This is a genomic window from Arthrobacter sp. NPDC056886, assembly GCF_042788715.1.
In the GTDB taxonomy this organism is placed as follows: Bacteria; Actinomycetota; Actinomycetes; order Actinomycetales; family Micrococcaceae; genus Arthrobacter.
Genome location: NZ_JBHUBT010000004.1, coordinates 339503 through 384603 on the forward strand (window position 1 = coordinate 339503; position 45101 = coordinate 384603).

Consider the following 45101-nt stretch of genomic DNA (forward strand, 5'->3'; position numbering starts at 1 on the left):
GCGATCGCCGGACCGATCAGGCCGCCAAGCTGGAAGATCGTGGAGTTCACGCTGATCGCGTTCCGCAGGTAGCGGGGGCCCACGAGTTCGTTGACGAACACCTGGCGGGCCGGCTGGTCCAGCACGGTCACGAGGCCCAGCACCAGCGCGATCGCGTAGACGTGCCCCACCTCGATCCGCTGGCTGAGTGCCAGGACGGCAAGGACCGCGGCCAGTGCGGCGGCCACCGATTGGCACAGCATAAGGATCTTCCGCTTCGGGAAGCGGTCCGCCATCATGCCGGCCCACGGGCCAAGGAACAGGGACGGCAGGAACTGCAGGGCCACGGTGACGCCGACGGCGGTGACGGAGCCGGAGAGCTGGAGCACCAGCCAGTCCTGGGCGATCCGCTGCATCCAGAGCGCGATCACGGCGACGAAGTGCCCGATGGCGAAGACGCGGAAGTTGCGGACCTTCAGCGAAATGAAGGTGTGGCGCCAGGGCAGGCGCTCGTTGACGACGGCGAGTGGTTGGGTGATGGTGTCCGGCAGGGAAGCTGTGTTCGCCTCTAGCGGCGGAGGGGGTGCCACGGAAAAGTCCTCAAAAGAGCGGGTGAGCGGGATGGACTTAACGCTAGGCTGGCCCCAAGAGATTATGGAAGCCTATTCCACGCATAACTCGCATTACGAAACGCAATGCTATGTTCGCGGCACCTGATCCGGGAGACCCCCATGTTCGAACCCGCCCAGCTCCGCTCGTTCCTGGCCGTGGCCGAAACCTTGAGTTTCACCAAGGCCGCGGAACGCCTTGGCCTGGCCCAGCCCACCGTCAGCCAGCACGTCCGCAAGCTCGAATCCGCCGCCAAGCGGGTGCTGATTGCCCGGGACACCCGGGATGTGCGTTTGACCGACAACGGGGATGCCATGGCCGGCTTCGCCCGGAGCATCCTCGCCGCGCACGACTCCGCCGCCCGGTATTTCTCCGGATCCGCCATGCGGGGGCGCCTGCGCTTCGGCACGGCCGACGACCTTGCCATCACCGGCCTGCCCCGCATCCTCCGGGAGTTCCGGCAGATCTATCCGCAGATCAACCTCGAGCTGACGGTGGGCCAGAGCGACCAGCTCTACAAGCGCCTCAACGCCGGGCAGCTGGATCTTGTTTTTGTGAAATGGGTGGCGGGGGCCAAGGACGGGACCGTGGTCCAGCAGGACGCCTTCGCCTGGGTCGGCCTGGAGCAGACCGTGCTGGATCCGGCCGACCATGTCCCGCTGATCGCCTACCCCTCCCCCAGCCTGAGCCGGAAGCTGGCGATCGATGCGCTCGAGGCCACGGGCCGCACCTGGCGGATCACCTGCACCACGCGGCAGATCAGCGGCGTGCTGGCCGCCGTCCGGGCCGGCATAGGGGTGGCGGTCATGCCGTCCTCCCTGGTGCCGGAGGACCTGAAAATCATCACCCGCCGCTTCGATCTGCCACCCGTGGGCGATGTCGATTTCACGCTCATCCGCAACCCGCTGGCCAATACCGAGGTGATCGATGCCCTCACGCAGGCGATCGTGGGCCGGACCCTAAAGCGCCCGGCCTGACGCCCGCCCTGCTGCCCGGGCGGGCCGCGTCCTTGCGGGAAATCCTTCCACGGTACTTACGCGGCGGACTACCCGGACGGGAGCAGTACTTACTTGACCATTGAACGGTGCAGGTACTTCATCTATCCTGACACTACTCAAGCTCTACCGTCCGAGGTCAAGCAGTGGCCCGCGACAACGATTCGAAATAACGAACGCTGTCCGTCGCTGATGCCGTATGGCTGACGCCGGAGCGTTCGGGATAGGCCCGCCAATGATGCCAGCCGTTAACCACCCCCGATTGCCCGCCCCTCACGCGCCCAAGGCCGCCCGTCCCGTAACCGGACCGGCGCACCCCGCAGCAGCCATACACCACACGGGCACCGTAATGCAGCACTCCAGCGCCGCTCAGCACGCAACCACCCCGGGCCACCGGGACGTTCGTCCGGCCACCCTCGCGGAGTCCGAGTACGTGGCCAGCCCGTACTGCGAGCACTGCGGCACGGACGAGTTCATCTATCTTGAGACCTTCGTCCCCGCCACGCACCGGCGGGACGGCTCGGTCAGCAAGCTCGGCGAGGTCACCTACTTCTGCTCGGGCTGCGACGACTTCTCCGCCCACGCGGTCCCCGCCTCCTGGGTGCCGCCGGGCTGGTACTTCGGCTAAGAGACCCGCCGCTTAACGCCGTCGCCGCCGTGCCGCACCTTTCGGTGCCTGCACGGCGGCGATGGCGTTTAGCACACCCGGGCTAAGCTCTTGGCAGCCTAGATCAGGGCGTCCGAGATGTGGTTGGGCGTGCCGAAACGGTGCGCCGTGATGCTGATGGCCTGCTCGTGCAGGAACGGCAGCAGTTCCACGCGTCCGGCTTCCGTGACGGGGTGGACGTACACCGCCAGGTCGGGGCGGCCGCCCGTCGCCTCGGACAGGGCCTTGGCGTCCCCGCCGATCAGCCGGATCCGGGCGCCGGAGAGCTTGCCCGCCGCGGCGAGCGTGCCGGCGGACGCGAGCCATTCGGCGTCGTTCTCAACAGTGGCAGCGATGCCGAGCCCGGACAGGACGGCGCGCAGCTGGGCGGGCAGTTCGACGGCGGTGGAGACCGTCAGATCGGACCCGGCCAGGACGCCCGCGGCGACGGTCCGCACCAGGGCGGCCAGCGGCTCGCCTTCCGAGAGGCGGACGGTGACGGGCAGCGAGCGGTAGCGGAACACGTTGCGCTCCGCGCTCAGGTCCGAGACGTCCTTCGCGATGCCGAACTCTTCGGCCCAGGCGCGGGCGTCGGAGGCGAGCGCGCGCTGCAGCGGTGCGAGTTCGGCGGCCGTCAGGAAGCCCTTGGCCGCGTCCTCGATCCGGCGGACGCCGGAGTGGGCGGGAGCGGCGCCCGTCGTGCCGGCGGCGGTGCTGGGCTTGCTGACCCATTCGCCGAGGCCGACGAGGTAGTTCGGCCCGCCGGCCTTGGTGCCGGTGCCGACGGCGGACTTCTTCCAGCCACCGAACGGCTGGCGCTGGACGATCGCGCCGGTGATGCCGCGGTTGATGTAGAGGTTGCCGGCCTGGATGGTGTCCAGCCAGGTCCCCAGCTCTTCGCTGTTCAGGGAGTGCAGGCCCGCGGTGAGGCCGTATTCGATCTGGTTCTGGATCGCGATGGCCTCCTCGAGCGTCTCCGCGGTCATCACGCCGAGGACGGGGCCGAAGAATTCGGTGAGGTGGAAGTACGATCCGCGGCGGACGCCTGAGCGCACGCCCGGGCTCCAGAGCTTGCCCGTATTATCGAGCTTCCGCGGCTCCACGGCCCAGGTCTCGCCCTCGCCCAGGGTGGTGAGGGCGTTCAGCAGCTTGCCCTTGGCGGGCTCGATGATCGGGCCCATCTGGCTCATCGGATCCTCCGGGTAGCCGACCTTCAGTGAGGTCACGGCGTCGATCAGCTGGTTGTGGAAGCGCTTCGATTTCGCCACGGAGCCGACGAGGATCACCAGCGAGGCGGCGGAGCACTTCTGGCCGGCGTGGCCGAAGGCGGAGTACGCGACGTCCTTGGCCGCGAGGTCCAGGTCCGCGCTGGGGGTGACGATGATGGCGTTCTTGCCGCTGGTCTCGGCCAGCAGGGGCAGGTCGTTGCGGAAGGAGCGGAAGAGCTCGGCGGTCTCGTAGCCGCCGGTCAGGATGACGCGGTCCACGGCCGGGTGGGAAATCAGCTGCTGGCCCAGTTCCCGCTCGCCCAGCTGGACCATGGTGAGGACGTCGCGGGGAACGCCGGCCTCCCAGAGGGCCTCGATCATGACGGCGCCGCTGCGGCGGGCCTGCTTGGCGGGCTTGATCACGACGGCGGAGCCGGCGGCGAGGGCCGCGAGGGTGGAGCCGGCCGGGATGGCGACCGGGAAGTTCCACGGCGGCGTGACGACGGTGAGTTTGGCCGGGACGAAGGTGGCGCCGTCGACGTCGTCGAGCTTGCGGGCGGACTCTGCGTAATAGTGCGCGAAGTCCACTGCCTCGCTGACCTCGGGATCGCCCTGGTCGATCGTCTTGCCGGTCTCGCTGGCCATGACCTCGAGGAGGTCGGCGCGGCGGGCCTCGAGGATGTCGCCGGCGCGGTGCAGGATGTCGGCGCGCTCGGCGCCGGAGAGCGCACCCCAGGCCTTGCCCTTCTCGACGGCGGTCTCGATAACCGTGTTCAGCGTCGCGGCATCGTTGATCGTGGCGGCCTCGACGGCGGCGTTGCCCAGTGTCGACGTCGCCACGCGGCCCAGGATGGCCCGGCCCCAGTCGCGGTTGGCGGGCAGCGACGGATCGGTGTCCGGGGTGTTCTCGAACGAGTCGTGCGGCAGCGGCGCGGCCGGGAGGGCACGGTTCTGCAGGCGGTTCGGGGCCGGGACCTCGTCGTCGAGCTTGGCGAGCGAGGCGAGGAAGCGCTGCTTCTCCCGCTCGAAGAGGGATTCGTTCTCGCTGAGTTCGAACACGGCGGACATGAAGTTGTCCTGGCTGGCGCCCTCTTCGAGGCGGCGGATCAGGTAGGCGATCGCGACGTCGAACTCGGCGGGGTGCACCACCGGGGTGTAAAGCAGGAGGGAGCCGACGTCTTTCTTGACGGCTTCGGCCTGGCCCTGGGCCATGCCGAGGAGCATCTCGAATTCGATACTCTGCTGTGCGGTATCCGCGATGCCGCGCTGCTTGGCCAGGAGCCAGGCGAAGGCGATGTCGAAGAGGTTGTGTCCGGCGACGCCGATCCGGATGTTCCGGATCCGGTCCGGGTGCAGCGAGTAGTTGATGACGCGCTTGTAGTTGGTGTCCGAGTCCTGCTTGGTGCCCCACGTGGCGAGCGGCCAGTCGTGCAGGGAGGCTTCGACCTGCTCCATGGGCAGGTTGGCGCCCTTGACGACGCGGACCTTGATGGCGGCGCCGCCGTCGGCGCGCCGGGCGGCGGCCCAGTCCTGCAGGCGGATCATGGCGGACAGGGCATCCGGGAGGTAGGCCTGGAGCACGATGCCGGCCTCGAGGTTCTTGAATTCGGGCTTGTCCAGGATCCGGGTGAAGACCGCGATGGTCATGTCCAGGTCCTTGTATTCCTCCATGTCCAGGTTGATGAACTTGGCTTTGGAGAAGGAGGCGGCGCGGGCGAAGAGCGGGGTGAGCTTCTCCACGACGTGCTCCACGGCCTCATCGAAGGCCCACGCGGAGTGCGGGGCCACCGTGGAGGAGACCTTGATCGAGACGTAATCGACGTCGGGCCGGGAGAGCAGGGTGTGCGTGCCCTCGAGCCGGCGGGAGGCCTCGTGCTCGCCGAGCACCGCCTCGCCAAGGAGGTTGACGTTGAGCTTGATGCCGTCTTTGCGGATCTTGGCGATGGCCGGGCCCAGCTTGGCGTCGGTGGCGTCGACAATGAGGTGGCCGACCATTTCGCGCAGCACCCGGCGGGCAACCGGGATGACCACCTGGGGCAGGACCGGGGCCATGGTGCCGCCGAGGCGGACCGCGCTGCGCATGTACCAGGGCAGGAAGGCGGGGACCTTCGGGGCCAGGGCGGCGAGGTTGCGGGCGGCGACCTGCAGGTCTTCGGGACGGACGACGCCGTCGACGAACCCGACCGTGAAGTCCAGGCCGTTGGGGTCCTTCAGGACCCCGGCAAGCTGCTCGGCCGAGGCGTCGACGGGCACCTTCGCGGCTTCGGTGAGCCAGTGGCGCACCAGCGCGATGGTGTCCTCGGCGAGGGCTGCGGCCTCGAGGACCGTGGAGCCTTCCGAAACGGCGGCGTGCGCGGCTTCGTTGCCTGCGGCGCTGCCTGCTGCGTTGCCGGTGGTTGCGCCGGGCTCCGTGGAGATGTTGGTCATGGCTGGAACTCGCTCTTTTCTCAAGATGTGGACCTCTTATGAATCAGTATGCAACCGGATTTTCATAAGATAAAGCGAAGTTTTCTGAGCAATACCGGTTAGAAAATCCGAGGCTTCGTTTTCCCGGCCGAACGTTAAAAACCCGTTGCGCTATCACTCTTGGCCCTTAAAACCTTGGAATGGGAACCAGGAGTGATAGCGCAACGGGGAGGTGGGTGTGGTTACGGGAGGGGCCGGTGCATTTCCACGATCTCCTCGTGCCGCGGGCTGTCCGGGTTCATCAGCGAGTTCTTGCGGCCGTAGGTGAAGTAGATGGTCAGGCCGATTACGAGCCAGATGCCGAACCGCAGCCAGGTCTCCCAGTGCAGCTGGAACATCAGGAACAGCGAGGAAAACACACCGAACGCCGGAACCAGGGGCATCAGCGGCAGGCGGAAGGTCCGCGGGGCGTCGGGCTTCTTGTAGCGGAACACGATCACCGACACGCAGACGACGACGAACGCGGCCAGGATGCCGATGTTGGTCAGGTCCGCCACGGCCTTGATCGGGAGGATGCCGGCCAGGATGGCCGACCCGACACCGGCGATCCACGTCACGCGCTGCGGCGTGCCGTGCCGGTCCGTCTTCGAGAACCAGCCCGGCAGCAGGCCGTCGCGGCTCATCGCGAACCAGACGCGGGTGACACCGAGGAGGAAGGTGAGCATCACGGTGAGGATGGACAGGACCGCGAACACGGAGATGATCGTCGCGATCACCGGCAGCCCGACGCTGTTGAAGGCGGAGGCAAAACCGGCCTTGGGGTCGATCTCGGTGAAGTTCTGCATGCCGGTGAGCACCAGGGTGGCAGCAACGTAGAGCAGCATGGCGATGATCAGCGAGAGGATGATCGCCTTCGGCATGTGCTTCTTGCCGTCCGTCGCCTCCTCCGCCGCGGTACTCATGGCATCGTAGCCGAACACTGCGAAGAACACCGTGGCGGAGCCAGCCACCACGGGACCGAAGCCGCTGGGGAAGAACGGGTTGTAGTTGTTGGTGTTGATGTAGAAGATGCCCAAACCGATGATGAACAGGATCAGGAACACCTTGATACCGACGGCAATGAGCTCGAAGCGCCCAAAGGTCTTGGTGCCGCGGGAGAGGATCCAGGTCACCAGCAGGCATACAAGGATCGCCGGAAGGTTGATGATGCCGCCAGTGCCCTCATCGGGCGTCGCCGTCATCCAGACCGGCATATGGATTCCGATGCCGGAGAGGGCGGCATCGAAGTAGCCCGAAATGCCGATGGCCACCACGGCCACGATGGCGATGTATTCCAGCAGCAGGTCCCAGCCGATAAACCAGCCGATGATCTCGCCGAGGGCAACGTAGCCGTAGGTGTAGGCCGAGCCTGCCCGCGGGATCATGCCGGCAAACTCGGCGTAGGACAGCGCCGCAGCGGCGGATGCCAGGCCGGCGATCAGGAACGAGATGAGCACGGCCGGGCCGACTCCGGGCTCGGTCTCGCTGCCGTGGGCCACGAGGCCGGCCAGGGAGAAGATGCCGACGCCGATAATGCCGCCGACGCCGATGGCCGTCAGCTGCCACAGGCCAAGGCTCCGGTGCAATCCGCTGTGTTTGTTTTCTTCTTCGATGTCGTCGATGGGCTTGCGCCGCATGATCGACTGTGCCAAATCCTGTGTAGCCATCAGGGCCCTCCTGCTTGGGTGTGATGCCCATCAATACACCCTGTGATGGGCCTTACCGAGTGACAACAGTATGCAAGCCCGATTGCATTAGATAAAGTGAATTCTCTTAATGAATAACCATCAGAATTCACAAAGGAATAGCGATGCTCGACGTCCGGCGTTTGCGACTGTTGCGCGAACTGAAGATCCGGGGCACCTTGGCCGAAGTGGCCGAGGCGCTCCAGTACAGCCCGTCGTCAGTCTCGCAGCAGCTGGCCCTCCTTGAGAAGGAGGCCGGGGTGGAGCTCCTGCGCAAGACCGGGCGGCGCGTGCAGCTGACCCCGCAGGCCGAAGTCCTGGTGGCCCACACCTCTCAGCTCCTGGAGACCCTGGAGCAGGCGGAGGCGGACCTGGCCGCGTCGCTGACCACGGTCACCGGTACCGTGCGGATTGCGGTCTTCCAGTCCGCCGCGCTGGCACTCATGCCGGACGCCCTGACCAGGATGGCCTCCAGCTACCCGGAAGTCCGGGTGGAAATGACCCAGCGGGAACCGGAAACAGCGCTTCACGAGACCTGGGCCCGCGACTTCGACCTCGTGATCGCCGAGCAGTACCCCGGCCATGCCGCCCCGCACTACGCCGAACTGGACCGCGTGGCCCTGACCCGCGACGCCATCCGGCTCGCCGTTCCACCCGCTTCGCCCGGGCGCGGCGCCATCAGGACGCTGACCGACACCGCGGGGCTGCCCTGGGTGATGGAACCGCGCGGAGCGGCCTCCCGGCACTGGGCCGAGCAGGCCTGCAGGAGCGCCGGCTTTGAGCCCGACGTCCGCTTTGAAACCGCCGACCTTCAGGCCCAGATCCGGCTGATCGAATCGGGAAATGCGGTGGCCCTGATGCCCGACCTCGTGTGGACCGGCCGCGGCACCAGCGCGCAACTCCTGGACCTGCCCGGTGATCCGCACCGGACAGTGTTCACCTCGGTGCGGCGGTCCAGTGCCAGGCGGCCGGCCCTGCTGGCAGCCCGCGAAATCCTCGCGTTGACGGCCGCATCAATCGTGCCCGCAGCGGCGGCCGGCGCCCTTGACCCAGCCCCCGTGCACCGGCCCGCGTGATTGCAGCCCTCCGCGGATCGGCCTGCGCGGCAGGCCCGCTGCGTGTGCGGTGGGCCACAGCGCGCGCGGCGGCCCCGCGCTAGACTGGTGGCGTTATGAATCGCACAATATTCAAATCCAAGATCCACCGCGCGACGGTCACGCACGCGGACCTTCACTATGTCGGTTCCGTCACCGTGGACCTGGATCTGTTGGAGGCGGCCGACATCCTTCCCGGGGAACTGGTGGCGATTGTCGACGTCACGAACGGCGCCCGGCTCGAGACCTACACGATTGCCGGCGAGCGCGGTTCCGGCGTGATCGGCATCAACGGCGCCGCCGCCCACCTGATGCACGAGAACGACATCGTCATCCTCATTACCTACGCCCAGATGACCACGGAAGAGGCGAAGGCGTACAACCCCAAGGTGGTCCACGTTGATCAGGACAACAAGATTGTCCAGATCGGCAACGACCCCGCGGAGGGCATGACGCCCGGCCTCATGCGCCCGCCGCACTCGCTGAATAACGCCGCGCTGAACTAGCGGCACCAGCCCGCCCCCGTCTGCCGGGTCCAGCGGCAGGCGTGCGCAGGGGCGCGGCAGCACGCCGTCGGGCGTAATAGGACGGTCTGCGGAATAAAGCTGATTACTCTGGAACGGTGTCCTTTACCCGCCGCCCTCCCGCTCCGCTGCAGAGAACCGCGTGTTAGGGGTACTGGCAGGCTTCTTCGTCGTCTGGGTCATCATCCTGGTCGGCATGTTCGTGGGCCGGCGCAACATTCTGGGCGAGAACGCCCGCTCCGTCCTCAGCGCCCTGACGTTCTTCGTCGCGAGCCCCGCCCTGCTCTTCGAGACGCTCAGCAAGGCCAATCTGCATAGCGTCTTTGCCGCGCCGTTGCTCGTGACGGCGGTGGGGGCCGTCATAACGGCGGTCCTGTTCTTTGGCATTGTGCGGTTCGCGCTCAGGCGGCCGGTACCCGAGGCCCTCATTTCCTCCATGAGCGCGTCCCTGGCCAACTCGGCCAACCTCGGCATCCCCATCGCCGTGTTCGTGCTCGGCGATGCCAGTTACGTTGCGCCCCTGCTCATCTTCCAGCTGGCCTTCTTCACTCCCCTGTTCCTCATGGCCTTGGACGCCACCACCAGCTCTCACCGCACCACGCCGCTGAGGTTCGTGCTCATGATCCTGCGGAACCCGATGATCGTCGGCACCGGACTGGGTCTGTTGGTTGCCGGAACCGGCTGGCAGGTACCGCCGCTGATCATGGAGCCCATCCACCTGATCGGCGGGGCGGCCATCCCGGCCATGCTGATCGCCTTCGGCATGAGCCTGAACAACTCCGCGCCGTTGCAGGCGGCCGCCGGACGCCGGCTGGACACCCTGCTGGCGAGCTTCTTCAAACTGATCGTCCATCCGCTGGTGGCGTACCTGTTTGCCCGCTTTGTCCTCGGCATGCAGGAGCAGGCGCTGTTCGCCGCGGTGGTCACAGCTGCCCTGCCCACCGCCCAAAACGTGTTTGTCGCGGCCAGCCGCTACCGCACCGGCGTCACAGTAGCCAAGGACACCGTGCTGATCACTACGGTGGTAGCTGTCCCTGCCATGATCGGCGTTGCCCTGCTGCTGGCCTGACCGTATCTGGTCATGCCCGGGCGGGCGGGACAGCACCAAACTTCGGAGGAGGACTCTTGAAAGCAACCCTGGACACAGTGGTCATTGGCGGCGGCGCGATGGGCTCCGCAACCGCCTGGGCGCTGGCCCGGCGCGGCCGGGAGGTGACCCTGCTGGAGCAATTCGGGCCCGGCCACCATAACGGCGCCTCCCATGGCACAACCCGGAACTTCAACCCCGGCTATGCGGATCCGGACTACGTTGCCATGCTGGCCGAGGCGGCGCGGCTGTGGAGCGAGCTGGAAGCGGACTCCGGCGAGCGGCTGCTGGCGCGCACCGGCGTGGTGAACCACGGCGCCGACCCGCGGCTGCCCGAGGTCCGTAACGCGCTGCTCGCCGCGGGGCTCCGGGCCGAGTTCCTCTCCGCCGCGGAGGCCGGCGAGCGCTGGCGGGGCATCCGGTTCGACCAGCGTGTGCTGCACATGGCGGACGGCGGCCAGTTGAATCCGGATGCCGCGCTGCCGGCCCTCCAGCGCCTCGCCGCCGGCCTCGGTGCCGAGATCCGCCACCATGTGAAGGTCCTCGAGCTGAAGGTGCTCGACGACGGCGTCCGGCTCACGCTCGAGGCCGGGGGCCGCACCGAGACGCTCTCCGCCAGGCAGGCCGTGGTCACCGCGGGCGGCTGGACCACGAAGTTGCTGGCCGGCGTGGCGCCGCTGCCCCGGCTGACGGTCACACAGGAACAGCCCGCACACTTCGCCATCACGGACCACGGCGCCCAGTGGCCGGGGTTCAACCACACGCCCGGCCACGGAGAGGCGTACGCCTACTGGCGCTCGCCCGTCTACGGCATGCAAACGCCGGGCGAGGGGATCAAGGCCGGCTGGCACGGCGTGGGTCCGGTGATGGATCCGGACCGGCGGACCTTCGCTCCGGAACCCGAACAGCGGGCGGCCCTGCAGCGGTACGCCCGGGACTGGCTGCCCGGGGTCGACGCCGACTCCCTCACCGACATCAGCTGCACCTACACCACCACCGTGGATGAGAACTTTGTCCTGGACCGGATCGGCCCGGTGGTGATCGGCGCCGGCTTCTCGGGGCACGGATTCAAGTTCACGCCGGTGGTTGGCAGGATCCTGGCCGACCTCGCAACCGGCGACGGCGGGGCGCCGGCCATCTTCTCGGCGTCCCGGCCGGGGATCCGCTGACGTCCGCAGGGCACCAGCAATCTGTTCGGTCCGTCCGGTTCCGTCTGCAGCGACGCGGCGTCCCGTTGCGTTGCCGGGTGCGCCGGTAGGCTGGGACCGGTCTTAAGCCGCCCCGCGGATAGCAGGGGCAACAGCATGAAGTAGGGAAGAATTGCTCAGCACGCGATCAGGCAGCGCCCAATCCAACGGCGCCCAATCCAGTAACACCACGCAGCCAGACAGCACTCATTACAAGGGCTCCCGCAGCCGGAAGATCGGCGCGGTGGACTGGATCGCGGCCGGGCTGGCAGGGCTGCTGCTAATTTCCGCCCCGGCCTGCGCCAGCCCCGGGACGGCGCCGGCCGCCGCCCCGACCGCCGTCGCGATCTCGCCCGCCACCGTGTCCGGATCCGGCACGGACAGCGCCCCGCCGGATCCGGACACCACGCCCGGTGCCGATGTTCCCGGCGCCGGCTCCCCGCACCAGCAGCCAGCCGTTGCGAGCAAAGCCCGCGAGGTGCTGGCGACACTGCCCGTCAAGGGCCGCGCACCAAAGACGGGCTATTCGCGCGAGCAGTTCGGCCCGGCCTGGTCCGACGTTGACCACAACGGCTGCGATACCCGCAATGACATGCTCCGCCGCGACCTCAAGGCCCTCACGCTCAGGCCCGGGACGCGGGACTGCGTGGTGCTCTCCGGCGTCCTGGCCGACCCCTACACGGCCACCGCCATCAACTTCCGGCGCGGCAACGCGACCAGCACCGCGGTCCAGATCGATCACGTTGTGGCCCTCAGCGACGCCTGGCAGAAGGGTGCGCAGAAGCTCAGTCCGGCGCAGCGGCTGTCCTTCGCCAACGATCCCCTGAACCTGCTAGCGGTGGACGGCCCGGCCAACCAAAGCAAGAGCGACGGCGACGCCGCCACCTGGCTGCCGCCGAACAAGTCCTACCGCTGCACCTACGTCGCCCGCCAGATTTCAGTGAAGTCCAGCTACGGGCTCTGGGTGACCCAGGCCGAGCACGACGCCATGGCCCGGGTCCTCGCGGACTGCCCGAATGCCCTGGCCCCGACCACCCGGCCGGCATCCGCGCCTGCGCAGGCCGCGCAGGCACCACCCGCACGGCAGCCCGCCGCGGCGCCTGCGGCTGTGCCCGCGCCCGCCCCGGCGCAGCCGCAGATGGCCCCCGCACCCGCGCCTGCGCCTGCGGCAAGAACCTACGCGAACTGCACCGCGGTCCGCGCAGCCGGCGCGGCGCCCATCCACGTCGGCCAGCCGGGGTACAGCCGGACGCTGGACCGCGACGGCGACGGCGTCGGCTGCGAGTAGCGGCAGGCCCTGCTTCAGTGTGTGGACTGGCGGTCAGCTCCTCTGGTGGTCGTGCAGGAGCCGGGCGCAGCGGATGAAGCCCAGGTGCGAATACGCCTGGGGATGGTTGCCCAGATGGGTTTCCGTGCCGGGATCGTATTCCTCGGGCAGCAGCCCCGTAGGGCCGAACAGGTTCACTAGCTGGTCGAAGAGGTCCCAGGCCTCCTCGATCCGGCCGACGGCGATGTAGGCCTCGATCAGCCACGTGGTGCAGATGTGGAAGCCGCCCTCCAAGCCCGGCAGGCCGTCGTCGTACCGGTAGCGGAAAACGGTGGGCCCCACCCGCAGTTCCCGTTCCACCGCCGTGACAGTTGCCAGGAAACGGGGGTCGTTGACATCCAGCAGGCCGGAGAGACCGATGTGCAGCACAGCTGCATCCAGGTCCGGGCTGTCGTACGCCACGGTGTAGGAATACGCCGACTCGTCCCAGCCTTCGCGCAGGACTTCCTGCCGGATTTCCGCCGCTGTGGGCTCCCAGTCCGGCAGCGGTTCCCGGCCATGCCGGGCGGCCGTGCGCAGCGCCCGGTCCAGCGCGACCCAGCACATCACTTTCGTGTAGACGTGGTGCCGCGGCGCCCGCCGGGCCTCCCAGATGCCGTGGTCCGCTTCATGCCAGCGGGCCAACACGGCCGCGGCCATCTGCACCAGCAATTCCCAGTGATCGTCGGAGAGCACGCCCTGGCGGCCGCTGAGAGCGTGAATCAGTTCGGCAACCGGGCCAAACACGTCCAGCTGCACCTGGTGGTCGGCAGCATTCCCGATCCGGACCGGGCGCGATCCCGCGTAGCCGGGCAGGCTCTCGATGATCGCCTCGGTGGACAGCGGGGCCCCGGTCACCGAGTACAGCGGATGCAGCCACTCCGGGCCCGGGGCGTGGGCCAGGATCCGGCCCAGCCAGGCCAGGAAGCCCTCTGCCTCGGCGGTGGAGCCAAGGTCCACGAGGGCGTTGACGGTCATGGAGCCGTCCCGCAGCCAGCAGTATCGGTAGTCCCAGTTGCGCGTGCCGCCGATTCCCTCCGGCAGTGAGGTGGTGGGCGCGGCCAGCACTGCGCCGGTGGGTTCGTGGACCAGGGCCCGCAGCACCAGCGCGGACCGGCGGACCAGCGAGGGCTTCACGCCCGGCAGTTGCAGCTCGTGGACCCAGCGCCGGGAATGATGGGCGACGGCGGCGCGGCGCCCGGTCTCGTCGTCCGGCACCGCCGGCTGCGGTTCTGTGTCGCCGCAGCGCAGGTTCAGGACCACCGGCCCGTCCCGCAAATCGACATCGCCTGTGGCGGTGGCATGCCGGCCGTCCGAGGTGATGGAAAAGGCCACTCCGGGCGCCCGAAGGGTGATGGGATCCGCGGTTCCCACGACATGCAGTTCCGTCCCGCGCGCCTCCATGCTGAACGGCGCATTCGCGTAGTCCGGCCGCGGCGCGAACACGATTCTCGCCGTGCCGGTGCCGGAGAGCACACGGACCAGGCTGGTGATGCCTTCGGGGGCCGGCTCCAGGTAATCCGTCACGGTGACGTCGGCCCAGCGGGTTTCGACGATCATGGTGCTGTCCACATAGCGCTGGCCAAGGACCTGGGAGGACTTCACCGGTTCCACGGAGAAGTGGCCGGCCGCGTCGCCGCCGAGGAGATGGGCAAACAGCGACCCCGAGTCCGGCCGCGGGTGGCTCATCCAGCAGATCTTCGCGTCCGGCGTGATCAGGGCGGTTGAGGAGCCATTACCGATCATGGAGTGCCGTTCCAGCCCCACAGCGTCCTCGCCGAAAAGCCACGCCCGCCGCAGTTCGAACAGGATCGCCAGGACCCGGGCGAACGATTCCGTGTCCCGGAGCCTGTGGTTCGCCACGCTGGGCCCCTCCCCCACGCGCAACGCCATGTCCGGCCCGCGCAGCGTCGCCATGGCCAGCTCATCGCTGGACGCGTCGCCGGCGTAGAGTGCGGCACTGGCGCCGAGCACGGAGCGCAGGTGCTCCATAGCCGCGGCCTTAGAGGGCTGGACGACCGAAAGGTCCAGCACCGAGCCGTCCACGATGAAGTGCAGCCCGTTGTCCTGGGCGATGCGCGATGCCTGCCGCGTGGCCTCGTCAACGATGTCCGGCGCCGCTGACCGTGTATGGACGGAGACCGCGACGGGCTTGCGTTCGATGCTGATGCCCCGGTACGCGCCGACCGTTTCGGCGAGCGCCTGATGAGTCTGCTGGAGCACGGACTCCGTGGCCAGCGAGAGGGTGTGGGCATAGCCCATGTCGAACTCGGCACCGTGCGAGCCCACCAGATGCACCTCGGCGGGCAGCCGTGAGACGGCGGCAAGGTCGCGGAGGGAGCGGCCGGAAATGACGGCGGTGTGTGTATTGGGCAAGGCGGCGAGCGCGCGGAGGGCGATCGCCGCACTGGCCAGCGGCAGGGTCTCGGTCGAGATCCCCTCCGCCGCGCAGAGGGTTCCGCCATAGTTGCACGCCACCAGCAGCCCGGGGGTGCGGGCCAGGATCTTGAGCTCAGCCAGCAACTGGGGCGTCAGCCCGTCGTCGGCGGCGTCAGTCTGAACGAAGGCCCGGAGCAGGCCCAGCGGGAGGGATTTGGTCAGGAGGGCAGAGTCGGCCAAGGACTGGTTGAGCGGAGTGGGCATGTGCGGAGTCCTTCGAATATTCCCCAATGCCTGCATGAGAATCGTCCTCGGAAGGGCGTAGTTCCAGTATCCTCCTGGCACAGTTTCGCCCGGGTGTCCCGGCGGTTGCAGGTATGTAACGTCTGCAGGCCGCCGGGAACAGGAAGTGGGCGCTAGCTGCGGTCGGCGCGGTAGAAGTACATCTCCCGGGACCCCTTGGGAGCATCCCAGCCCTGGGCAAACACCCAGCTTCCGCCGAACTTGAGCAGCCCTCCCCACGCCAGCGAGCCACCCTTGTGGACCGCTTTCTGCGTGAAGGGCTGGCTGATGTCATACAGCGCCTGAGCCGCGGAGAACTGGCCGTTGGCGTCGCCATAGAAGAAGTCCAGGACCATCTCGGTCCGGTCGCCGTCGCTGACGATTGCACAGGCCACTTCGTGCAGTGAGCCGCCCAGCGGTTCAAGGTCCAGGTAGTCCTGCGGCTCAAACGTCCAGTTCACCATGTCGGAGGACCGTCCAACGTGGGTGGTCCCGCCGCAGCCCTCAGACAGATACATCAGGTAGTCGCCGCCAATCTTGACGGCTTCGCCGCGGGAGTTGCGCGGGATGACGGCCCCCTTGGCCCAGTAACGCGAAATCTCGTGGGGGACGGCCAGGCCGAGCTTTTCCCAATGGATCAGGTCATCTGACACTGCGACATTGATGTCGCAACCAACATCGCCCAGGGGATACGTTTCGGAATTCTGGCCGGCCGGCTGATCGCTGTGATCGATCGTCCAGATACCGTTGTAGAACATGTAGTACCGGCCATTGGCCCCGTACACTTTGGGATCCTCGCAGCCGAGGATCTCATTGTCCATGGTGGGGTAGATCACCGGATTGGACGGGTTGTCCTGCCACCCGGTTTGGGGATCGAGGACGGCAACGCCGATGCGGCTGGAGACTGATTCCTTGCGCGGAGAGGCCCGGTAGAAAAGGTAGAGCTTGCCGTCCCGCTCCATGATGGACGGATTGAAGATCGAATCCGCCGTCCAGCGGATGCCGGTGGGGTCGTCCCAGTCCTGGACTTGCCGGAAGGTCAGGGAGTCGTCCTTGCGGAACGGGCCCACAGCCCATTCCGGGCGCTCAGGGTACTCGGCGGAGAATTGATCGGTGGAGATGGTATCGGTCAGCGGGTTGCTGAACGTGAGCGCTCCCTCGTAGGTCTCGAGCAGTGCCTGGGTGGTGATTTTCTGCATGGGGTCTTCCTGTTCTCCAATTGCATGCCACGCCGCCGGGACCGGGGTCCGCGGTGACTGGGGACGGCGGCGGTCCTAGTTGGTGGCGGGAATCCGGTCCAGCTTGGCGACGCCGATCTTCGAATCTGCCATGCCGTAGAACACGAACAGCTGCTCGCCGATTTTCTCGATCGCGGTCGGGAACACAACGTTGGGCACGATTCCGGACATCTCGTCCTCGGTTTCGGGCGCCAGGAGCGGCTTGTCGCTGCGGGCGATCACCTTGGAGGGGTCATCGGCGTCGAGGATCATCGCGGCCGCGGTGTAGTTGACGTTCTGCTGGTGGTCGAACGCGGACTTCGCGAGTTCGCCGGAGACGCCGTGATGGATCAGCAGCCAGCCTTCGTCCACGCGGATCGGGGCGGGGCCGCCGCCGATCTTCAGTTCCTCGAACGGGAACTCGCTCAGCGCGACGAGCCGGTGCTTGGCCATGTGCACGAGGTTGCTGATGTCCTTTTCGACGTCCGCGACCGAAACGTAGGAGATCCAGATGCCGGGGCGGTTGTCGGTGACGCCGGCCGGCAGGTGCTCGCCTTCACCCTCGCGGATCCAGCCAAGGTCCCACATCGGGCGGTGCAGCATCGCGTAGGAGGGCACGCCGTCGGGGTCGTTGACCGGCTCCGGGAAGAACACGGCGTCCTTGTTCGGGAACAGGTTCAGGTCCATCGACAGATCGGCCTGGTAGCCGAAGAGGCACGGGCCCAGGCGTTCCCAGTTGCGCAGGTCCTCGGAGTAGGCGAAGGCCAGGCGCGGACCCAGCGGGCCGTAGGCGACGTAGGTCATCAGGTGCTTGCCGAGGCTCGGCACCCAGGTGGTGCGGGGGTCCTCGGTGCCGGCGTTGTTCAGGCCGCGTTCCCAGCCCTCGTCGGGGGCCAGGACGATGCCCTGGCGTTCGACGCCGGTGGGGACGCCGTCTTCGATGACCACCTTGGCCAGTCCCACGCGGGAGACGTTGCCCTTGGCGACCAGGCGCGGCAGGAGGTAGAGCTCGCCGTCGAGACCGCGGCCGCTGGCCGGGTTGAGCACACCCTCGGCCTCAAATTCGTTGCCCGGTTCCGGGGTCATGATGACACCGGCGCGAGTGAGGGTGAACGGGACTGTGGGGAGTGCTGAAGTCTGGGGGGAGGTCATAGATTAACCCTTTACGCTGGATCCGATATTGGTGGAAATGAACTGACGCTGGAAGAAGATGAAGAGTGCGACGGCGGGGGCTGCGAGGACGCAGGCGCCGGCCAGGATGGCGCCGAACGGGTTGGACGCCGTTGCGGAGATGTTGGAGATGTAGTTCGCCAGCGAGACGGCGAGCGGCTGGATGGACTGGTCCTTGGTCACGAGGAACGGCCAGAGGAACTCGTTCCACGGCCCGATGAAGGTCAGCAGGACCGCCGTGACAATCGCGGGCTTCACCAGCGGGATGGCGATCTGCCACAGGATCCGCAGTTCGGAGGCGCCGTCGATCCTGGCCGCCTCGAAGAGCGTGGAGGGCAGCTGCATGAAGTACTGGCGGAAGACGAACACGGCCGTGGAGTTGATCGCGAAGGGCAGGATCATGCCCAGGTACGAGTCCGCCAGGCCGTAGTCCCGCACGATCATCACGTAGAGCGGGATCAGCAGCAGCTGGAACGGGATCATCTGCACGAGCAGCATCATGCCGAACACCAGCCCCTTGCCGCGGAAGTGCATCTGCGCCAGGGCGTAGCCCACGAGCAGGCCGAAGACCACGGTGAAGAAGATGACGCCGCCGGTGAAGATGCCTGAGTTGACCAGGCCCTGGAGCAGGTTGATGGAGTTGTTGATGTTCGCGTAGTTCTCGCCGGTGAGGTTCGCCGGGTTGGGGAACGCCCCGGCCACCGAGGTGTCCGGTGAGGTCTGGAGCGAGCCGATGAACATGTAGTAGAACGGGAAGAGGAAGACGAACGCGCCCAGGGCCAGCAGCACGAAACTGCCGAGGCCGAGGCTCCTGCGCTTCTCGACGCCGGAGGCGCCTGACGCCTGCTTTCTGGTGGGGCTGCTGCCGGGCTTGCCGGCGGGGGTGCCGGGGCGGCGTGCGCCGCGCTGGTTGCTGTTGTTGCCCCCGCTGTTCTCGTCGTTGGGCGCAGCTGCCTTGTTGAGAATTGACATGTCAGTCCTCCTTCCCGCCCACGAGGCGTTTCTGGATCAGGGCAATCAGCAGCACGCCGATCACCAGCACCACACCGAGTGCGGCAGCCAGATCGGGATTCCCCTGCAGGATGCCCATCTGGTACATCAGGAACACCGGTGAGGTGGAGGCCCCGTCCGGGCCGCCGCCGCCGGTGAGCAGGTACGGTTCCGTGAACAGGTTGGCGCCGGTGATGGTGGCCAGCAGGGTCACCAGCACGCTGGCCGAACGGACGCCGGGAACGGTGATGTTCCAGAACTGCACCCATTTGTTGCCGCCGTCCACCGAGGCGGACTCGTACAGCTCCTCCGGGATGTTCTGCAGCGCGGCCAGGTACAGCAGGATGAAGAATCCCAGCTGCTTCCAGGTCACGAACAGCGCTACGGTGGGCATCGCGAGCCAGGAGTTCACAAGCCACGAGGGGTTCGGCGCCAGCGGCCCGAGGACCGAGTTGACCAGGCCGTTCTGCTGGAACAGGAACAGCCAGACGCCGACGACGGCGACGCTCGCGGTGACGTACGGGACGTAGTAGCTGACCCGGAAGAAGGTCTTGAGCTTGGTCACGCGGTTCAGGGCGTTGGCCAGGACCAGGGACAGGACCACGGTCAGCGGGACGTTGATGAGCAGGAAGATCCCGATGTTGGCGAAGGAACGCTGCACGGCGGGGTCCGTGAGGACCGTGATGTAGTTCTCCAGGCCCACGAACGGGCGGTCCACCTTGACCTTCGGCGCGGTGAAGAAGAAGTCGTGGAAGGAAATGTAGACGGCATAGCCAAGCGGAAACGCCAGCACGCCCAGGACGTAGATGACGTAGGGGGCACTGAACAGCAGGCCCAAGGGCTGGCGGCCCAGGACATTCTTCCGCTTCCTGGCCGCCGGCCGCCGGTCACCTGGCCCCCGGCCCCCTACCCGGGGGGCGCTGTCCCCCGTGCCGGGGGCGCCTTCAGCTGAGCGAAGTGACATGGAGATTCACCCGCTACTTCTGGGCTGCCAGTTGGTTGATCTTCTCGGCAGAGGCCTTGAATGCGGCGTCGACGCTTTCGTTGCCGAAGATCACGGACTTGGCGTAGGCGGTGCGGAAGGTCTGCCAGACCTCAACCGAGTTGGATACGTTGGGCACCTCGACGGTGTGGCCGGCCTGCTCCGCGAACTGCTTGTAGAGGGGGTTCTTGGCGAAGTAGTCCGCGTAGGTGGCCGGGAGGTCCTTGCGCATCGGCATCTGGCCGGTGTCTGCCAGGAGCTTGCCGTCCTGTTCCTTGCTGGTGGCGAACTTCATGACTTCCCATGCCGTGCCCTGGTTCTCGCAGGCAGAGTACATCGCGACGTTCTTCGCGTCCGAGAACGTGGAGCCTTCAGTCTGGGCCTGCGCGGCCGGCACCGGCACGGCACCCCAGTTGACCTTGTCCTTGTAGGCGGCGATGGCCCACGGCCCGGCCAGCGACATGGCCGCCTTGCCCTCGGCGAAGGAGTCGCCCTGGTAGACCTCCTTTGAGGCCAGGTTTTCCTTGTACAGGGTCTGGAACATGGTGGCTACCTGCTTGCCCTGGTCGCTGTCGAAGGTGGCCTTGCCATCCTTGACCAGCGGCGCGCCCCCGGAGTTCGCGGCGTAGAACGGGTAAAAGTCGAACCAGGACTGGAAGAAGTCGCTGGCAGGGGACGGCCAGACGGCGTTGGCCGCGGCTCCGGACTTCACCAGGGTGCGGGCGGTGTCCAGGAATTCGGCCTGTGTGCCGAGCTTGGGGTTCGCGGCGTCCAGTCCGGCCTTGGTGAAGAGGTCCTTGTTGTAGAACAGGACCACGGGGTTGGACTTCCAGGGCAGCTGGTACATCTTGCCGTCGCCGGACTTGTACTGGTCGGCGAGGTCGCCGGTGCGATCCTTGATGTACTGGTCGCCGTCGGGGAAGGAATCCAGCGCGACGAGTCCGCCCTGCTTCTGGAACTGGGGAACGGCGACGGGAGCGGTGTTGAAGACCAGGCAGGGGGCATTGCCGGCGGTGATGGCCGCACCGATGACTTCCTCGGAGCTCTTGCCGGCCGGGATCTGCTGGGCATCGATCTTCTGGTCCGGGTGGGCGGAGTTCCACGACTCCACCATGGCCTTGCCCCACTTGACCTCGAACTCGTTGTTGGAGTACCAGATCTTGATGGGACCCTTGGCCGTCGTGGCCGAATCGGCGGTGCCGCCGCTGGCGCCGCCGCCGCAGCCGGCCAGGCCCGCTCCCATGATGGTCAGTGCGGCCACGGACAAAACTCGCGTGGCAATTGAAAAGCGCTTCATTGCGTCTCCTTGGGAGGGGTTTTTCTGACGGTGCAGGCCAGGGTTAGGTGTTCAAGCAGGAAGAAAATGACGGTCGGGGGCTGTTGATTACGGTCGACGGATAGCGGTCAGTCAGGGGCCGGTCCGGTGGAGGCCCTGACCACCAGGCGGGGCGCCGGGAGGGCGGTATCCCCGCCCTGGTGGGCCCCGGCCAGCTGGTTCAGGAGGACTTGGGCTGAAACCCGCCCCCACAGCATGGGGTCCGTGGCCAGGGTGGTGAGCGGCGGGTTGAGGTACTGGGTGAACTCCGCGTTGTCATAGCCGGTGACGGAAAGGTCTCCCGGGACGCTGAGCCCGAGGGACTGCGCGTAGGACTGCCCTGCGGTGGCCATGAGGTCGTTGGCGTACACGATCGCGGTGGGCCGGTCCGCCCGGCGGAGCAGTTCCGCGGTGGCGGCCGCTCCCCCCGCAGCGGTGAAGTCGGCGGCGGCAAAGTGGTCCGAGGGAAGGCCGGCCGCGGTCAGCGCATCCTCCCAGGCCTGGCGGCGGCTCCGCCCGTGGATGTACTCCTGCCCGCCGCCCACATGGGCGATCCGGCGGTGTCCCAGGGTGACGAGATGTTCCACCGCCGCGAAGATTCCGGCCGACTCGTCCACAGACACAGCCGGGAACGGTGAGCTGGCGTCGGGCCGGTTCAGTGTTACCGCAGGCAGCTTAAGGTCAAGCAGCAGCGGGATGCGGGAGTCGTTGCTCCGGACATCGGTGAGGATCACGCCGTCGACCCTTCCGTTGTCCACCAGCTTGCGGTAGCAGCGTTCCTCGGCGCCCGGCGCCGTGGCGACGCTCAGGACCAGGGTGTAGTCGTGCTCGGCGAGCGCGGTCTCGATCCCGGCGATGAAGGCCGGGAAGAACGGGTCAGTTCCCAGCAAGGAAGGGTCCCGGGCCACCACCAGGCCCAGCGCGTAGGCCTTGGCTGAGGACAGCCCTTTCGCACGGAGGCTCGGCTTCCAGCCGAGGTCCTTGGCCACCCTGAGGATGCGGTCCCGGGTGTCCGGGCTGACCCCGGGCTGGCCGTTGAGGGCGTAGGACACGGCACCCTTGCTGACGCCGGCCGCTTGGGCGACGTCGCTGATGGTGACTGCCAATGGAGCCATTCCCTTCGGATGTGGTCCTGAGGCAGCTTCCTCCACTGAACCGGTTAAGTGATGTCCACTACTAAACCGGTTCAGTTGCCGCTTGTCAAGGGTGGGGGTCAAGAGTGGGTCCGCGCCAGCGCCGGCCCGGCGGCATCGGGGCAGCGCCCCTCACGGCGTTTCAGCAGTTGGCTGGCCTGTATTCGTAGGCTCCCGCATCGGCCGCGCCATCGCCGTGGCAGTCACTCTCCCGGTTGGCCGGCCGCCCGTCCAGATCCATGGGGAACGGGCTGACGCCGGCCCGATCAATGGCCGGGCTCGCGCCGGAGAGGTGGAGATCGGCGGGTGCATTCACAAAGTCGGCGGGCTCGGTGGTGGAGGTGGCGCTCGGAGCGATGTTGATGGGGCCGTTGAGGACATTCCCCTGTTCCGTCCAGCCGGCGCTGTCCATCCACAGGGCGTTGCGTGCCGCTACCAGGATGTTGCCCCTAATGACGGTGGAGGCCGGGCATGAGGCGTGGCAGACGAGGGCCTGTGAGTCCGGGCCGTCCAGCCATACGGTGTTGTATTCGAACGTGGTGCCGTTGGTCGGCCCGAAGGACGACGTCCTGCCGCGCGCGATCAGCCCCATGGCTTGGGAACAATTCGGGCCGCAGGTGGACCGGACGAGGTTGTAGCTGTACGTATTGCCGTCCGCGGTTCCGCCTCTTCCGCGCCCCAATTCGGAGAAGACGTTGTTGTCCACGGCCACATTGTGGTGGATCCGATTCCGGTTGCCATTGAAAATTTCAAACGCGCTGCCGTCGTGGCCAAAGTCGTAGGACACCGCGGTGGAACCGGTGATGGTGTTACCGGCGAACTCGTTGTCGCTGCCGTTGATCAGGAAGCCGAAGGCGCCCGAATCATCCGTGCACTTCACGGCTGTGGCAGTGCCGCACCGCTCCCCCGGGGTATTGACGTTCATGATGTTGTTGTCAGCGAGCGTGTTGTTCGAATAAGTGCCAAAGTCGGATCCCTCGCTCACCTTGATACCGGCGGCATTGTTCGCCGCGGCGGAGTGCCGCACGGAGCCGTGATCACCGTAGATGCTGAAGCCTGCATAACCGCACGATTCCGCCCGCAGGCCGTCCACGGTGACGTAATCGCCGTCGAGCCTGACACAGGTACCCGTCAGTCCCCCCGTAATGACGGGCAGACTGCCGCTTCCGTAGGCATTCAGGGTGATCTTGAGCCGGCTGGTGCCGCCCCGGCCGACCACCAGGCCTCCGGAGAAGATGTCTCCGCGCCTAAAGCTGACGGAGTCTCCGGGCCGCAACGCCGTGGCGTTGACCTTATCGAGGGTCGCCCAGGCCGATTGTGGCGACGTTCCGTCATTGGAGTCGCTGCCGTCCGCGCTCACGTAATACGTGGCACCCTCGGTGGAGGCCGGTGCGGACGCGCCGCCGAGCAATCCGCCCAGGAACAGCAGGACGAGCAGCGTGGCGGCGGCTGTGGACTTGATCTTCATGGGTGCACCTGGGTTTTCGCCATGTATCCGCGGATCCGGGCGCCACCGCCGGCTGGCGGACCACATCGGCACCCTGAGGGGCTTAACGCTATGAGCGGACCGGTACTAAGTCAACGGACAAGGAGGCCAACAGACGAGGAACCGTAATGTTCTTTTTTGCTACTTGACGTTCTTTATTGTGCGATTATGATAGCTAATTATGTGAGCTGCTTCACGCCACCCGCATTATTTCAAAGGAGAAATTATGACCCTGCATGAAGACGCACTGCTCCGGGCCTCCAGCCGAGGCGGGTGGGACCGGAGGACGCTGCTGAAGACATTCGGCGCCGGAGCAGTCGCGATGGCCGGCATTCCCCTGCTCACGGCCTGCACGGGCGGCAGCGCACCTGCCAGCAGCGGCGCGAATACGGCCACCTTCGGTTCGGGCTCCTCGGACGAGGTCCCCAAGGCCGCCTACAAGGCGGTGACCGACGCTTTCCAGAAGAAGTCCGGCATCGCGGTCACCACCAACGTGGTGGCGCACAATGACTTCCAGAACAAGATCAACACCTACCTGCAGGGCAGCCCAGACGATTCCTTCACCTGGTTCGCCGGCTACCGCATGCAGTACTACGCCGGCAAGGGACTGCTCGCCCCGATCGACGACGTCTGGGAGAAGGTCGGCGCAAACTACTCCGACGCCCTGAAGAAGGCCTCGACGGGCGCCGACGGCAAGATGTACCTGATCCCGAACTACAACTACCCCTGGGGCTTCTTCTACCGGAAGAGCCTCTGGACGCAAAAGGGCTACACCGTCCCCACCACGTTCGATGAGCTGAAGACCCTCGCCGCCAAGATGAAGGCCGACGGCCTGATCCCGATCGAATTCGCGGACAAGGACGGCTGGCCCGCCATGGGCACCTTCGACTACTTGAACATGCGCCTGAACGGCTACCAGTTCCACATGGACCTCACCGCGCACAGGGAAAGCTGGGACCAGAAGAAAGTCAGCGATGTCTTCGACACGTGGAAGGCCCTGCTGCCGTACCAGAACCCGAACGCCCTCGGCATGACCTGGCAGGACTCGGCGAAGTCCCTCGCGGACAAGAAATCCGGCATGTACCTGCTCGGTTCCTTCCTCACCCAGCAGTACACGGACAAGGCAATCGCCGACGACATCGATTTCTTCCCGTTCCCCGAGGTCGCGGTGGAAGGCCGGGACGCCATCGAGGCACCCATCGACGGCCTTCTGCTCTCCAAGAAGGGCGGTCAGAACCAAGCCGCCCGGGACTTCCTGGCCTATGTCGGCACCCCGGAGGGACAGGATGTGTACGCCTCGGTTGACTCGTCCAACATCGCCACGGCCAAGGGCTCCGATACGTCCAAGTTCACTCCGCTCAACAAGAAACTGGCCGAGGCCATCAGCGGCGCCAAGAACATCAGCCAGTTCTTCGACCGCGATGCCCTGCCCGCCATGGCCAACAACGTGATGATCCCGGCCCTGCAGTCCTTCATCAAGGACGGCAACGTCGATGTGAAGAACCTGGAAGCCCAGGCCAAGTCCCTCTACGCCGCCCAGTAGCGGCGTGTCTCAAGGCAAGGAATCTCCATGAGTGTCTCTACCAACCCGTCGGCGCGGGGGCGCCAGGCAGCCGCCGCCCCCGCGCGGCGGGTTCGGCGGCTGTCCGGCCGCGACAAAGTGGTGCTCGGCATGATGGTGGGCGTCCCCACGCTGATCCAGCTGGTATTGGTCTGGATCCCCACGCTGATGTCGATCGGGCTCTCCTTCACCCGCTGGAACGGGCTGGAGCTGACCGACATCAAGCCCGCCGGCGTCGAGAACTACCAGTTCATCGCCCAGGACTACCCGCCGTTTTGGCCGGCCATGCAGCACAACGTGCTGTGGCTGGCATTCCTGGCACTCGTCGCCACCCCGCTTGGGCTGCTGCTGGCTGTGCTCCTGGACCAAAACATCCGGGGCACGAGGATCTACCAAAGCATCTTCTTCGCCCCGGTGATGCTGTCGCTGGCCCTGATCGGGATCATCTGGCAGCTGTTCTACAACCGTGACAGCGGCCTCTTGAACTTTCTCCTCGGCACGGCAGGCACGCCCCAGGCCGTCGACTGGTTTGGCGATTCCAGCGTCAACATCTGGGCTGCCCTCTTCGCCGCCACCTGGCGGCACGCCGGCTACGTCATGATCCTGTACTTGGCCGGCCTCAAGGGAGTGGATCCCACCCTGCGCGAGGCGGCCCAGATTGACGGCGCCAACGCGGTCCAGACCTTCTTCCGGGTGATCTTCCCGGCCATGCGCCCGGTCAACGTCATCATCATCGTCATCACCGTCATCGAATCCCTCCGGGCCTTCGACATCGTCTACGTGATCAACCGCGGCACCAACGGCCTGGAACTCATCAGCGCCCTGGTCATCCAGAACCTGGTGGGCGAGGGGCAGGTGATCGGCATCGGCTCGGCGCTGGCGGTCATCCTGCTGGTCATCTCGCTGATCCCCATCACGTTCTACCTGTCCCGCGCGTTCGGAAAGGACAAAGAGGCATGAGCATCGTCCAGCCAACCGATGCCGCCGCGACTGGCACCCTGGCCGACGCCGGGCAACCCAGCCCCGGCCCCGGCAAGACCGGTCTCCGGCTTGGCCGGTCGGCCAACAACAGGCAGGGCAAACGGCACTACGGCACCCATGTGTTCCTCATCGTCATGGCGGCGATCTGGCTGGTGCCGCTGGGCTGGGCCATTTTCACCGCCCTGCGGCCCAAGGCGGACACAGACAAGTACGGCTACTTCAGCACCGGCGGGGCCTTCAACTTCGACAACTTCATCCAGGCCTGGACCCAGGGCGGCTTTGCCCAGCTGTTCTGGAACTCGGTGCTCATCACGGTCCCGTCCGTCTTCCTGATCCTGTTCTTCGCCTCCATGATGGCGTTCGCCGTCAGCCGGGTGAGCTGGAAGTTCAACATCACCCTGCTGATCATGTTCACCGCCGGGAACCTGCTGCCCCCGCAGGTGCTCGCGGCGCCGCTCTTTGAAATGTTCAAGCACTTCGAGCTGCCCTACGCCGTCAGCGATTCCGGGAACCTGCTCAACACATACATCAGCGTGATTGCCGTGGACACCGCCTTCCAGATCGGTTTCGTGACGTTCGTCCTTTCGAACTACATGAAGGCCCTGTCCCCCGAGCTGACCGAGGCAGCCCTGGTCGACGGGGCGGGCGTCTGGCGCCAGTACTGGGACATCATCCTGCCGCTGTGCCGCCCGGCGCTGGCCGCCATGGGCACGCTCGAAGTGATCTTCATTTACAACGACTTCTTCTGGCCCCTGCTCTTCATCCAAAGCGGCGACCGCCTTCCGGTGACCACCGCGATCAACAACCTCCAGGGCCAGTTCCTCTCCAACTACAACCTGATCGCCGCCGGCGCCATGATCACCGCCATTCCGGCCCTGATCATCTACCTGCTCCTGCAGCGCCACTTCGTGGCGGGCCTGACCCTCGGCTCCAGCAAAGGATAAACGTGGACAACAGCACCAACCACTCCATGGACTACATCACCGCCCGCCTCGGCTCCGAAGGCTCCCCGATGCTCGCATTCGGCGGAGACTACAACCCGGAGCAGTGGCCCGAGGAGACCTGGGACGAGGACGTCCGGCTGATGCGCGAGGCCGGCGTCAACCTGGTCAGCGTGGGCATCTTCAGCTGGTCCCTGCTTGAGCCGTCCGAGGGCACCTACGAGTTCGGCTGGCTGGACCGGGTCCTGGACCTGCTGCACGCGAACGGCATCCGGGTGGACCTGGCAAACGCCACGGCATCGCCGCCGCCCTGGTTCAGCCACAAGTACCCCGAGTCCCTGCCGGTCACGGCCGACGGCGTGCGGCACAGTTACGGTTCGCGGCAGGCTTTCGCGGCCTCGAGCGCCGAATACCGCCGGGCCGCCGCGGCACTGACCGAGCAGATCGCCGTCCGGTACAAGGACCACCCCGCCGTCGTGATGTGGCACGTGCACAACGAGTACGGCTGCCACAACCAGCCGGATTTCTCCGACGGCGCGGCCGCCGGCTTCCGGCGCTGGCTCGAACGCCGGTACGGCAACCTCGAGGCCCTCAACGCCGCCTGGGGAACCGCCTTCTGGTCCCAGCGCTACTCGGCATGGGAGCAGATCCTGCCGCCGCGCACCTCCGGGACCTGGGTCAACCCGACCCAGCAACTGGACTTCGCCCGCTACTCCTCCGATGAACTGCTCGAGTGCTACAAGGCCGAGGCCGCGATCATCCGCTCGCACTCAGGGCATCCGGTGACCACCAACTTCATGGGGTTCAACATGGGCCTGCACCAGCCCGTGGACTACTGGCGCTGGTCCGAGGAGATGGACGTGGTCTCCAACGACCACTACCTGATCGCCGAGGACCCGCGGAACTTCCAGGAACTCGCGGCAACTGCGGACCTCACCCGCGGCTGGGCCAACGGCAAGCCGTGGCTGCTCATGGAGCATTCCACCTCCGCCGTGAACTGGCAGCCCCGCAACATCGCCAAAGCTCCCGGCGAGATGCTGCGCAATTCCCTGCAGCACGTTGCCCGCGGCGCCGACGGAGCGCTCTTCTTCCAGTGGAGGGCCTCGCGTGCGGGCGCCGAAAAGTTCCACTCCGGGCTGCTGCCCCATGCCGGCACGGACACCAAGGTTTGGCGCGAAGTGGTCCAGCTGGGCCAGACGCTGCGCAGCCTCGCCGAAGTCAGCGGCTCGGTGGTCACGGGCGCATCCGGTCGGGTGGACGTCGCGATCCTCCACGACACCGACGCCCGCTGGGCCTCGGAACTGGACTCGCACCCGAGCGTGGATGCCTCCAACATCGCGGAAACCCGGCGCTGGCATGATGCCTTCTACCGCGCCGGGATCCCCACCGACTTCCGCCAGAGCACCGATGACCTCTCCGGCTACCGGCTCGTGGTCGCGCCAATGCAGTACCTTGTGGGCGATGCCGGGGCCGCGAACCTGGACGCGTACGTGCGCGCCGGCGGCCACCTCGTGGTGACCTACTTCTCCGGTATCGTGGACGAAAATGACCACATCAGGCTCGGCAGCTACCCCGGCGCGTTCAGCGAACTGCTGGGCGTCCGGATGGAGGAATTCTTCCCGCTGCGCGGCGGCGAAAGCGTCCGGCTCAGCGGCTTCGGGGCAGGCACTTGCTGGAACGAACTGGGGCGGGCCACCACCGCCGAGGTCCTCGCGGCCGTGGAAGAGGGACCGGCAGCAGGCTCACCCGCCGTGACCCGCAACCGCGCCGGAAGCGGTCGCTCCTACTATGTCGCCACGACACTCGCGCCGGAGGGCCTGGGCGAAATGCTCGGCGTCGTGTGCGCCGATGCCGGCGTGCAGCCGCTCGTTCCGGAGCTGCCGGACAATGTGGAAGTTGCCCGGCGCAGCAAGGACGGGACCGACTGGACGTTCTGCATTAATCACGGGGCCCACGACGTCCGGCTGCCGCTGGAAGGCGTTGACCTGCTCACCGGCGCCGAGCTCGACAGCGGGCTCGGCCTTGCGGCCGGAGGTGTCGCCGTCGTCCGTTCCCGTGCCGCCCAACTGGTCGGCACCTCTGCCAGCCAATCAAACCAGTCAAGCCAGTCAAGCCAGTAAGGACTCCACATGCTAGCCGCAGCCCGCCATTCCGCAATCCTCGCAGAGGTCCAGCGTGAGCGGATCGTCCGTGTCGCGGACCTCGCCAAGCTGCTCGGCGTCTCGCTGATGACCGTGCGGCGGGATATTGAGGCCCTCGACGCGGCGGGCGCCGTGGAGAAGATCCATGGCGGAGCCAAGCTGCCCGGCGGAGCCGGGACCCACGAGCCAGGCTTCGAGCTGAAGGTGACCCAGCTCAAGGACGAGAAAATGGCCATTGCGCAGGAGGCGGCCGCACAGGTGCGCGAGGGCATGGCGGTGGGGCTCAGCGCCGGCACCACCACGTGGGCGCTGGCCCAGCTGCTGTCCACCGGCCCGCGGATCACGGTGGTCACCAACTCGGTGCGGATCGCCGACGTCTTCCACCAAAGCTCGTCTCCGTCGACCGTGATCCTGACCGGCGGCGAGCGCACCCCCTCCGATGCCCTCGTCGGGCCGCTGGCCACGGCCGCCCTCAAACAGCTGCATCTGGACGTGCTGTTCCTCGGCGTCCACGGGGTCGACGCCGACGCGGGGTTCACCACCCCCAACGTCCTGGAAGCCGAAACCGACCGGGCCTTCGTCACCGCGGCCCGCCGGGTGGTGGTGCTGGCGGACCACACGAAGTGGGGCACCCTCGGCATCAGCACCATCGCCAGCCTGGAGGACGCTGACGAACTCATCAGCGACGACCTCCTCGGCAGTGAGGCCCGGCGCATCCTCGGCGAGCGCGTCGGCCGGCTCCGTCTGGCCAGCACCGGCGACGCCCGGCGCACCAGCGCAGCGCACCCCACAGCAGCCGCAGGCTGACCGGCACGGCCCCGCCCACCCCACCCACTACGCCTGGAGCTACCGTGAACAACCCGGACCTCACCCTTGCCGCCCAGACCCGCTCCCAGGGCGTCCCGGGCCTGTTGTCGTCGGATCTGGAGCCGGTGTACCGGGAGCCGGTGTACCTGCGACGGTCCGGAACGTCCCTGCTCATCGACTTCAGAACGGGCGAGGCCGCCATGGTGCACTTTGGCGCCGACCTCGGGGCGGACCTGCCGGATCTTTCGCTGCTCACCGACGCCGTCCCGCCTTCGGCACTCGACATCCCGGTCCCGCTGGGGCTGATCCCGCAGGCGTCCTCCGGCTGGCGCGGACGGCCCGGCCTCCGCGGCCACCGGAACGGCCAGGCGTTCTCGGCCCGGCTGCGCGTTGTCAGTGTTGAGCGTTCCGGCGGGGTGCATTCCGGCGGGAATGGTTACGGCGGGGACGGCTGCTCTGCCGTCATCACCCAGGCCGACCCCGACGCCGGTGTCAGCGTCCGCACGGAGATCAGGATCAACGACGGCGGCCTGCTCCAGATCCGGCACCGGCTCCACAACGACGGCGCCGACCCATACAGCCTTGACGAACTCGCGGCCGTGCTGCCGGTGGGCCGCGCCGGCACAGAGATCCTGAATTTGACCGGCCGCTGGTGCAGGGAGTCCCACCCCCAGCGCCTGCCGCTGCACCAAGGCACATGGGTCCGCTCGGGCCGGCACGGCCGTACCGGCCATGACGCCTCGCTCCTCCTGGCAGCCGGCACCCCCGGATTCGGCAACCGCCACGGGCAGGTGTGGGCCGTGCACCTGGGCTGGAGCGGCAACCACGAGAGCTTCGTAGACGCCGCCGCGGACGGCCGGACCGTCATTGGCGCTTCGGAACTGCTCGGAGCCGGCGAGATCAGCGTGCCCGCGGACGGCAGCTACGAGACCCCCTGGCTGTTCGCGGCCTACTCTCCCGCGGGCCTGGACGGCATCAGCGATGCTTTCTACAAATGGTTCCGCGGCCGCCCGCACCACCCGGGCGCGCGGTCCGGCAAAGCCCGTCCCGTGGTTCTCAACGTCTGGGAAGCGGTGTATTTCGACCACCGGTTGCCGGTGCTGCTCGATCTCGCCGAATCCGCCGCCCGGCTGGGCGTGGAACGCTACGTCCTCGACGACGGCTGGTTCCGCGGCCGGCGCAACGACCATGCCGGCCTCGGCGACTGGTACGTCGACGGGGACTTCTGGCCCGGCGGCCTGACCCCGCTGATCGACGCGGTTACCGGCCACGGCATGGAGTTCGGCCTCTGGGTCGAACCCGAGATGGTCAACGAGGACTCCGATCTGGCCCGGGCCCACCCGGACTGGATCGCCGGTCCGGCTCCGCGAACCGCCGGGGGCGCCCCGACCGCTGGGGGCGCACCGGATGGCCGGCTGCCGGAACAGTGGCGGCACCAGCAGGTCCTCGATCTCGTCAATCCGGAGGCCTGGCAGTACATCTACGACAGGCTCGATGCCCTGCTGAGCGAAAACCGGATCAGCTATCTCAAATGGGACCAGAACCGGGACCTGACCGAAATGGGCCACGGCGGCCGCCCCTCGGTGCACGCCCAGACACGGGCCGTTTACCGGCTCCTCGACGAGCTCCGCCAGGCCCACCCGGACGTCGAGATTGAAAGTTGCTCCTCGGGGGGCGGCCGCGTGGATCTCGGAATCCTGGAACGCACCGACAGGGTGTGGGCCTCGGACTGCAACGATGCCCTGGAACGGCAGACCATCCAGCGCTGGACCGGCATGGTGGTGCCGCCGGAGCTGGTCGGATCCCACATCGGCCCCACCACGAGCCACACCACCGCGCGAACGCACGATCTCTCCTTCCGGGCGATCACCGCGATGTTCGGCCACTTCGGCCTCGAGTGGGATGTCCGGCACCTCGCCGATTCCGAGCGCACCGAGCTTGCCATGGCGATCGCGCTGTTCAAGCAGTACCGTCCCCTGCTGCACAGCGGTCGCATGGTACGGGCCGACGAGCCCGATCCGACCCTCCGGCTCCACGGCGTCGTGTCCCACGACGGCGGCGAGGCCCTCTACGCCCTGGTGTCTCTGGCGACGTCGTTCGCCGAAGTCCCGGGGCGGGTCTGCCTGCCGGGGCTGGCGCCGGACTCCGCGTACCGGGTGGAAGCGGTCTACCCCGCGGCGGATGACAAGCGGGCGTTCCTGCAGGCGGTGCCGCCGGCGTGGCTTGCGGGCGGCGTCGAGGCGACCGGGCGGTTCCTGGCGGAGTCCGGCCTCCCCATGCCAGTCCTGAACCCGGAGCACGGGCTGCTCCTGGCCGTCCGCCGCGTCCCTGCTGCCGCTCCAGCTGCCGCTCCAGCCCCAACCGGCAGCCACCCCGTGAGGAACTCCTGACCATGGGACAGATTACGAAACGCTCCCACAAGCTCTCCGACGGCCGGGACATCATCTACTTCGATGATGCCGATACCGTCCTGCCCCCGGACCGCGGGGAGGACCTGCGCGCGCCGGCGCTCCGCCCGCCTACGGCCACCATGCGCCAGGACGTCCTGACCGGGGAGTGGATTTCGATCGCGGCCGCCCGGCAGAACCGGGTGGTCCTGCCGCCCTCGCACCTGGACCCGCTGGCCCCGGCGTCGCCGGAGAATCCCTCGGAAATTCCCAGCCTCTACGACGTCGCCGTCTTCGAAAACAAGTCGCCGTCCTTCGGACCGGAGCTGGCAGGGGCCGCCGCCGCGCCGGAGGGCCTGGATGACCTCGCCCGAGTGGGGCTGGGGCGCAGCCGGCAGTCCGTGGGCCGGTGCGAAGTGGTGTGCTTCTCCCCCGAACACACGGGTTCCCTGGCGGGACTGCCGCTGTCCCGGATGCGCACGGTGGTGGAAGCCTGGGCGGACCGGACGGCCGCGCTGTCCGCGCTGCCCGGCGTCGAACAGGTTTTCCCGTTCGAGAACCGCGGCGAAGCGATCGGCGTGACGCTGCACCACCCGCACGGACAGATCTACGCCTACCCGTACATCACCCCCCGCACGGCCCAGCTGGTCCGCACGATCGAGAGCTACGGCGGCTCGCTGTTCGAGGACATCCTCAGCTTCGAGCAGAAATCCGAGCGCGTGCTGCTCCAGGGCGAGCACTGGACGGCGTTTGTCCCGTTTGCCGCGCGCTGGCCGCTGGAAGTGCACATCCTCCCGCACCGGCACGTCCCGGACCTCGCCGCCACGACGGACGAGGAACGCGATGAGTTCTCCCGGCTGTACAGCCGGCTCCTGCGCGGCGTCGATGCCCTCTACGAGACCCCTACCCCGTACATTTCGGCGTGGCACCAGGCTCCCGTCCACGCCCACCGGGACGACATCCGGCTCATGCTGCAGCTGACCTCGCCCCGCCGGGAGGAGGACAAGCTCAAATACCTGGCAGGGTCGGAGGCCGCGATGGGTGCATTCATCGCGGACATCCCGCCGGAAACGGCAGCCGCCCGGCTCCGCGAGGCCATGGAAGAGGCCGGGCTCGAACCGTTCCGCCCCGAGCCGTACCGCCCGGAACGGGAAACTACAGAACAGCCCGCAAGAGAACAGGAAGCCGCCCAGCCATGAACGAGGTCCTGCAACTGGGAAGTGAGTACTTTTCCGGCCAGTTCGGCGGCGCGCCGGACGGTTTGTGGTCAGCGCCCGGACGGGTCAACCTGATCGGCGAGCACACGGACTACAACGGCGGCTTCGCGTTTCCGATCGCAATCGACAAGCGCACCACAGTGGCGGCCCGCGCCCGTGACGACCGCCTGCTCAGGGTCACAAGCAGCTCCTTCCCCGGCGTGGTGGAGGTGAGCCTGGACCACCTGGACCCAGATACCCTCACCGGCTGGGCCGCCTACCCGCTGGGCGTGGCCTGGGCTACGTCCCGGGCGGCGGCCGGCGGCGCGTCCGGCCGTGCCGCGTCCCGGATTTCCGGCGTGGACCTGGCGCTGACCTCGGATGTCCCGGCCGGTGCCGGGCTGTCCTCCTCTGCCGCCGTCGAATGCGCCGTGGCCCTGGCCTTGAACGATCTCTGGGAGTTGGGGCTGGACCGGCAGGAACTGGCCCGGATCGGCCAGCTGGCCGAGAACAGGGTGGTCGGCGCACCCACCGGCATCATGGACCAGTCGGCCTCGCTACTGGGAGCAACGGATCATGGCATCCTGCTCGACTGCCAGAGCCTGTTGACCGAGACCGTTGCCCTCGGCTTCGCCGGCGCCGGGGTGGGGCTCCTGGTGATCGACACCCGCACCAGCCATTCCCATGCCGACAGCGGCTATGCCAGCCGCCGCCGGTCCTGCGAGGACGGTGCCCGCCGCCTCGGCGTCGGCAGCCTCCGGGCACTGGGCCCGGTCGATCTCCCCCGCGCCGCGGCACAGCTCGACGGACAGACCTTCCGCCGGGTCCGCCACATCATCACAGAAAACCAGCGGGTGCTCGACACCGTCGCGGCACTGCGGACCTCCGGCGCCGGCGCCATCGGGCCGTTCCTGAATGAATCGCACCTGTCCATGCGGGACGACTTCGAGATCTCCACCCCCGAGCTCGACCTCGCCGTGGCCAGCGCGCAGGAACTGGGCGCCATCGGCGCGCGGATGACCGGCGGCGGCTTCGGCGGGGCCGCCCTGGCCCTGGTCCGGAACGACGACGCCGGCACGGTGGCCGGGGGCATTGCCCGCGCCTTCGCCCGTGCCGGGTACACGGCCCCACACATCTTCCCCGTCACGGCGTCCGAGGGCGCCCGGCGGGAACTGTAGCCCGGGCGTCCGATAAGCTGGCGGGCTCCTAGGCCCGCACCAGCCGGGCGGCGTCGGCCAGAAGTTCCACGGAACGGAGCCGGGCCTCGGTGCCGGTGCTCTGGTGCGCCACGATCAGTTCGTCGGCGTCGGCGTGCGCCGTGAATTCCTCGAGGTACGCCAGGACTGCATCGGGCGTGCCGACAGCGGAGTACTTCATCATCTGCGCCATGTGCTGGCCCTGCGGCGAGTCCAGGATCATGTCCGCCTCGTCGTCGCTGAACACGCGGCCGTTGCCGAAGAACAAGGAGACCCGGGCGCGCTTGGTGGCCTGGAACATCGCCTGGGCCTCCGCGGCCGAATCCGCGGCGATGACGTTGACGCCGGCGATCACGTGCGGGGCGTCGAGCTGCGCGGAGGGCCGGAATTCGCGGCGGTAGACAGCCACGGCGTCCTGCAGTGCGTTGGGCGCGAAGTGCGAGGCGAAGGCGTAGGGCAGGCCCAGCTGGGCGGCCAGCCTGGCGCCGAACAGGGACGATCCCAGGATATACAGCGGCACGTTGGTGCCCTTGCCCGGGGTGGCTTCCACGCCCTGGATCCGGGTGGGGCCGGTCAGGTAGCCCTGGAGCTCCAGGACGTCCTGGGGAAAGCTGTCGGCCGACATCGGATCGCGGCGCAAGGCGCGCATGGTGTTCTGGTCACTGCCCGGCGCCCGGCCCAAGCCCAGGTCGATCCTTCCGGGGTGCAGGGTTTCGAGCGTGCCGAACTGTTCCGCGATGGTCAGCGGCGAGTGGTTGGGCAGCATCACGCCACCGGCGCCAAGCCGAATGCTGGAGGTGTGGGCCGCGACGTGGGCAATCAGCACGCTCGTGGCGGATGAGGCGATCGAGGACATGTTGTGGTGCTCGGCGTACCAGATCCGCCGGTACCCCCGGTCCTCGGCGAGCTGCGCCATGGCCACGCTCCCGGCGAAGCTCTCCGACGCCGTCTGGCCCGGGCCGATGGTTGCGAGATCAAGAATGGAAAGCGGAACAGTCACGGAAAAGCCGGCCTTTCGTAGCGGAGCTGTGTACGGGCCGGAGTTTGGGACTGCGGTCCTGGCCGGCGCCGGGTTTCCGGCGCGGGCACACTTGGGTCAACGACGGCGGAGCCCGGGATATTTCTGCCAAGGAAGTCTTCAGGGCGGCCCTCGCCGAATAGGCGGGTCTAAGCCGGGTCCTGGAGCACCGCATCCGGCTAAGCTAACCGCATGGCCATCAAATCCACCGCAGATAAAGTCGCCACGATCCAGAAGGGCTACACCCTGGACGGACCCACGATCGAGCTCGGGGCGGCGATCGTCGACGGCGAACTCCACAAGGACGCCCCTGTCCGGCTGCCGCTCGCGATGATGAACCGGCACGGCCTCGTGGCCGGGGCGACAGGCACCGGCAAGACCGTCACCCTGCACATGATGGCCGAACAGCTCTCCGCAGCGGGCGTGCCCGTGTTCCTTGCGGACATCAAGGGCGACCTCTCCGGGCTGGCCACCGCGGCCGCGGGCAGCGACAAGCTCCTGGCCCGCACGGAGAGCATCGGCCAGGCGTGGTCCGGAAAGACCTTTCCTGTGGAGTTCCTGGCCCTCGGCGGCGACGGCAACGGCATCCCGGTCCGCGCCACCATAACGTCCTTCGGCCCCATCCTGCTCTCCCGGGTCATGGACCTGAACGAGACCCAGGAATCCAGCCTGCAACTCGTCTTCCATTTCGCGGACAAGAACAACTTGGAACTAATCGACCTCAAGGACCTGCGGGCCGTGATCCAGTTCCTGACCTCAGCCGAGGGTAAGGACGAGCTCGAGGAACTCGGTGGCCTCTCCAAGGCAACTGCGGGCGTGATCCTGCGCGAACTGATCACGCTCGAGGCGCAGGGCATGGAGAAGTTCTTCGGCGAACCCGAGTTCGACACCGCCGAACTGCTGCGTACCGCGCCGGACGGCCGCGGCGTGGTCAGCTGCCTGGAGTTGCCGACGCTGCAGACCAAGCCCATGCTCTTCTCGACATTCCTCATGTGGCTGCTGGCCGACCTTTTCGAGGACCTGCCGGAGGCCGGGGACCTCGACAAGCCCAAGCTCGTGTTCTTCCTGGATGAGGCGCACCTGCTGTTCAACGGCGCTTCAAAGGCCTTCCTCGACGCCATCACCACCACCGTCCGGCTGATCCGGTCCAAGGGCGTCGGCATCTTCTTTGTGACGCAGACCCCCAAGGATGTCCCCGCCGATGTCCTCGGCCAGCTGGCCAACCGGGTACAGCACGCCCTCCGCGCCTACACCCCGGAAGACGCCAAGGCCCTTAAGGCCACCGTGTCCACGTTCCCGACCAGCGACTACGATCTCGAGGAAACCCTCACCACTGCCGGCATCGGCGAGGCCGTCATCACCGTCCTGAATGAGAAGGGTGCGCCGACCCCTGTGGCGCTCACCCGGCTCCGCGCACCGGAATCCGTGATGGGGCCCAGCACCGACGCCCTGATCTCCAGCACCGTTGCCGCCTCCGCCCTCCTGCCCAAATACGGCACCGCCGTCGACAACGTCTCGGCCTACGAGAAGATCACCGGCAAAGGCGCTGCCCCCACCGGGCCGGCCGCCGGGACCGCACACCAGGGCGGCCCCTCTGGCAGTGCGGGCCAGGGCGGCGGCTTGGATCCCAACGCCATCGACGCCGAAGCCCGACGGATTGAGGAAGAAATCCTTGGCCGTCCCAGCAGCCGGCCCGCGCCGGCGCCGGGGACGCCCGAACACGGGAAAGCACCCCAGCCGCGGGCTCCCCGCCCGGCGCAACCGACGGACGGCGGCGGGTTCGGCGGCGGGATCGGCGGTGACCTCGCGGGAGCCCTCGGCGGAGGCCTCAAGAGCATGGCCCGATCCTTGGGGACCCAACTTGGCAGAGAGCTGCTCCGCGGCGTCTTCGGCACTTCCTCCTCGAAACGCCGCCGGCGCTAGGGACCAGCATGGCGGCGTCCAACGGGCTGGTCTTGGCCCGCTGGCCCGACGGCGGCGCCATGCTCCGCGTCACAGTTGCGGACCGCGACGCGGAGATTCCTGTGGGGTGCAGGTAACGTAAGAATGGTGCAGATGAGTCAGTCGTTGGTCAAAATCGCAGCAGTGTGGCTGCTCGGACTGATGCTTGCCGTGGCCGCGGCCATCGTGTCCATCAACCTGGTGAACAACTCCGTTGCCGGTCCCCAGCAGCCAGTCCGCGAATATCTCAGTGCCCTGCAAAAGGGCGAGGGCGAAAAGGCGTTGGGGCTCTTGCGCGCCTCCGTGCCACAAAGCAACCCGGCGATGCTCGACGGAACCGCCCTGCAAACCGCGGCCGCCCGCATCACCGACGTCAAGCTTGGTGCCGCCGAAGAGCGCGGCGCGAACCAGGCCATGGTGCCCATGGACTACACGATCGACGGCAGCCATCTGCGGACAGAGTTCCTGCTGGAACGCTCCGGCACCGAGTGGCTGTTCTTCCACAAATGGTCCTTCGTCCCGGCTGCGCTGCCCGTCCTGGACGTCACCGTGGTCAACTCCAGCGAGGCCACCGTCAACGGGGTACCGGTGAACATGCCCAACGGCCGCAACTCCTTGGCTGTGTTCTACCCCGGCGAGTACGAGGCCTCACTGAACGGCCAGTACTTCTCCGCCCCGGCCACCCGGGCAACCGTGACGGGCGGGGACGCGCGCCCGGCCTCGCTGAACCTGCTGACAGAGGCCACAGGCGCCTTGAAGGAGGCCGTGAGCGGCAAGGTCAAGGAATTCCTGGACTCCTGCGCCGCCGAGGCCGACAAGCAGCAGAAGCTGCAGCCCGACTGCCCGTTCTACCACGCCACCAACAACCGCGTGATGGACGGGACTATCGACTGGAGCATCACGGACTACCCCACCGTCAGCATCGAGCCGTTCGGCGGCCGCTGGGTGGTAGCGCCCCTGGACGGCAAAGCCCGGATCAAGGCCCGCCAAGTGGACCTGTTCACCGGCGCCGCGACCGACATCAATTCCGTCCACGATTTCAGCTTCACGACCCGCCTGGACATCGACGGCGACACCGTCAAGCTCACGCCGCAGCTGAACTACTAGAACCCGCTAACGGCAGACCCCGGTAACGTCATATCGCCCCTGCCGACGGCTCACTCAACCATGATCAGGGACTCCCGGAACGGCAGGCACCGCAGCGCATGGATGAGTACATCGCCCAGGGCAGCAATCGGCCGGTGCGGATGCGGTGCGAGTAGCAGCCCGCCGTGCCCCGATTCCCCGGCTGCGGCGGCGCCGCGCCGGTGGTAGAGATGCTGGGGCCGGCCTGTTCCAACGCCCACAGCCCGTAGAAGGGCGCGGCACTCACACACGACGCCGGCTCTCACCGCCCGCCGCAGTGCGGCGTCGTCAATTTTCCAGGCCCGGGACTGGACGGGCGGCGGCATTCAGCGGCTACCGGGTCCGGAGAAAGCCAAAAGGCTGCTGTCGGTGACGCGAGGTCACGGGCAGCAGCCTTTTGATCAGCGCCGGCGCAACGGCCGGGTGTTCCGGGTCAGTCCATTCCGCGCAGGTCCAAGACCAACTCGGTGTCACCGTCGGCCTGCAGGAGCACGGGGATTCCCCAGTCCTGCTGGTAGAGGTGGCAGGCTGCGTGGTCCGGGATCTCGCCGTCAGCGTCTTCGGGGCCGTCGCACGCCGCCGCCCGGGCGGTGATGTGCAGGACGCCTTCGGGAACGTCGGAGGAAAGCACCAGAGTGCGCAGGAGCCCCACGGATGTCCCGCCGCCGGACACCAGCAGTTCGGGTGGTGTGGACGAGATCTTCAACTGGGTGGGATCGCCCCAGCGGTCGTCCAGCTTCTGCCCGGTGGGCGCGGTGAAGCGCACCGCCAGTTCGAGCGGCCCGGGCGCCACGGGGCTCTTGGGCCGGTGGGTCTGCGCAGCGCCCTCATCCACCTGCTGGGCTTCCTTTGGGATGGGCACGTACACCAGCTGGTGCTTGTTGGCCTCGACCACCACCAGCAACGGCTCGGCTCCGGCTACCTGGGTGTGGTCCACAATCACGTCGGAGGGCTCGGACAGTCCGCGCGCCAGCGTGGAGACCGTGCCCGTTGCGGGGTCGTAGCGGCGGACCGCGCCGTTGTACGTGTCCGCGATGGCCACCGAGCCGTCAGGGAGCACCGTCACGCCAAGCGGGTGCTGCAGCCGGGCTTCTGCGGCGGGGCCGTCGCGGAAGCCGAAGTCGAACAGGCCCTTGCCCACCGCCGACTCGACAGTGATGCTGCCGGCGTCGTCAATGACGAGCTTGCGTAGGGCGGAGGTCTCGGAGTCAGCCACCCAGATGTTGCCGTCCGCATCCTCGGCGAGGCCGGAGGACTGGGCGAACCAGGCTTCGCCGGCGGGGCCGTCCAGGAGCCCTTCGAGGCCGTTGCCCGCGATGATCCTTACGGCGCCGGAGGTCGGCTCGAAACTGAAGATCTGGTGCACTCCAGCCATCGCCACCACCACGGCGTTGAGCTTGGTGGACCAGACGACATCCCACGGCGAGCTCAGGGACACCGCAAGCGGATCCGCCTCGAGCCGGGTACCGTAGGCGGCGCCCTCCTCGTCCACGCGGGCCGGCCCAGTTTCCAGCAGCCGCTGCACGCCGTTGCCGGCTAGTGTCCGGACGGTTCCGTCCGCGAGGGACAGCCCACGGAGCCGGTGGTTCACCGTGTCGGCAATGACGACGTCGTAACCGGCGTTCGCGGCGACGTCCTCGGGCAGCAGCACCAGGCCCTGCGGTTCGTTGAACCGGGCGGTGGCGGCGTTGCCGTCGGCGTGGCCCTTTTCACCGGAGCCGTATGTGGCCAGCACGGTCTCGAATTCGGTGGAGAGTTCCACGAGCCTGTGATGGCCCGTGTCGGTCACCAGCCACGAACCGCCCGCGGTGCTGCCGACGCCGCGGCCGGCGGGCAGGAACAAGGCCTTGCCCGGGAAGCGCAGCGTGCCCGACGTCGGTTCCGGCGCCACGTACGGGCCGTCGCCGCGGTGCAGGGTGCCCCTGGCCTCGTGCTCGGCGATCAGTTCGGGGATGAGCACGGCGAGGCCGTCCGCGTGGCCTTCACCGGAGAGGTGCGCCACGATGTAGCCCTCGGGATCGATGACCACCAAGGTGGGCCACGCCCTGGCCGTGTAGGCCTTCCAGGTGTCCAGCTCGGGGTCGTCCAGGACCGGGTGGCGGATCTCGTAGCGTTCGACGGCGGCCGCCAGTGCCACGGGATCGGCCTCGTGCTCGAACTTGGGCGAATGCACGCCGACCGTCACCAGAACATCCGAGTACTGCTGCTCGAGCGGACGCAGTTCGTCCAGGACGTGCAGGCAGTTGATGCAGCAGAAGGTCCAGAAGTCCAGCAGCACGATCTTGCCGCGCAGGGATTCGAGGTCCAAGGACTTGCCGCCGGTGTTCAGCCAGTTGCGGCCCACGAGTTCAGAGGCCCGGACCCGGAGGTGGGTGCGTACGGTTTCGGTCATGAGCGTCCTTCCAGCTTTGAATTGCGTTCGGCAAGCCTGGCGTCGCGTTCGGCCAGCTTGGCAAACATATCGTTGTAAGCGGTGAGATCGGCGTCGTTATTCCTGTCCGCCGCCCGGTCGGTGCGTTTGGACTCGCGCGCGTCGGAGCGGGACCACATAACGGCGACGCCGATCGCCACCAGCAGGGTTGGCACTTCGCCGATGCCCCAGGCCACGGCACCGCCCATCTGCTGATCCAGCAGGGCCGAGGGGCCCCACGTCCGCCCCAGGTTCCCGAAGTAGTCCGCGGCCAGCAGCCCCGTGCCGCCCATGATGGCGACCCCGAAGAACGCGTGGAAGCCCATGGTGGCCAGCAGCAGCAGCAGCCGCATGGGGTACGGGGCTCGGCGCGGCAGCGGATCGGTGCCGATCATGGTGAGCACGAAGATGTAGCCGGTGAGGGCGAAGTGCAGGTTCATGAGCTCGTGGCCCACGTGGTCCCGCATCGCGTAGCCGAACGCGTCGGAGTAGTAGAAGAGCACGATGGAGCCGGCGAAGTTGGCGGCCGCGAACAGCGGGTGGGTCACCAGTTGGGAGAACTTGGAGTGGATGAAGATCATCAGCCACTCACGCGGTCCACGCGAGCTGTCGCGCCGCGGCGTGAGCGTCCGGAGCGCCAGCGTCACGGGGGCGCCGAGGACCAGGAAGATGGGGGCCACCATGGTCAGGGCCATGTGGTCCACCATGTGCGCGGAGAACAACACCCTGCCGTAGACCGACGGCGGCCCCGAGGTCACGTAGGTGAGGACCATGAGCCCGATCACCCAGTTGACGGTCCGGAACCAGGACCAGGAGTCGCCGCGTTGCAGGACCTTTCGGACGCCGAGGCCGTAGGACACCAGGGCAAAGAGTGCGACTGCGACCCAGAGCCAGTCGAGCCGCCACTCCGTGAGCCATCGTTCCGGGGTCAGTTCCGGCGGCAGCTCGTAGCCGGAGAGGATGAAGGCCGGTGACGCGTCGGGGGCGAAGGTAGTGGGCTGCGGCGGGGCAGAGCGCCCCAACGCCACGGCGATCCCGGAGGTCGCTCCCATGATGAGCAGTTCCACGATCACCAGCTGCCACAGCACTTGGCGCGCGGACCCGCCCATGCCGCGGTTGCCCAGCTGTGGGATGACCCAGCGGCGGTGCATGAGCCCGATGCCGCCCAGCACAAGGACCGCGGCCGTCTTGGCGAGGATCAGTTGCCCGTAGGACGACCCGAAGAGGTCTGCCCATGTGGTGAGGCGGATGCTGGCGTTGATCACGCCTGAGGCAAAGACCAGAACGAAGGCAAAGCCCGCTAGGGATGAGAACCTCCGCAGGGTTGGCTCGGTGATGTCTGCGGTCCGCGGGGAGGCACCCGTGGTGCGCCCTCCGGCACCGGCGCCGCCCAGGACGCCGGAAAGGACCGCCAGCATGATGATGCCGCCCACCCAGGCCGATACGCCCACCAGGTGCAGGCCGAGCGAGTTGATGGCGCCCTCGTGGTCGCTGGAGCTTGAGGAGTGCCCGATCAGGGCGGAGGGGACCAGCCCGATCAGAGACAGGACCAGCGTCAGTGCCAGCCCGCCGCGGGAGCGCACCCCGAAAAGGGCGGTGGTTACGACGGCCGCGATGATCACGATAGCCAGCCAGGCGCGTCCGGTTTCGAGGTCCGTCATGAAGTACACGAGGGAGCGAGTGAACTCCGGATCCCCGGAGATACCCTGCCCCGCGATGTCCGAGTAGCCCAGGACCAGCACGGAGATCGCGGACAGCGTCCAGACGGCGCCCGCCGCCGCGGCCACAGCCAGCGCCCGGGAGAAGGCCGGGTGTTCCGGGGCGTCCTGGTCCTTGGAACGGGAGCCGTTCCTGTTCCGCGGAAGTATACCGACGGCGAAGATCAGGCCGCCGATCACGGTGGCCACGGCGATGTTGTGGACCGCTTTGCTCACCGGCAGCCCCCAGCGAACAAGTGCACCCGGATCGGAAACTTCGCGGGCGGCTGCCGCACCGGAAAAGATGAGTGCAGCGATCAGGCCCACAAACAACGCGCCAAGGCCGGCCATCAGCCACGGCCGGGAAATCCCACCGGGACCTTGGCCAGGGCCGCGTGGGTCCCCTGGGGGAACGGGCGCTGCGGTTGTGGGCGTGGGATTTGCTGCGGAAGGCACATCTCCATTGTCCGCTACGCCGCCCTGCTCGCCGAATCGGTCCCAACGGTTCCTCCGTGAGATCGGTCCGGGCGAGCAGGAGGGGGAACGGACGGGGATGTGCGCCGACCGTGCGGGCAACGCAAAAGGAGCGGCAACCCGAGGGTTGCCGCTCCTTTCAAGCCTGCGAAGAAGACTACTTCTTCTTGGCGACTGCAGCCTTCAGCTTGGAGCCGGCGGTCAGCTTGACGCTGTGGCCAGCGGCAATCTGGATGGTCTCGCCGGTCTGCGGGTTGCGGCCGGTGCGAGCTGCACGGTCGGTGCGCTCGACTGCGAGCCAGCCCGGGATGGTGATCTTTTCGCCCGCGGCGACAGAGGTCTCGAAGACCTCGAACAGTGCGTCGAGCACGGAGTTGACTGCTGCCTGGCTGGTGCCGGCCTTGCCTGCGACCTCTGCAACAAGTTCACTACGGTTCTTAGCCATTTATGTCCTCCTGGACGGTCATGATTTTTGGAGCCTGCACACGGCATGCGTACAAACCACTGTTCGAAAACTTACCAGCTTGGCGCCTCAGAGGTGGCAAATTCCGCGTGTTTTCGGCGTTTTTTGGGGAAAATCACTGGAATCGACGCCGATCGCGGCCAAATTGCGCCGAGAGCGGACGCCCCTACGCCGGCGCCGCTTCGGCGAGATCCTCCGCGCTCTTCGCCGGCGGACTTTGCACCGCCTGGATAGCGGGCCGGAGCGACGTCGTGGGAGGCCGAGACCGGGCTCCTGGTGGCATGTTTTGAGGCCTGAGTCCCGGGAGTGCCGTGATGTGGCCCAGGGCCCCGGCAGGCGGTCCTGGCGGGGAGTTATGTTGCACGGGGTTATATGCCAAGAACCCCATGCGGTCAGGGAACTGCTGGGGTATTTGGGGCTCAGGCGGCGGGCCCTCACGTGGCCGGGGTCCTGTGGGGAAGGCCGTTCCCAACCGGGTCGCGGGCGGGGGCCGATTCGGGCGCTCGAAACGACGGCCGGTGCTGCTGGCGGGTTGGGGGTTCCGCGTGGCCGGGAGCCTGCGGGTGTTTTTGGGTTAAATGCGGGAGGACCCCCAACCTGTGTTGGGGGTCCTCGACCGTTAATGGTGTTCCGGCGGTGACCTACTCTCCCACACCCTCCCGGGTGCAGTACCATCGGCGCTGTGGGTCTTAGCTTCCGGGTTCGGGATGGGACCGGGCGTTTCCCCCACGCTATGACCGCCGTAACCCTGTGTCCGCACCCGCCGCAGCCGGGGGCGTGGGGGTGGGAAAACTGGTGTTACAACATGTGCTCTGCGGACGTGTCCGCAGCTGTGGTGTTGTTGTTTAGTTGTGGTTTGTTCCTGTTGCAACGGTGCCGCGGGTGCGGGTTTGTTGTTTGGGAACCACATAGTGGACGCAAGCAGTCTTGTTTCTTTGTACCCCCTCCATGGTGTGAACGTCTTTTGAATCCGTTCACGGAAGGGGTGTGTGGTGTAAGTTATCGGCCTATTAGTACCGGTCAGCTTCACGAGTCGTTAGTCCT

Annotated in this window: 33 protein-coding genes and 1 rRNA gene (1 of these 34 cut by a window edge); 17 read left to right on the forward strand and 17 right to left on the reverse strand. The window is 67.3% G+C overall.

What is annotated here, in order from left to right; all coding sequences use genetic code 11:
- Positions 1-569 carry the start of an MFS transporter gene (locus ACFRJ8_RS09710; protein ID WP_377985897.1) on the reverse strand. 805 nt of this gene lie to the left of the window's left edge, so the window shows 569 of its 1374 coding nt (coding positions 1-569); it begins with the start codon at positions 567-569; its stop codon lies off the left edge, out of view.
- Between the two features lie 141 nt (positions 570-710).
- Between ACFRJ8_RS09710 and ACFRJ8_RS09715 the strand changes: the two genes are divergently transcribed.
- Positions 711-1565: a LysR substrate-binding domain-containing protein gene (locus ACFRJ8_RS09715; protein WP_277527205.1), complete on the forward strand. Its 855-nt coding sequence runs from the start codon at positions 711-713 to the stop codon at positions 1563-1565.
- A 367-nt stretch (positions 1566-1932) separates the two neighbouring features.
- On the forward strand, positions 1933-2211 hold the full coding sequence (locus ACFRJ8_RS09720; RefSeq protein WP_377985898.1) for a hypothetical protein: 279 nt from the start codon (positions 1933-1935) through the stop codon (positions 2209-2211).
- A gap of 98 nt (positions 2212-2309) precedes the next feature.
- Here ACFRJ8_RS09720 and ACFRJ8_RS09725 read toward each other — a convergent pair whose 3' ends face one another.
- Complete coding sequence (locus ACFRJ8_RS09725; protein ID WP_377985899.1) at positions 2310-5864, reverse strand: bifunctional proline dehydrogenase/L-glutamate gamma-semialdehyde dehydrogenase; 3555 nt, start codon at positions 5862-5864, stop codon at positions 2310-2312.
- Between the two features lie 221 nt (positions 5865-6085).
- A complete protein-coding gene (locus ACFRJ8_RS09730; protein WP_377985900.1) occupies positions 6086-7549 on the reverse strand; it encodes an amino acid permease in 1464 nt (487 codons plus the stop codon).
- Positions 7550-7692: 143 nt separating this feature from the next.
- Here ACFRJ8_RS09730 and ACFRJ8_RS09735 point away from each other — a divergent pair, with 143 nt between their 5' ends.
- The 5 genes from ACFRJ8_RS09735 to ACFRJ8_RS09755 all read left to right on the forward strand — a co-directional run bounded on the left by ACFRJ8_RS09735 (position 7693) and on the right by ACFRJ8_RS09755 (position 12747).
- Positions 7693-8643, forward strand: a complete 951-nt coding sequence (locus ACFRJ8_RS09735) for a LysR family transcriptional regulator (RefSeq protein ID WP_377985901.1) — start codon at positions 7693-7695, stop codon at positions 8641-8643.
- A 95-nt stretch (positions 8644-8738) separates the two neighbouring features.
- A complete protein-coding gene (panD, locus tag ACFRJ8_RS09740; protein WP_028275366.1) occupies positions 8739-9167 on the forward strand; it encodes an aspartate 1-decarboxylase in 429 nt (142 codons plus the stop codon).
- A gap of 160 nt (positions 9168-9327) precedes the next feature.
- Positions 9328-10254 carry an AEC family transporter gene (locus tag ACFRJ8_RS09745; protein ID WP_377985902.1) on the forward strand — a complete coding sequence of 309 codons (927 nt, stop codon included), beginning with the start codon at positions 9328-9330 and terminating at the stop codon, positions 10252-10254.
- Positions 10255-10310: 56 nt separating this feature from the next.
- Positions 10311-11441 carry an FAD-dependent oxidoreductase gene (locus ACFRJ8_RS09750; RefSeq protein WP_377985903.1) on the forward strand — a complete coding sequence of 377 codons (1131 nt, stop codon included), beginning with the start codon at positions 10311-10313 and terminating at the stop codon, positions 11439-11441.
- 151 nt (positions 11442-11592) lie between these two features.
- Positions 11593-12747, forward strand: a complete 1155-nt coding sequence (locus tag ACFRJ8_RS09755) for a DUF1524 domain-containing protein (RefSeq protein WP_377985904.1) — start codon at positions 11593-11595, stop codon at positions 12745-12747.
- 33 nt (positions 12748-12780) lie between these two features.
- Here the strand turns inward: ACFRJ8_RS09755 and ACFRJ8_RS09760 are convergent, their stop codons facing one another.
- The 8 genes from ACFRJ8_RS09760 to ACFRJ8_RS09795 form a co-directional block, all read right to left on the reverse strand.
- A complete protein-coding gene (locus ACFRJ8_RS09760) occupies positions 12781-15408 on the reverse strand; it encodes a trehalase-like domain-containing protein (protein WP_377985905.1) in 2628 nt (875 codons plus the stop codon).
- Positions 15409-15560: 152 nt separating this feature from the next.
- Positions 15561-16625: a hypothetical protein gene (locus tag ACFRJ8_RS09765; RefSeq protein ID WP_377985906.1), complete on the reverse strand. Its 1065-nt coding sequence runs from the start codon at positions 16623-16625 to the stop codon at positions 15561-15563.
- Positions 16626-16700: 75 nt separating this feature from the next.
- Positions 16701-17795, reverse strand: a complete 1095-nt coding sequence (locus tag ACFRJ8_RS09770; protein ID WP_377985907.1) for a glycosidase — start codon at positions 17793-17795, stop codon at positions 16701-16703.
- 3 nt (positions 17796-17798) lie between these two features.
- Positions 17799-18785 (reverse strand): carbohydrate ABC transporter permease, encoded by a 987-nt coding sequence (locus ACFRJ8_RS09775; RefSeq protein WP_377985908.1) that lies wholly within the window; start codon positions 18783-18785, stop codon positions 17799-17801.
- A 1-nt stretch (position 18786) separates the two neighbouring features.
- Positions 18787-19767 carry a carbohydrate ABC transporter permease gene (locus ACFRJ8_RS09780; protein ID WP_377985909.1) on the reverse strand — a complete coding sequence of 327 codons (981 nt, stop codon included), beginning with the start codon at positions 19765-19767 and terminating at the stop codon, positions 18787-18789.
- Between the two features lie 13 nt (positions 19768-19780).
- Complete coding sequence (locus tag ACFRJ8_RS09785) at positions 19781-21082, reverse strand: ABC transporter substrate-binding protein (protein WP_377985910.1); 1302 nt, start codon at positions 21080-21082, stop codon at positions 19781-19783.
- A gap of 107 nt (positions 21083-21189) precedes the next feature.
- Entirely contained in the window at positions 21190-22215 is a 1026-nt protein-coding gene (locus ACFRJ8_RS09790; protein ID WP_377985911.1) for a LacI family DNA-binding transcriptional regulator, read from the reverse strand.
- A 160-nt stretch (positions 22216-22375) separates the two neighbouring features.
- A complete protein-coding gene (locus tag ACFRJ8_RS09795; protein WP_377985912.1) occupies positions 22376-23701 on the reverse strand; it encodes a hypothetical protein in 1326 nt (441 codons plus the stop codon).
- A gap of 244 nt (positions 23702-23945) precedes the next feature.
- Between ACFRJ8_RS09795 and ACFRJ8_RS09800 the strand changes: the two genes are divergently transcribed.
- From ACFRJ8_RS09800 to galK, 8 genes are all read left to right on the forward strand, one after another.
- Positions 23946-25262: an ABC transporter substrate-binding protein gene (locus tag ACFRJ8_RS09800; RefSeq protein WP_377985913.1), complete on the forward strand. Its 1317-nt coding sequence runs from the start codon at positions 23946-23948 to the stop codon at positions 25260-25262.
- A gap of 27 nt (positions 25263-25289) precedes the next feature.
- On the forward strand, positions 25290-26240 hold the full coding sequence (locus tag ACFRJ8_RS09805; RefSeq protein ID WP_377985914.1) for a carbohydrate ABC transporter permease: 951 nt from the start codon (positions 25290-25292) through the stop codon (positions 26238-26240).
- Positions 26237-27205, forward strand: a complete 969-nt coding sequence (locus tag ACFRJ8_RS09810) for a carbohydrate ABC transporter permease (protein WP_377985915.1) — start codon at positions 26237-26239, stop codon at positions 27203-27205. Before ACFRJ8_RS09805 ends, ACFRJ8_RS09810 begins: the two co-directional genes overlap by 4 nt.
- Before the next feature lie 2 nt (positions 27206-27207).
- Complete coding sequence (locus ACFRJ8_RS09815) at positions 27208-29322, forward strand: beta-galactosidase (RefSeq protein WP_377985916.1); 2115 nt, start codon at positions 27208-27210, stop codon at positions 29320-29322.
- A gap of 9 nt (positions 29323-29331) precedes the next feature.
- The gene (locus ACFRJ8_RS09820) at positions 29332-30150 is read left to right on the forward strand and encodes a DeoR/GlpR family DNA-binding transcription regulator (protein ID WP_377985917.1); all 819 of its coding nucleotides are present in this window, start codon (positions 29332-29334) and stop codon (positions 30148-30150) included.
- Between the two features lie 104 nt (positions 30151-30254).
- The gene (locus ACFRJ8_RS09825) at positions 30255-32540 is read left to right on the forward strand and encodes an alpha-galactosidase (protein WP_377985936.1); all 2286 of its coding nucleotides are present in this window, start codon (positions 30255-30257) and stop codon (positions 32538-32540) included.
- A 2-nt stretch (positions 32541-32542) separates the two neighbouring features.
- Positions 32543-33736, forward strand: a complete 1194-nt coding sequence (galT, locus tag ACFRJ8_RS09830; protein WP_377985918.1) for a galactose-1-phosphate uridylyltransferase — start codon at positions 32543-32545, stop codon at positions 33734-33736.
- Positions 33733-34911, forward strand: coding sequence for a galactokinase (gene galK, locus ACFRJ8_RS09835; protein ID WP_377985919.1), 1179 nt, complete (start codon positions 33733-33735; stop codon positions 34909-34911). Before galT ends, galK begins: the two co-directional genes overlap by 4 nt.
- Positions 34912-34939: 28 nt before the next feature.
- Here galK and ACFRJ8_RS09840 read toward each other — a convergent pair whose 3' ends face one another.
- Entirely contained in the window at positions 34940-35929 is a 990-nt protein-coding gene (locus ACFRJ8_RS09840) for an LLM class flavin-dependent oxidoreductase (RefSeq protein ID WP_377985920.1), read from the reverse strand.
- Between the two features lie 210 nt (positions 35930-36139).
- Between ACFRJ8_RS09840 and ACFRJ8_RS09845 the strand changes: the two genes are divergently transcribed.
- Positions 36140-37870, forward strand: coding sequence for a helicase HerA-like domain-containing protein (locus ACFRJ8_RS09845; protein ID WP_377985921.1), 1731 nt, complete (start codon positions 36140-36142; stop codon positions 37868-37870).
- A gap of 132 nt (positions 37871-38002) precedes the next feature.
- Positions 38003-38995: a hypothetical protein gene (locus ACFRJ8_RS09850; protein ID WP_377985922.1), complete on the forward strand. Its 993-nt coding sequence runs from the start codon at positions 38003-38005 to the stop codon at positions 38993-38995.
- A gap of 50 nt (positions 38996-39045) precedes the next feature.
- On the opposite strand, the gene ACFRJ8_RS09855 is transcribed toward ACFRJ8_RS09850, so the two are convergent.
- The 5 genes from ACFRJ8_RS09855 to rrf form a co-directional block, all read right to left on the reverse strand.
- Positions 39046-39234 (reverse strand): hypothetical protein, encoded by a 189-nt coding sequence (locus ACFRJ8_RS09855; protein ID WP_377985923.1) that lies wholly within the window; start codon positions 39232-39234, stop codon positions 39046-39048.
- Between the two features lie 212 nt (positions 39235-39446).
- On the reverse strand, positions 39447-41405 hold the full coding sequence (locus ACFRJ8_RS09860) for an NHL domain-containing thioredoxin family protein (RefSeq protein WP_377985924.1): 1959 nt from the start codon (positions 41403-41405) through the stop codon (positions 39447-39449).
- Positions 41402-43471, reverse strand: a complete 2070-nt coding sequence (locus tag ACFRJ8_RS09865) for a cytochrome c oxidase assembly protein (RefSeq protein WP_377985925.1) — start codon at positions 43469-43471, stop codon at positions 41402-41404. The genes ACFRJ8_RS09860 and ACFRJ8_RS09865 overlap by 4 nt, the downstream gene beginning before the upstream one ends.
- A gap of 280 nt (positions 43472-43751) precedes the next feature.
- A complete protein-coding gene (locus ACFRJ8_RS09870) occupies positions 43752-44039 on the reverse strand; it encodes an HU family DNA-binding protein (RefSeq protein ID WP_011776355.1) in 288 nt (95 codons plus the stop codon).
- A 646-nt stretch (positions 44040-44685) separates the two neighbouring features.
- Positions 44686-44802 (reverse strand): 5S ribosomal RNA (gene rrf / locus ACFRJ8_RS09875).
- Positions 44803-45101 lie beyond the last annotated feature (299 nt).

Bases quoted from the DNA above. Each gene is read 5' to 3' on its own strand.
- ACFRJ8_RS09715 (WP_277527205.1), top strand. From the start codon at position 711: ATGTTCGAACCCGCCCAGCTCCGCTCGTTCCTGGCCGTGGCCGAAACC.
- ACFRJ8_RS09720 (WP_377985898.1), top strand. From the start codon at position 1,933: ATGCAGCACTCCAGCGCCGCTCAGCACGCAACCACCCCGGGCCACCGG.
- ACFRJ8_RS09725 (WP_377985899.1), bottom strand. From the start codon at position 5,864: ATGACCAACATCTCCACGGAGCCCGGCGCAACCACCGGCAACGCAGCA.
- ACFRJ8_RS09730 (WP_377985900.1), bottom strand. From the start codon at position 7,549: ATGGCTACACAGGATTTGGCACAGTCGATCATGCGGCGCAAGCCCATC.
- ACFRJ8_RS09735 (WP_377985901.1), top strand. From the start codon at position 7,693: ATGCTCGACGTCCGGCGTTTGCGACTGTTGCGCGAACTGAAGATCCGG.
- panD (WP_028275366.1), top strand. From the start codon at position 8,739: ATGAATCGCACAATATTCAAATCCAAGATCCACCGCGCGACGGTCACG.
- ACFRJ8_RS09760 (WP_377985905.1), bottom strand. From the start codon at position 15,408: ATGCCCACTCCGCTCAACCAGTCCTTGGCCGACTCTGCCCTCCTGACC.
- ACFRJ8_RS09765 (WP_377985906.1), bottom strand. From the start codon at position 16,625: ATGCAGAAAATCACCACCCAGGCACTGCTCGAGACCTACGAGGGAGCG.
- ACFRJ8_RS09770 (WP_377985907.1), bottom strand. From the start codon at position 17,795: ATGACCTCCCCCCAGACTTCAGCACTCCCCACAGTCCCGTTCACCCTC.
- ACFRJ8_RS09775 (WP_377985908.1), bottom strand. From the start codon at position 18,785: ATGTCAATTCTCAACAAGGCAGCTGCGCCCAACGACGAGAACAGCGGG.
- ACFRJ8_RS09780 (WP_377985909.1), bottom strand. From the start codon at position 19,767: ATGTCACTTCGCTCAGCTGAAGGCGCCCCCGGCACGGGGGACAGCGCC.
- ACFRJ8_RS09785 (WP_377985910.1), bottom strand. From the start codon at position 21,082: ATGAAGCGCTTTTCAATTGCCACGCGAGTTTTGTCCGTGGCCGCACTG.
- ACFRJ8_RS09790 (WP_377985911.1), bottom strand. From the start codon at position 22,215: ATGGCTCCATTGGCAGTCACCATCAGCGACGTCGCCCAAGCGGCCGGC.
- ACFRJ8_RS09795 (WP_377985912.1), bottom strand. From the start codon at position 23,701: ATGAAGATCAAGTCCACAGCCGCCGCCACGCTGCTCGTCCTGCTGTTC.
- ACFRJ8_RS09800 (WP_377985913.1), top strand. From the start codon at position 23,946: ATGACCCTGCATGAAGACGCACTGCTCCGGGCCTCCAGCCGAGGCGGG.
- ACFRJ8_RS09805 (WP_377985914.1), top strand. From the start codon at position 25,290: ATGAGTGTCTCTACCAACCCGTCGGCGCGGGGGCGCCAGGCAGCCGCC.
- ACFRJ8_RS09810 (WP_377985915.1), top strand. From the start codon at position 26,237: ATGAGCATCGTCCAGCCAACCGATGCCGCCGCGACTGGCACCCTGGCC.
- ACFRJ8_RS09820 (WP_377985917.1), top strand. From the start codon at position 29,332: ATGCTAGCCGCAGCCCGCCATTCCGCAATCCTCGCAGAGGTCCAGCGT.
- galT (WP_377985918.1), top strand. From the start codon at position 32,543: ATGGGACAGATTACGAAACGCTCCCACAAGCTCTCCGACGGCCGGGAC.
- galK (WP_377985919.1), top strand. From the start codon at position 33,733: ATGAACGAGGTCCTGCAACTGGGAAGTGAGTACTTTTCCGGCCAGTTC.
- ACFRJ8_RS09845 (WP_377985921.1), top strand. From the start codon at position 36,140: ATGGCCATCAAATCCACCGCAGATAAAGTCGCCACGATCCAGAAGGGC.
- ACFRJ8_RS09850 (WP_377985922.1), top strand. From the start codon at position 38,003: ATGAGTCAGTCGTTGGTCAAAATCGCAGCAGTGTGGCTGCTCGGACTG.
- ACFRJ8_RS09860 (WP_377985924.1), bottom strand. From the start codon at position 41,405: ATGACCGAAACCGTACGCACCCACCTCCGGGTCCGGGCCTCTGAACTC.
- ACFRJ8_RS09865 (WP_377985925.1), bottom strand. From the start codon at position 43,471: ATGGCCGGCCTTGGCGCGTTGTTTGTGGGCCTGATCGCTGCACTCATC.
- ACFRJ8_RS09870 (WP_011776355.1), bottom strand. From the start codon at position 44,039: ATGGCTAAGAACCGTAGTGAACTTGTTGCAGAGGTCGCAGGCAAGGCC.